The 41,154-nt window shown below is 62.3% G+C and carries 37 protein-coding genes, 3 tRNA genes and 1 pseudogene; 4 read left to right on the top strand and 37 right to left on the bottom strand.

Features of this window, described 5'->3' with window-relative positions; genetic code table 11:
• From BMW49_RS23125 to BMW49_RS23075, 11 genes are all read right to left on the bottom strand, one after another.
• The coding region (locus tag BMW49_RS23125) for an ABC transporter transmembrane domain-containing protein (RefSeq protein ID WP_244168400.1) at nt 1–1,035 on the bottom strand (1,035 nt) is incomplete at its 3' end.
• Nucleotides 1,036–1,396: 361 nt separating this feature from the next.
• Nucleotides 1,397–3,751 (bottom strand): efflux RND transporter permease subunit, encoded by a 2,355-nt coding sequence (locus BMW49_RS23120; protein WP_069521687.1) that lies wholly within the window; start codon nt 3,749–3,751, stop codon nt 1,397–1,399.
• Between the two features lie 18 nt (nt 3,752–3,769).
• Nucleotides 3,770–4,861: a WD40/YVTN/BNR-like repeat-containing protein gene (locus BMW49_RS23115; protein ID WP_371850898.1), complete on the bottom strand. Its 1,092-nt coding sequence runs from the start codon at nt 4,859–4,861 to the stop codon at nt 3,770–3,772.
• Nucleotides 4,862–5,285: 424 nt separating this feature from the next.
• Complete coding sequence (locus BMW49_RS23110; protein WP_069521692.1) at nt 5,286–6,545, bottom strand: DUF1329 domain-containing protein; 1,260 nt, start codon at nt 6,543–6,545, stop codon at nt 5,286–5,288.
• A 62-nt stretch (nt 6,546–6,607) separates the two neighbouring features.
• Nucleotides 6,608–8,569: a DUF1302 domain-containing protein gene (locus BMW49_RS23105; protein ID WP_069521693.1), complete on the bottom strand. Its 1,962-nt coding sequence runs from the start codon at nt 8,567–8,569 to the stop codon at nt 6,608–6,610.
• Between the two features lie 571 nt (nt 8,570–9,140).
• Nucleotides 9,141–11,798 carry an aminopeptidase N gene (gene pepN, locus BMW49_RS23100; RefSeq protein ID WP_069521694.1) on the bottom strand — a complete coding sequence of 886 codons (2,658 nt, stop codon included), beginning with the start codon at nt 11,796–11,798 and terminating at the stop codon, nt 9,141–9,143.
• Nucleotides 11,799–11,830: 32 nt separating this feature from the next.
• Nucleotides 11,831–12,664, bottom strand: coding sequence for a DUF2797 domain-containing protein (locus BMW49_RS23095; RefSeq protein ID WP_069521696.1), 834 nt, complete (start codon nt 12,662–12,664; stop codon nt 11,831–11,833).
• A complete protein-coding gene (locus BMW49_RS23090) occupies nt 12,664–12,927 on the bottom strand; it encodes a YeaC family protein (protein ID WP_069521698.1) in 264 nt (87 codons plus the stop codon). The genes BMW49_RS23095 and BMW49_RS23090 overlap by 1 nt, the downstream gene beginning before the upstream one ends.
• A 65-nt stretch (nt 12,928–12,992) precedes the next feature.
• Entirely contained in the window at nt 12,993–13,862 is an 870-nt protein-coding gene (locus tag BMW49_RS23085; protein WP_069521700.1) for a rhomboid family intramembrane serine protease, read from the bottom strand.
• A complete protein-coding gene (locus BMW49_RS23080) occupies nt 13,859–14,833 on the bottom strand; it encodes a metallophosphoesterase (protein ID WP_069521702.1) in 975 nt (324 codons plus the stop codon). Before BMW49_RS23080 ends, BMW49_RS23085 begins: the two co-directional genes overlap by 4 nt.
• A 1-nt stretch (nt 14,834) precedes the next feature.
• The gene (locus tag BMW49_RS23075; RefSeq protein WP_069521704.1) at nt 14,835–15,725 is read right to left on the bottom strand and encodes an NAD(+) kinase; all 891 of its coding nucleotides are present in this window, start codon (nt 15,723–15,725) and stop codon (nt 14,835–14,837) included.
• 87 nt (nt 15,726–15,812) lie between these two features.
• Between BMW49_RS23075 and BMW49_RS23070 the strand changes: the two genes are divergently transcribed.
• A complete protein-coding gene (locus tag BMW49_RS23070; RefSeq protein ID WP_069521706.1) occupies nt 15,813–16,727 on the top strand; it encodes a DUF1853 family protein in 915 nt (304 codons plus the stop codon).
• A 319-nt stretch (nt 16,728–17,046) separates the two neighbouring features.
• On the opposite strand, the gene BMW49_RS23065 is transcribed toward BMW49_RS23070, so the two are convergent.
• From BMW49_RS23065 to BMW49_RS23045, 5 genes are all read right to left on the bottom strand, one after another.
• Nucleotides 17,047–18,156, bottom strand: a complete 1,110-nt coding sequence (locus BMW49_RS23065; RefSeq protein ID WP_069521708.1) for a cyclic nucleotide-binding domain-containing protein — start codon at nt 18,154–18,156, stop codon at nt 17,047–17,049.
• A complete protein-coding gene (locus BMW49_RS23060) occupies nt 18,149–19,123 on the bottom strand; it encodes a 1-aminocyclopropane-1-carboxylate deaminase/D-cysteine desulfhydrase (protein ID WP_069521709.1) in 975 nt (324 codons plus the stop codon). Before BMW49_RS23060 ends, BMW49_RS23065 begins: the two co-directional genes overlap by 8 nt.
• Nucleotides 19,124–20,491, bottom strand: coding sequence for a chromosome partitioning protein ParA (locus BMW49_RS23055; RefSeq protein WP_069521712.1), 1,368 nt, complete (start codon nt 20,489–20,491; stop codon nt 19,124–19,126). It abuts the gene before it with no gap.
• 204 nt (nt 20,492–20,695) lie between these two features.
• A complete protein-coding gene (locus tag BMW49_RS23050; RefSeq protein WP_069521714.1) occupies nt 20,696–21,124 on the bottom strand; it encodes a nuclear transport factor 2 family protein in 429 nt (142 codons plus the stop codon).
• 61 nt (nt 21,125–21,185) lie between these two features.
• Nucleotides 21,186–23,222: an NADPH-dependent 2,4-dienoyl-CoA reductase gene (locus BMW49_RS23045; protein WP_069521716.1), complete on the bottom strand. Its 2,037-nt coding sequence runs from the start codon at nt 23,220–23,222 to the stop codon at nt 21,186–21,188.
• 185 nt (nt 23,223–23,407) lie between these two features.
• On the opposite strand from BMW49_RS23045, the gene BMW49_RS23040 reads away from it, so the two are divergent.
• Together BMW49_RS23040 and BMW49_RS23035 are read left to right on the top strand one after the other, a co-directional pair.
• On the top strand, nt 23,408–24,346 hold the full coding sequence (locus tag BMW49_RS23040; protein ID WP_069521754.1) for a carbon-nitrogen hydrolase family protein: 939 nt from the start codon (nt 23,408–23,410) through the stop codon (nt 24,344–24,346).
• Complete coding sequence (locus tag BMW49_RS23035; RefSeq protein WP_069521718.1) at nt 24,343–25,380, top strand: AraC family transcriptional regulator; 1,038 nt, start codon at nt 24,343–24,345, stop codon at nt 25,378–25,380. Before BMW49_RS23040 ends, BMW49_RS23035 begins: the two co-directional genes overlap by 4 nt.
• Before the next feature lie 249 nt (nt 25,381–25,629).
• Here the strand turns inward: BMW49_RS23035 and BMW49_RS23030 are convergent.
• From BMW49_RS23030 to BMW49_RS22930, 21 genes and pseudogenes are all read right to left on the bottom strand, one after another.
• Nucleotides 25,630–25,706, bottom strand: a tRNA-Asp gene (locus tag BMW49_RS23030).
• Nucleotides 25,707–25,802: 96 nt separating this feature from the next.
• Nucleotides 25,803–25,879 (bottom strand) — tRNA-Asp (locus BMW49_RS23025).
• 33 nt (nt 25,880–25,912) lie between these two features.
• Nucleotides 25,913–25,988 (bottom strand) — tRNA-Val (locus BMW49_RS23020).
• A gap of 91 nt (nt 25,989–26,079) precedes the next feature.
• Nucleotides 26,080–26,586 carry a type II secretion system protein GspM gene (gene gspM / locus BMW49_RS23015; protein WP_341864820.1) on the bottom strand — a complete coding sequence of 169 codons (507 nt, stop codon included), beginning with the start codon at nt 26,584–26,586 and terminating at the stop codon, nt 26,080–26,082.
• Nucleotides 26,587–26,591: 5 nt separating this feature from the next.
• Nucleotides 26,592–27,716, bottom strand: coding sequence for a type II secretion system protein GspL (gene gspL / locus BMW49_RS23010; RefSeq protein WP_069521722.1), 1,125 nt, complete (start codon nt 27,714–27,716; stop codon nt 26,592–26,594).
• Nucleotides 27,713–28,669, bottom strand: a complete 957-nt coding sequence (gene gspK / locus BMW49_RS23005) for a type II secretion system minor pseudopilin GspK (protein ID WP_069521724.1) — start codon at nt 28,667–28,669, stop codon at nt 27,713–27,715. Before gspK ends, gspL begins: the two co-directional genes overlap by 4 nt.
• Complete coding sequence (gspJ, locus tag BMW49_RS23000; protein ID WP_069521726.1) at nt 28,666–29,316, bottom strand: type II secretion system minor pseudopilin GspJ; 651 nt, start codon at nt 29,314–29,316, stop codon at nt 28,666–28,668. The genes gspK and gspJ overlap by 4 nt, the downstream gene beginning before the upstream one ends.
• A complete protein-coding gene (gspI, locus tag BMW49_RS22995) occupies nt 29,313–29,696 on the bottom strand; it encodes a type II secretion system minor pseudopilin GspI (protein WP_069521728.1) in 384 nt (127 codons plus the stop codon). Before gspI ends, gspJ begins: the two co-directional genes overlap by 4 nt.
• Nucleotides 29,693–30,232, bottom strand: a complete 540-nt coding sequence (gene gspH / locus BMW49_RS22990; protein WP_069521730.1) for a type II secretion system minor pseudopilin GspH — start codon at nt 30,230–30,232, stop codon at nt 29,693–29,695. Before gspH ends, gspI begins: the two co-directional genes overlap by 4 nt.
• Nucleotides 30,233–30,249: 17 nt before the next feature.
• Entirely contained in the window at nt 30,250–30,696 is a 447-nt protein-coding gene (gspG, locus tag BMW49_RS22985; RefSeq protein ID WP_256541734.1) for a type II secretion system major pseudopilin GspG, read from the bottom strand.
• A 3-nt stretch (nt 30,697–30,699) separates the two neighbouring features.
• Complete coding sequence (gene xcpS, locus BMW49_RS22980) at nt 30,700–31,917, bottom strand: GspF family T2SS innner membrane protein variant XcpS (RefSeq protein WP_069521734.1); 1,218 nt, start codon at nt 31,915–31,917, stop codon at nt 30,700–30,702.
• Complete coding sequence (gene gspE, locus BMW49_RS22975) at nt 31,917–33,404, bottom strand: type II secretion system ATPase GspE (protein ID WP_069521736.1); 1,488 nt, start codon at nt 33,402–33,404, stop codon at nt 31,917–31,919. The genes xcpS and gspE overlap by 1 nt, the downstream gene beginning before the upstream one ends.
• A gap of 287 nt (nt 33,405–33,691) precedes the next feature.
• On the bottom strand, nt 33,692–34,204 hold the full coding sequence (locus BMW49_RS22970; protein WP_069521738.1) for a hypothetical protein: 513 nt from the start codon (nt 34,202–34,204) through the stop codon (nt 33,692–33,694).
• A gap of 401 nt (nt 34,205–34,605) precedes the next feature.
• Nucleotides 34,606–34,755: pseudogene (locus tag BMW49_RS22965) on the bottom strand (RHS repeat-associated core domain-containing protein); the annotation flags it as partial.
• A 286-nt stretch (nt 34,756–35,041) separates the two neighbouring features.
• On the bottom strand, nt 35,042–35,443 hold the full coding sequence (locus tag BMW49_RS22960; RefSeq protein ID WP_069521740.1) for a type II toxin-antitoxin system MqsA family antitoxin: 402 nt from the start codon (nt 35,441–35,443) through the stop codon (nt 35,042–35,044).
• Between the two features lie 2 nt (nt 35,444–35,445).
• Nucleotides 35,446–35,742: a type II toxin-antitoxin system MqsR family toxin gene (locus BMW49_RS22955; protein WP_069521742.1), complete on the bottom strand. Its 297-nt coding sequence runs from the start codon at nt 35,740–35,742 to the stop codon at nt 35,446–35,448.
• Nucleotides 35,743–35,792: 50 nt separating this feature from the next.
• On the bottom strand, nt 35,793–36,791 hold the full coding sequence (locus BMW49_RS22950; protein ID WP_069521744.1) for a tyrosine-type recombinase/integrase: 999 nt from the start codon (nt 36,789–36,791) through the stop codon (nt 35,793–35,795).
• Entirely contained in the window at nt 36,781–37,635 is an 855-nt protein-coding gene (locus BMW49_RS22945; protein ID WP_069521746.1) for a hypothetical protein, read from the bottom strand. The genes BMW49_RS22950 and BMW49_RS22945 overlap by 11 nt, the downstream gene beginning before the upstream one ends.
• Nucleotides 37,636–37,650: 15 nt before the next feature.
• On the bottom strand, nt 37,651–38,388 hold the full coding sequence (istB, locus tag BMW49_RS22940; protein ID WP_069521748.1) for an IS21-like element helper ATPase IstB: 738 nt from the start codon (nt 38,386–38,388) through the stop codon (nt 37,651–37,653).
• Nucleotides 38,381–39,925 (bottom strand): IS21 family transposase, encoded by a 1,545-nt coding sequence (gene istA, locus BMW49_RS22935; RefSeq protein ID WP_069521749.1) that lies wholly within the window; start codon nt 39,923–39,925, stop codon nt 38,381–38,383. Before istA ends, istB begins: the two co-directional genes overlap by 8 nt.
• Nucleotides 39,926–40,189: 264 nt before the next feature.
• Nucleotides 40,190–40,495 (bottom strand): hypothetical protein, encoded by a 306-nt coding sequence (locus tag BMW49_RS22930; protein ID WP_069521752.1) that lies wholly within the window; start codon nt 40,493–40,495, stop codon nt 40,190–40,192.
• Between the two features lie 384 nt (nt 40,496–40,879).
• Between BMW49_RS22930 and BMW49_RS22925 the strand changes: the two genes are divergently transcribed.
• Nucleotides 40,880–41,154, top strand: a 275-nt coding sequence (locus BMW49_RS22925) for a transposase (protein ID WP_139205715.1), incomplete at its 3' end; no start/stop codon positions are given.

Genomic DNA, 41,154 nt, shown 5'->3' with positions numbered 1-41,154 from the left:
GATGCCGTTGACCGTCTCCACCAGAAACGCCTGGTTCTCTGCGCCACGGGCAAAGCTCTCGTTAAGGCGCGCGCGCAGCACCGGGGTAATCAGCAGGGAAACGATGAAGTACAGCGGCAGCGACAGGATCACCACCAGGGTCAGCCAGCCGCTGTACATAAACATCACGGCGATAAACACCACGGAGAACAGCACATCCAGCAGCAGGGTGATGGCGTTACCGGTCAGGAAGCTGCGGATATTCTCCAGCTCACGGACCCGCGCCACCGAGTCGCCCACGCGCCGGGCCTGGAAATAAGCCAATGGCAAGGTGACCAGATGGCGAAACAGCCGCGAGCCAAGCTCGACATCGATGCGGCTCGCCGTATGAGCAAACACATAGCTGCGCAGGCCCGACAGCAGGGTCTCGAAAATCATGATGCCCAGCAGGCCGATGGCGATCACATCCAGGGTGCTCAGGCCGCGATGAACCAGGACCTTGTCCATTACCACCTGGAAGAACAGCGGCGTCAGCAGGGCAAATATCTGCAGCACAAAGGACACCAGCAGCACTTCGCCCAGCAGCTTGCGGTACTTGACGATGGCGGGGATAAACCAGGTGAAGTCGAACCTGGACAGCTCGCCGGCGACCGAGGCCTCGGAGCGAATCAATATCAGCTCGCCGCTCCAGCGCTGCTGCAGCGCTTCATGGCTTAGGACTTCAGGGCGCTGGGCGGCGGGGTCGTGAATCAGCGCCTTGTCATCGTCCAGGCGCGCGATGATAAAGAAGCGGCCGTCTTGGTCGCAGGCAATCGCCGGCAGCGGGGTTTGGCTCAGCCGCCCCAGCGAGCTGCGGGCAGACTTGGCCTTGAGGCCGAGCTTTTTCGCCGCCAGCAGCAGCTCGACCTTGCCAAAGGTGCGGCCGTCTTCGGCGTACTCATGGGCGAGTTGTTCAGCAGAGGCGGCGACGTTGTGAAAGCGGGCCAGCATGACCAGACAGGCCAGGCCGGTGTCGAGCCGTTGGGAGGGTTCGGAGGGTGTGGGTTCATCCCGCATTTTTTGCGTCCATGCATAGCAGTGGCACAACGCCACAAAAAATCGATACTACTCGTAACTAAATATTGCACAAGCTAGTGAATAGCGAACAGATCACAGTTTCCGATGCCCCGTTCTCCACCGCTGAAGGCTGACCATGAATTGGTTGCTGGACACCTTCATAGGAGCGAATTTATCCGCAAACTTATGCGTATACACATTCCCCGGGTGTCGCTTCGCTCGACCCAGGCTACGACTGCAAAGTGGGTATTGAAGGAAATGCGCCTGTGGGCATTCGGGGAAGAGTTGGTGCGCGCGGCGCACCCTACGGCAATAAAAAACCGCAGCCTAGGCTGCGGTTTTAGGTGCTGCGGTGCGGGGTTTAGCCCTTGGCGCGGAGTTTTTCCGGGTTGATCAGGAAGCGGGCCAGGGCCGGCAGCAGCCAGATCGCGCCGATCATGTTCCAGAGGAACATAAAGGTCAGCATCAGGCCCATGTCGGCCTGGAACTTGATCGCCGAGAAGATCCAGGTCGCCACGCCGATGGCCAGGCACACACCGGTAAACAGCACGGCCTTACCGGTGGACTTGAGCGTCTCGTAGTAGGCGTCTTGCAGCGACAGGCCCTGGCGCAGGTAGGTCTCCAGGCGGCTGTAGATGTAGATGCCGTAGTCGACGCCGATGCCCACGCCGAGGGCGATCACCGGCAGGGTGGCAACCTTGACGCCGATGCCCATAAAGGCCATCAGGGCGTTACCCAGTACCGAGGTCAGCACCAGCGGCAGGATCACGCAGAGGGTTGCCGCCAGCGAGCGGAACGTCAGCAGGCACATGATGCTCACCGCCGCGTACACCGCGATCAGCATGGTGGTCTCGGACGCTGCGATCACTTCGTTGGTCGCGGCTTCGATACCGGCGTTGCCCGCCGCCAGGACAAACTCCAGGCCTTCGCGGTTGTGCTCCTTGGCGAAGGCTTCGGCCACTGCCACGGTGCGCTCGAGGGTTTCGGCCTTGTGGTCGTTGAGGAACACCAGCACCGGCGCCACCGAGCAGTCGGCGTTATACAGGCCGTCCGCACGGGCGATGGAGTTGTTCAGCACGTCCTGGTTACGCGACAGGGTTTCCCATTTCAGGTTGCCCTCGTTCATGCCTTTGATCACCTGCTTGGACACGGTGACCATGGAGATGGTCGACTGCACCCCTTCGGTGTTTTCCATCCGCCACATCAGCTCGTCCATGGCTGACAGGGTCGGGTAGGTCGAGCAACCCTCGGTGGCCGTTTTGACCATGATCACCAGCACGTCGGAGCTGGTCGAGTAGTTGCGGATGACGAAGTCGTTGTCCAGGTTGTAGCGTGAATCCGGGTGCAGCTCCGGGGCGCCCTGGTCAAGGTCGCCGATCTTCAGGTTCTGCCCGTACCAGACGCCGCCAGCCAGGGCGACGACCGCCACGACCACGGAAATCGGCGCGACCATCGGGTGTGCGCACTTGGACAGGAAGCGCCAGAACGGGTGCTCACGAGCAGCTTCTTCGCGGCTGATCTTCACCGCCTTCTGGCTGATACCGATATAGGAAATGATCACCGGCAGCAGGATCAGGTTGGTCAGGATAATCACCGCCACGCCCACCGAGGCGCCGATGGCCAGCTCGCGGATCACGCCGATATCGATCAGCAGCAGGGTAACGAAACCGACTGCGTCGGACAGCAATGCCACCAGACCAGGGATAAACAACTGGCGGAAGGCCATACGCGCCGCAGCCAGGGCATCGGGCGCATCACCGGAGGCCATGGCGATGCCGTTGATCTTCTGCACCCCGTGGGAAATCCCGATGGCGAACACCAGAAACGGCACCAGCATCGAGTAGGGGTCCAGGCCAAAGCCCAGCACATTGAGCATGCCCAACTGCCAACCCACGGCGATCAGGGTGGCGACCAGCACGGCCAGGGTGCTCTTGACGCAATGGGTGAACCACAGCAGCAGGACGAAGGTGATGCCGATGGCTACGGCGAAGAACAGCGCCACGCCGATCAGGCCATCGATCAGGTCACCGACCTTCTTGGCGAAGCCGATGATGTGCACCTTCACATTGGGATTCTGCGCCTGGTACTTCTCGCGAATCTTTTCTTCCAGCTGGTGGGAAAACTGCTGGTAATCGAGGGGGATCAGCGTGCCCTGGTCGTTCGGATCCGGGTAGGCTTCGAGCAGCGGAATGTCGACGATGCTCGACTTGAAGTTGTTGGCCACCAGACGGCCAACCTGGCCGGACTTGAGCACGTTGTTGCGCAGCTCTTCCAGGCTCTCGGCCGAACCGTCGTAGGTCTGCGGGATCACCTCGCCACCGGCGAAGCCTTCCTCGGTCACTTCGGTCCAGCGCACGCTGGGGCTCCACAGCGACTTCAGCCCAGAGCGGTCGACACCGGAAATATAGAACGCCTCGTCGCTGATCTGACGCAGGGTTTCCATGTATTCCTTGGTGAAGATATCGCCTTCCACCGCCTCCACCGAGATACGCACGGTGTTGCCCAGGTTGGCCAGGTCGTTACGGTGCTCGAGCATCTTCTGGATGTAAGGATGGCCCAGCGGAATCATCTTCTCGAAGCTGGTCTGCGGGCGAACCTGCGAGGCCTGGTAGAACAGGAATACGCTGATCAACAGGCAGAGCAGAATCACTGCCGGGCGATTGTTGAAGATCAACCGCTCGAGAAACGAAGCGGGTTGTTGTTGGTGCTTACTCATGCAAAGGCTCCCGGCTTGTTATTGTTGGCCCAGATCGGCGCCAGACAGCGAGGCGAGATGCACACCGCCCTGCCCTACCAGTATCAGGTTGCCGTTATCCGTTGCTGTAACCCCGGCCAGTGAAATGCGATCACTGCGATTGTCCAGGCTGAAGGTCTGGCCCTTGTCGGTACTGCTGAGTACCGTGCCGCCATGCCCCACCACCACGATGGTGCCATTGGCCAGCAGGTTGCCGTCGGCCAGGCCGAACTCCAGCGGGCCGTTGCCCGGCGTCTGGATTTCGATCTGCTCCCAGGTGTCGCCAAAATCGCTGGAGCGGAACAGGTGTCCGCGCAGGCCGTAAACCAGCAGACCGCCCGGCTCACCCGTGGCGACAGCACCAAACAGCGAACCCTCGTAGGGCCCTTGAATGGTTTCCCAGGTCAGCCCCCAATCGGCGGAGCGGAACATGCCGCCCAGTTCGCCCACGGCATACAGCCCGGAGCCTTCGACGCCGACAATGGCGTTGAGGTGATAACCGTCCTCGCTGTCGAGGCGATCGCTGACATCCTCCCAGGTCTGCCCGCCATCTTCGGTGGTGAACAGCGCGCCATAGGCGCCGACCACGAAGCCGGTGTTGCGGTCCTTGAACCAGACATCGAGGAAAGGCGCGCCTTCTTCACGCTCCAGATCGCTGAACTGCTGAGTCCAGGTCTCCCCGGCGTCACTGGTCGCGAGGATCTGGGCATCGTGGCCAACGGCCCAGCCGTGCTGCGCATCGACGAAATAAACTGCGGTGAGCAGTTGCCGGGTCGGTACCTTGGCCTGGGTCCAGTTGGCGCCCTGATCGTCGGAATACAGAATGTGCCCACGGTCGCCCACGGCAACCAGGCGTTTGCCGGCGAGTGCGACATCCAGCAGCAGGCTGTGCACGGCTTTGGCGGATTCGATGGAATAGTTGGCGGTATCGCTGGTGGTTTGTGCGCTCACCGGCACGGCGCCGAATGCGAGTATGGACAAGACACTGCAGAGCGAGAGCGCTTTGGCCAGCGGCGAGTGGACGCTAAATACCGGTGTCAGAAGACGCGCAACATGACCGGTCTGGGTGCGCCGCATGACGGGCTCACTCATATACCTTCCCCCTTTATTGTTATAGGTGGTGCCGCTTAATAGAGCACCTCTAAAAACTACCTGCGTTGCCATCACTGCGTTAAAAACAAGCTCACAGCCGTAAGGCTGAACGTGCTTTAGCACGGCCCCGAAGGGGTGAGCGAAGCGAATCAAATGCTCATTTACAACTCGTAAAGTCGAGCGCGACTCCGACCGTTTTTCGCTTGTTTTTGCCTTGTGCTGGCTGCCTCGCCTACGTTTTTAGAGGCGCTCTATAACGGACTACCTATGCTATCGACCTTTCGAAAGGCCTGACAATCGGCGTGACGTTATGTTTTGTTAAGGCAAACCCGCGTGATTGACGCCTTATTCGACTAATTGATACGAAAAAGCCGCTACGACTGCAGGGCACCTGTAGCGGCCTTGGACGAAGACTACAGCACTATCAGCGTGTCCCGCGACGGCGCAATTCAGCCGGTTTGAAATAACTGTCCGCCGGTGCCGGCTGGCTGAAGTCGATGGTGTTCGGCTCTTCGTTATCCAGGTTCTGCACGTGATAACGGCGAGCCTGCAGATCATGGAACACATCGAGGGCTGACCAGGTGGTGGGCAGGTCGTAATAATTTTTCAGGTAGGCCACGGAGACGCGCCACAGCTCGCCGCGCCCGTCGTACTGATCGACCACCGCGGCCTGCCAGCTGTCCTCGTCGAGGTACAGGGTGCGCTTGGAGTAGAGATGACGCGCGCCGGGCTTGAGCGTGCCTTCTACTACCCACACACGGTGCAGCTCATGCCGGGTCAGCGCCGGGTTGAGGTGGCCGACCTGCAGCAGGTCGTCGTATTTCACCTCCGGGCTGGTGACCTTGTAGTTGTTGTAGGGAATGTAGATTTCCTTCTTGCCCAGCAATTGCCAGTCGTAACGGTCCGGCGCGCCGTTGAACATGTCGGTGTCGTCGGCGGTACGCAGGCCATCGGCGGCGGCAATCGGTGTGTCGTACGCCAGGTTTGGCGCACGGCGTACGCGGCGCTGGCCGGCGCTGTAGCCCCAGGCCTGGCGCGGTTCCTTGACCTGATCGAGGGTCTCGTGGACCAGCACCGCGCCACCGGCCAGGCGCGCCGGGCTCTTGGTGAACGACAGGTAATAGAACAGGATGTTGTTGAGGTCCGCGTAGGAACCCTTGGGGTTGTAGAACTTGAACAGCGCTTCCTGCTGCGAGGTCACCAGGGAAAACGCGCCGTTGCGCTGCACCGCCACCTCCGATGCACGGCGAATGACATAGCTGCCGCGGTAACGGGCCATGTGGTTCCACAACGCTTCCACACCACTGCTGGGGATCGGGAACGGGATACCGCCATAGGCGTCGGCGAAGCCGTTGCCGCCATCGAGCAGCTTGGCGCTGCTGGCGTTTTTCAGGGTGTTGTCATACACCCACTGCGGTGCCGAACCAGAACGACGCGACGGGTAGACCGGCATCTGGTAGCTGTCGGGGTAGGTGTCGAACAGGGCGATTTGCCCTGGGGTCAGGTTGGCCTTGTACTGTTCAAGGTTGGCTTTAGTGATGGTGAACAGCGGTTTGTCGTCGGCGAAAGGCGTCAGGCTGTTACCCAGTTTGGCGGCTTCCTGCGGCGAAACGCCGGCAAAAGCGCTACCGGCGCAGAGCGCCAAGGCTGCAGCGGCGCTGATTAGCGTGTGCGTGTTGAACATCGTGGTTCTCCGTGATGAATCATCGTCCCAGGCCTTGTAAGCAGACCCGGGGTTGCGCAGGGTTAGAAGGAATACTTGACGTTCACGCCGAGGTTGTCGCGATCGCGGCTCGCATTGTTCTGCCCGGCGCCGTAAAACGCGGTGTACTGCAGTTCGGCTTCCAGGCTGTTCAAGTAGCTGGCGCGCAAACCGAGGGTATGGGCCTTGCGCCCCTCGATAAAGTTGCCGGTCTGGTGCGAGTTGCCTTTGAAGTCATGCTTGAACACCGCGAACGGCGACAGGTTGACCCCGGCATAGACATCGTTCCAGGTACCCGACAGCACCAGGGTGTAGCCGTAGGCGTTCTTGTTGATCTGGTCGTCGCGGTCGTAACCATTGATATAGGAGTTATTGGCGCGGCTGGAGTAATAACGCGTGCCATTGCGCGACTGATACTGCAGATCGCTGCCGCGTACGTGCTCGGAGCCGAGTTCGGCCACGCCAAACAGCGAGTCGAATGACAGCGCCGGGCCGAAGTTATACAGCGTGCCAAGCGAAGTGTTGAACGCCTCGACTCGCTCGTAGTTGTGAATCGCATCGCCCAGTTGCACCTGTTGCCCGCCGATATTGGTTACCTGGCCCGAGGCCAGCGCAGGGGCTTGGGTCAGCAGGTCACCGAGCAGGTCGTTGGTGGTGGCGATACCAATCGGCAGGTTCGGGCGGTAGGCCAGCTCGCCAAATACCGAGGCCTCGCCGACGGTGGTATTGAAGCTGAAGCCGTACATGCGAATGTCTTCGGCATATTCGCGGCGCGCGGTGATGCGATTGGCCGTATCGACCGTTGCGGCCCCATTGACCAGGCCGAGCAGATCACGGGCATCCGGCGCATTCACCGAGGCGGCGGCCAGCAAGGAGGCATAATCGCTGATCGCTCCAGCGCTGGCAGCATTGGTGATGGTATCCAGGTTGAGCCCGGAAAAGCCGTCGAGGTCCGCGTAAATGCTCGGTTCTTTGGCGTGGTAATTGACGACGTAAAACCCAAACTCGGTGGCGTTCAGCTGTTCGGCGATATAGCGCAAAGCCACACCAAACTGGCCGTCATTCTTGGCATTGAGGTCGGAGCCGATAGAGGCGACCTTGAACACCCCGTTGCTGTCGAGGTAATCGCTGCCCGTCAAGCCGCCAGCCCCCAGCCCGCTCAGACCTGCATAGTTGGTGCGAAAAGCAGCAGCACCCAGCGCCGCCATGGTGGTGTAAGCGGTGTTGCCACCCTCGGCGAACAGATCGGTCTCGGAGAAAAAGGTGCCCGCCGGATCGATGGCGGTTTCCTTCCAGTTGAACTGGTAGAAGGTTTCCAGCGACAGGTTATCGCTCAGGCCAATGTTGAAACTCAGCGCCTCCACCGGTACCAGCACCTCCTTCACCTCCGCGCCGGGCAGGCGGAACTTGGCGGCATCGACCGGGTTGGTGGTGTTGACGCCACCGCGGTAGAACAGGCCCTCCCCCCAGTTGAACACCTGGCGGCCCAGGCGCCCGGTCAGCGGCGTGTCGCCTATATCCCAGTTGCCGTACACATAAGCATCGAGAATCTGCGCATCACGCCCGGCCGTATGCCGGGTGTCGTAGGTAAAGCGATTGTCGTTGGGGGTGTTCTGGCTCGGTTGAGCCGGATCGTTGGCGCTCCGGTAGTCGTTGCGCCGGTCCATGATCTGGGTGTCGTAGAACGCTGTGCCACGCACAAAGGCGCCGTAGTTCTGGTAGGTCACTTCCATGTCCGAGGTGATCTTGAACACCTCGGAGACCAGGCCGGTATCGAAGTTGCGGTTACCGTCATTGCTGTTGATGTCGTTGTTGCGCGCGTCCTGCCCCTGCACCCGCCACAGTTGACCGTAGGACAGCGTGGTGTCGATGGAACCGCTGATTTCATTATCGGCAAAACTGAATTCCACGCCCTGAGCCTGGGCGGCGAGCAGCACTCCCGCCAGGGAAAAGCCAGCCTTGGCCGGCGCAACCAGCAGGCCACGCATGCGGGATGTGATGTGCATCGAAACGTACTCCGTGAGACAGATCATAGTGGGGTGACCTCACATGGGCGGATCACCGAATGCCGTACTGCGACGACTTGTTTTTTTCAACGGGCGCACCACCGGCTCCGAACACTCGGTAGAAGGCAGCGGGTCGTTGCCATAGCAGCCATGTTGCCAGCTCAAACAGCCGTATAAAAAATCGGGGAATTTGCTGAAAAACGCCGACTTAGAGCGGCCGGGGCGCAATATTAGCGCGACACGAATAGTCTGCCGCTACTGAGTGGTGAATTTATTTACGATGGCGCTGCTGTGGCGCCAAGGCTGCTCGGCACTGGGCTAATCCGAACCTGTAGCCCACAAAAAAGAGCGACCGGTGCGACACCGATCACTCTTTTGAGAAGGTTGTGTCCCAGTTCTGTGCTGCACGGTGTCGCTACTTCTCGTAGGAGCCGCGCCTCGCGGCGAATAGCAGCCATTCAGCGGTCTCTGAGATAGCCCACAAGCTTCGCGCCGGGGCGGCGCTCCTACGGGAGTCGCGCACGACTGCAACAGTCAATTGGAACATAGCCTTTGCGAACGCCTGAACAACTCAGGCGAGGCTTTTGCTGACCACCTCATAGACATCGCTGGACAGCTCACCCGACGCGAGAATCCGCTCCAGTTCGGCCGTCATCAGCGCCTGACGGGTGCTGTCGTACTTGCCCCAGCGGGTCAGCGAACCGAGCAGACGCGAGGCGATCTGCGGGTTCAGCGCGTTGAGGATAATCACCTGATCCGCCAGGAAGCGGTAACCGCTGCCGTCGATGCGGTGGAAGTTGAGCGGGTTCTGCCCGGCGAAGGCGCCGATCAACGCGCGCACCTTGTTCGGGTTTTTCAGGGTGAACGCCGGGTGTTCCATCAGCGCATGCACGGTGGCCAGGGTGCCGTGGCTGGCACTGGCCCCCTGCACGCTGAACCACTGGTCCATGACCAGCGGGTTGTCCTTGAAGTGCTCGGCGAAGCTGGCCAGGGCGGCGGCCTTCTCTACGGCGAACGGCGAGTTGACCAGCACGGCCAGGGCGGTCATGCGCTCGGTCATGTTGTCGGCGTGCTCGAACTGCTCCAGGCAGGCCGCCAGCACGTCGGGCTTGCCGCTGAGCATCAGGTACGACAGGGCGATGTTCTGCAGGCTGCGACGGGCGAAATGCGTCGCCTCGGCCATATAGGCGGTGCTGCGCGACTGCTCGCGATTAGCCTGATAACGCTGCCAGAGCAGGTCGTGCAGGGCTTCGCCAAGCTGCTGGCGGGCGAACTCGCGGGCAGCGTGGATGGCATCGACATCGGCCACTTCGCTGATTTCCGTGAGGTAGCCTTCACCGGGCAGCGAGAGCATTTCAGCGACCATGGCCGGGTCCAGCGCCGGGTTTTCCAGCACCGTGCGCAGGGCGCTGACCAGGCGCGTGTCGAGTACCAACGCCTCGCCACGCTGGTGCTGGCCGATCAGCTCCTGGAGCACCTGCACGGCCAGTTGCTGGCCGGCTTCCCAGCGGTTGAAGCCGTCGCTGTCGTGCTGCATCAGGAACATCAGCTGGTCGCGGCTGTAGGGGAAGCTCAGCTTCACCGGCGCGGAAAAACCGCGCAGCAGCGACGGCAGCGGCTGGGCGTCGAGATCGACGAAGGTCAGGGTCTGCTCGGCCTCGGTGATCGAGAACACCCGCGTGGTTGCGCCGGCCTGGGCCTCGCCTTCCAGGCGCAGCGCCAGGGCACGGCCCTCGGCATCCAGCAGGCCCAGCTCGACGGGAATCACGAACGGCAGTTTCTCGCTCTGCCCTGGCGTGGCCGGGCAGCTCTGGCGGAAGGTCAGGCGGTAGCTGCGCGTGGCCGCGTCATAGGCTTCGCTGACCGCCAGGCGCGGCGTGCCGGCCTGGCTGTACCAGCGTTTGAACTGGCTCAGCTCGACGCCGTTGGCGTCTTCCATGGCCTTGACGAAATCATCGACGGTCACCGCCTGACCATCGTGGCGCTCGAAGTACAGGTCCGAGCCCTTGCGGAAACCCTCGGCACCGACCAGGGTCTGGATCATGCGCACCACTTCGGCGCCCTTCTCGTACACGGTCAGGGTGTAGAAGTTGGAGATTTCGATAAAGCCTTCCGGGCGCACCGAGTGGGCCATGGGGCCGGCGTCTTCGGCAAACTGGTGCGTGCGCAGGTAGGCCACGTCCTCGATGCGCTTGACCGTGGCCGAGTTCATGTCGGCGCTGAACTGCGAGTCGCGGAACACCGTGAAACCTTCCTTGAGCGACAGCTGGAACCAGTCGCGGCAGGTCACGCGGTTGCCCGACCAGTTATGGAAGTATTCGTGGGCGACAATCGCCTCGACGCGCTGGTGCGCAGCGTCGGTGGCGGTTTCTGCCTTGGCCAGCACGGCGCTGGAGTTGAAGATGTTCAGGCCCTTGTTTTCCATGGCGCCCATGTTGAAGTCGTTGACCGCGACGATCATAAAGATGTCCAGGTCGTACTCGCGCCCGTACGCCTCCTCGTCCCATTTCATGGACTTCTTCAGGCTGTCCATGGCGTGCTGGCACTTGTCGATGTTCTCTGGCTCGACATAAATGCGCAGCGCCACTTCGCGCTGGCTGACGGTGGTGAAGCTGTCTTCCACGCACCACAGGTCGCCGGCCACCAGGGCGAACAGGTAGGCCGGTTTCATAAACGGGTCTTCCCAGGTCGCCCAGTGCCGGCCGCCGTCTTCCGGGCCGCTGGCAATCGGGTTGCCGTTGGACAGCAGCACCGGGTAGCGATGCTGCTCGGCGCTCAGGGTGGTGGTGAAGCGGCTCATCACGTCCGGGCGGTCGAGGTAGTAGGTGATCTTGCGAAAGCCTTCGGCCTCGCATTGGGTGCAGAACATGCTGCCGGACTTGTACAGCCCTTCCAGCGCGGTGTTGCTTTCCGGGTGGATGCGCACGCTGGTGTCGATAACGAAGCTAGACGCAGTGGGCTGCAGGCTCAGGTGGCTGTCGCTGAGCTGGTAGTCGCCCTCGCCCAGGGTCTGCCCGTCCAGCGCGACCGAAAGCAGCTCAAGCTGCTGGCCATCGAGTTGCAGTACCGGCAGCGCGCCGCTGCACAGCGGGTTGCGGCGCATCACCAACTGGGCATGCACCAGACTGTGGTCCTCGAACAGCTCGAACGTCAGGTGCGTCTCGTCGATCAGGTAATCGGGAACCTGGTAATCCTTGAGGTAGATCATCTTCGGTTGTTCGGTGCGCATGGGGACCTCTGCGTGGTAGCGGCAAGCGGTGGTCAGGCGGCAATCTCGTGGACGGCCAGCTGATAAGCGGTGTATTTGCGTATGTTGATCACGCCGGTGTCGAACATCAGGTACTGACCCTTGATGCCCAGCAGAGTGCCCTCGGCCAGCGGTAGCTTGTCGAGGTTGAAGCTGTTGATCTTGGCCGGGTAGGCCTCGATCGGATAATTAATGCTTTGCACCGGCAGGTCGAGGGTCTGAATGGCCTGCAAGCCAAAGCGCTGCTGCAGGCCGACAAGGCCCTCGGCACAGGAGGCGAACAGTTGATCCCGCACGGCCAGCAGGTCGACTGGCGGCGCATCGCCCTTGAGCAGCGCGCGCCAGTTGGTCTTGTCGGCCACCTGGCTGCGCAGCAGGTCTTCGACAAAGCCGGATTGCTGGCGCGTGGCAACCCGCAGGATCGGCACGGCCTGGGTCGCGCCCTGGTCGATCCAGCGCGTGGGAATCTGCGTGGCGCGGGTGATGCCGACCTTCACCCCCGAGGAGTTGGCCAGGTAGACGATATGGTCGGTCATGCAGAACTGCTCGCCCCAACTCGGCTCGCGGCAGGTGCCGGCGTCGTAGTGGCAGCGCTCGGGGCTCATGATGCAGATATCGCACTGCGCCAGCTTCTGCATGCAGGGGTAGCAATAGCCCTGGCTGAAACTGGTCTTGGTCTTGCGACCGCAATGGCTGCAGTGGATCGCACCGAGAAACTCCAGGCGCAGGCTTTTGCCGAGCAACGGGTTGACCGGCAGCAACTCATCGCCCAGACGAAAGCTGTATTGCACCGGCGCATCCAACTGCGCGGCCATCTTGCTCAGGGCGCCACGGCCTAATTCAGCCATCAGTGCAGGGTGTCCGAGGACTTGAACAGCAGGTTGGGCACCGGCCCCGACTTGGACGCGCACTCCTGCGGGCCCATGTAGCCGATGCGCTGGTCTTCGGGCAGGTTACGGATTTCCCAGGCGATCAGCGCCTGCAGGGTCAGTTCCTTTTGCTCCTGGCTGAGCTTGCGGCCATCGGGCCACTTGCCGATTTCCACGGCGAGTTTGAGATTCTGGTAAATCTCGGGGGTGATGTTTTCAATGGCGTCGAGAAAGGATGACATGGCGACCTCCGAATGCGAGGCGGCAGTTTACCAGCCCGCTCCGCACCCAGGCGAGCCGCACGGGGCTATGGCACCGATTGATAACGCCGCGCCAGCAGGCCACCGACAATACCGGTGATGCAGCCCGCCACCAGCCCGCCGACATGGGCGGCGTTGGCGATGGCGCCGAACTGCAGCAGCTCGAACACCCCGGTCATGCAGATCAGCAGCCAGGCCAGCATCATCACCAGCACACCTTTGGGCAGCTTGTAGGCCGGTGTTGGCGCCAGGCGCTGGAACAGCCAGCAATGCCCGAGCAGGCCATAGAGCACCCCGGACAGCCCACCGAACAAGGACGGCCCGCCCACTGCATACTGGGCGATGTTGGCCACCAGGCTGAACGTCAGGGTCAGGCCCAACAGCATCCAGGCGCCCTGGCGCGCCTCGATGCGCCGCCCCAGCTCCCAGTACCAGAGGCTGTTCATCGCCAGGTGCAGCACGCCAAAGTGCAGCAACATCGGGGTGATCAGGCGCCACCACTGGCCTGACTCCATGCTGGCGCTGAAGTAGTTCAGCTGCAGGTAGTCGCCCTCGAGGCGAAAATCGGTAAAGCTCAGCCAGCGCACCGCGGCCAGGTTCTCGCCGCCCCAGGTCAGCAACGCCACCAGCAGGGTCAGCACCAGCATCGCCGCGGTCAGCGGGCTGGCCGCCAGTTGACCGAGCAGGTTACGCCGCGGCGCGGCAGGCGCTGCCGGCAAGAGAGCCTCGCTGGCGCCTTCGGGGTACTGGCTATAGAGCACCCGGACCTGCTCGCCCAGGGCTGCATTCGGCACCCAGAGCACCTGCTCGCCGGCCTCTTCGCTGACCCGGTGCGGCACGCGCAAGCGCTGCAGCAGGGCGATAAAGCCACTCAAATCGACCTGCAACGGCAGGCGCAATACGGCAACAGCATTCATGACACACGCTCCGGCCGCTCGACATTGACCCAGACGAATTTGCCCGCATCCAGGCGGGTTTCCTGGTCCAGTCGATAGGCCACCAGCTTGCCGTACATCACCGCGCTGTAATCCAGGCACGCCAGGTTCGGACGGATCGCCGAGGGTCGTCCACGCCGCCAGTAGTGACCGACGAACAGCATCGGCTCGTGATGGCCATAGCGCAGCAACTGATTCTTCTGCAGCTCGCTGAGCGGGGTCTGCGCGGCCAGCTCCGGCAGCGCATCGGGCTGAAACACAATATCGCCATAGGTTTGCGGGTTATCGGCCCAGAACTTGGTGCGAAAGTGCGCCCGGGTGAAGCCGTCTTCGCTGGTCAACGTCAGCCCGTGGGGCAGGCGCATGTCGGTGCCGCGCAACAGCCGGTCCATGGTCGTGCAGGCAAAACTGCCGGGCACCGCCGAGGCCTGGATAAAGGCTTCGTCCACGCAGCCATCGGCAAACTGCGCGCGCAGCGGGTCGATCAGGCTGTCATCCCAGCAGGCATGCACCACGCGGAAGCGCCCGGCATCGAGAAACAGCGGCAGCTCGTAGAACCAGTCGAGAAACTCGCGCCACTCGCCCGGGTAGGCCTCGAACTGCTCCAGGGTTTCGCGAATCAGCCGCGCGTGTCGTGGCGTGTGCTCGCGCACGAACTGGCGGCCGCTGCCGGGCGCGGCCGGCGTGGTCCAGCCCAGGGCGTTGTACTCGTGGTTGCCCATGATGCACAGCGCCTGGCCGGCCTCGACCATGGCATACACCAGGTGCAGCGCCTCGCGGATGCGCGGGCCACGGTCGACCAGGTCACCGAGGAAGATCGCCATGCGCCGCGGGTGCCGCCAGACGCCGCCCTGCTGGCGGTAGCCGAGGGTATCGAGCAGGTGCTCCAGGGTCTGGGCACAGCCGTGAATGTCGCCGATCAGGTCATAACCACGGTCAGGGTCGACGTGCAATTCAGTCACTCCCACCACCGAGCCGGCTGCCCCAGCCCAGCTTGGTACGACAGATTTCATAGTAGTTGTGGTCCAGCGGGTGGATCAGGCAAAGCTTCTGCGGCTTCTTGCGCACGGTGATGGTGTCACCCGGCGCGCAAGTGAAGTGGTTCTGCCCATCACAAGAGACCTGCGGATAGAGCTGCAGATCCTTGGACACGACAATTTTCAGCTCACTGTTGCCATCGACCACGATGGGCCGGCTGGACAGCGTGTGCGGGTACATCGGCACGATCACCATGGCATCGAGTTTGGGATGCATGATCGGTCCGCCAGCCGACAGCGCATAGGCCGTGGAGCCCGTGGGCGTTGCTACGATCAGGCCATCGGCCTTCTGGCTGCAGACGAACTGGCCCTCGATATACAGCTCGAACTCGATCATCCGGTTGGACTTGCCGGGATGCAGCACCACGTCGTTGAGCGCATCGCCCTGGCCGATGGCCTCGGCATGCCGACGCACTTCGGCCTCCAGCAAAAAGCGGTTCTCGGTAAGGTAGTTGCCCTCAAGCACCTCGGCGACCTTGGCTTCCAACTCATCCGGACGAATGTCGGTGAGAAAGCCCAGGTTGCCGCGGTTGATCCCCAGCACCGGCACCTTGTGCTTGGCCAGGGCGCGCGCCGCACCGAGCATGCTGCCGTCACCGCCGACCACGATCACCAGGTCACAGACCTCGCCGAGGATCTTGCGCGACGAGGTCTGCTGACCATGCCCCGGCAGGACTTCGGCGATGGTGTCCTCGAGGATTACGTGCAGGTGCCGATCGAGCAGGAATTTCTTCAGCCGGCGAATGGTGTCGAGCACCTGGGTACTGCCCAGGCGACCGATGATGCCGATATTTCGAAAGTGCTCCATGGTGCTCCCGCAAGACGTTGGTTCTAGTCGCCCGATTATGGGCGAAAGCCAGCGGCAGCGGCAAACCAGCCGCGCTATGCTCGCAGCATGACGCCTTTCGCCGAGCTGACCGATCTGCCCCTGCGCCTGCGCGAGCCCGCCGTGCGCGACCTCGCCTGGACGCTCTGCGCCCCGCCCCTGCTCGCTCAGCCACCGGCGCCGCAGCGCCATCCACTGACAGCCAGCAGCTGGGCCACCTGCCCGGCACGCCTGGCCGACTGGCTGCTGGCCCTGGAGCGCGAAAGCCAGCCATTGCAGGCCTGGCTCGCGCGGCGCCCGGTACGCCGCCTGGGTCTGTACTACGAACACCTCTGGCAGTTCGCCCTGCAGGCCGCGCCGGGGGTGGAGCTGCTGGGCGCCAACCTGCCCGTGCGCACGGCCGGGCAGACATTGGGCGAGCTGGATTTGCTGCTGCGCGACGCCGACGGCGTGCACCACCTGGAGCTGGCGATCAAGCTGTACCTGGGCCAGCCCAGTCAGAGCGCGGAGCCGGCGCACTGGATCGGCCCGGGCGGGCATGACCGCCTCGACCTCAAACTCGATCACCTGTGCCGCCACCAGCTACCGCTGCCGACCACATCCGCCGCACGCCAGGTACTCGCCGAACTGACCCAGGCGCCCATTCAGTCGGCCCTGTGGCTGGCCGGCTATCTGTTCTACCCGCGCGACAGCGCCTGCCCTGCCCCCGCCGGCCAGCACCCGGCACATCTGCGCGGGCGCTGGCTGCATGCCCGGGATTGGCCAGCCTTTGCCGAGCAGGCGCCGCCAGGCCCCTGGGCCGTGCTGCCACGCGCCGCCTGGCTGGCACCGGCGCGCCTGGACAGGCTGCCTGACAACCCACTCACGGACATCCCCGGCCAGGCACAACTGCGCGTGCGCCTGAGCCAGGCAGCGGATGGCAGTTGGCAGGAAGCCGAACGGGTGTTCGTGGTGGACGATAACTGGCCGGCAGCAGGCGTTTGAAAGGCAATGTCCCAAAACCGTGCTGCACGGCGAAGATGCTTTTGTGAGACCCGCGCCCCGCGGCGAATGCCAGGGCCAACACCGAAATAACTGAATAGCTGCAATCGATTCGCCCCGAGGCGGGGCTCCTACGCGTGCTCGGTCGTTCACCCTGATGCTGCGTGATGGCTGGCACGGGATGCAACACGATTTTGGGACATAGCCTTTTGAAAGACGATGCATGAACTAACGGTTGAACGATCTGTAGGAGCGAATTTATTCGCGATATTCGCGCAGCGCCGCTCGTTCGCCGCCACACGGCGTACAACGAAACGAGCGCCTAACCACTGCGCTCGGTACGCCCGCCCGAGCGCGCCAGGTAACCGGCACCGCTCTGGCACAACAGGGCATCGCGCTGCAGCGACGGCAGGGCATCGAGACCATCGCGCAGGGCGTAGGCATCGAAGCCCAGCTGCGAGAGCAGAAACACCGCACTGAGGCTGCGCTTGCCGCTGTCGCAATAGCACAGGTAGGTGCGCTGGCGGTCGAGCAGACGGCTCTTGAGCCTGAGTAACTGCAGCGGCATGTTCAGCGACTCCAGGGCATGGGCGCGCTGGTACTCCTCCTGCAGCCGCACATCCAGCCACTGAGCACCGCCGGCCAGCAACCGTGAGGCCTCGCCAAGTGACACCTCATTGACCACCGGCGCCTTGAGCAGGGCGAAGAAATCCTGGCGATCCAGGCGCAGCACCTCGCCGTCCTCGATCAGCGTGACAGTGGCGTTGCGCGGGCTATCAGACAGCAGCGCTTCCTCGCCAAAACAGGCGCCGATCTCCAGCTCCGCGAGCACCTGATCGTCGCTGCCGACGCGGCGAATCACCTCGGCCCGGCCGCGCTTGAGGAAGTAGCAACAATCCCCCGCCTCGCCTTCGCGCAGCACCGCCTCGCCGGCCATCACCGCCACCGGCTGCAGCCGTTCTAGCATCGCCCGCACGTTGGACGGCGGCACCTTGGCGAACAGCAGGTTGGCCAGCAGGCGCTCCAGCCACTCCACATCGCCACTGGCCTCGCCGAGTTCGAGCAGTAAATCCTGATAGGCCAGGCGCCAGGTCAGCAGACGATTGAGCGTGGCACTGTCGATTGCCAGCACGCTGGCATCGCGCAGCGCATGGGCCTCGTGCAGGCGTGGCAGGCTGGGCGACAGCGGATGACAACTGGCCGCGCTACCGGCGATCAGGTGCTGCGTGGTGCCATCCTCGGCCCGCAGCAGCAGCTCGCCGGCCAGCAGGAAATAGGTCAGGCGCGCCTGGTCGCCATGGCGGAACAAGGCCTGACCGGCCAGCAGCGGCTGCGGCACCAGTTGCGGGCGCAGCTCACGCCACTGTTGCTCGGACAACACGTTCAGCGGCGTCAGGCTACGCAGCTGTTCCAGGCTCAGGGGTTCACTCATGGGAAGGCTCGACCGCCGCGAATTGTTCGTCAGTGTAGCCGGGCACTTGCTGCAGCGCCGCTGACCGCCCCTGTAAACCGCCGGTGTGCACCACAATCAGGCGGCTACCAGCGGGTATCGCAGCGCTTTCGATCTGCCCCTGCAGGGCCAGCAGCGCCTTGGCCGTGTATACCGGCTCCAGCAGTACGCCGCTGTGCTGCTCGCACGCCAGGGTGAACGCCGCCAGCTCCGTATCGACCCGGGCAAAGCCGCCGCGCGCGGCCTCCAGCAGGCGATAACCCTGGGCCGCCTGGCCGGCTTGCTGCAGCACCTCGGCCACCTGCTGGGCTACGCCATGACTGGCCGGCACCGCCAGCGCCGCCGTAACGGGGTGCGCGCCGGCCTCGCCGAGGACCAGCCCGGCGAGAGTGGTGCCAGTCCCAGCCGCAAGCCACCAGCCGTCATAGTCCGCCCAGCCCAACGCCGGCAGTTGCGCGCGGGCCATGCTCACCAACACCTGACAACCCTGGGCACCGAGCAGCCCACCACCGCCCTCTGGCACCGTTGCAAAGTGTGGGTAAAGGGCCTGCCAGGGCGCCCAGAAATCCGCCTGATGGCGTGCGCGGTAGCCGCCATAACCGAGCCAGTGCAGCTGCATGCCCCAACGCTGCAGGTCGCGCACTGTCGCTGTGTCCTGGGGCTCGCCGCGCAACAGGCCGACCGTGGCAAAACCAAACCGCTGCCCAGCGGCGGCCAGCGCGTGCAGGTGGTTGGAATGGGCGCCGCCCAGGCTGATCACACCTTCGGCGCCCGCCTGGGCGGCCACAGCCAGATGCGGGGCGAGCTTGAACCATTTGTTGCCGCTGATCAGCGGGTCGATAAGGTCCAGGCGCAGTACCGCGAGTGACACACCCGCCGCCTCGGCCCAGGGCAGCGCCAACGCCTGCAACGGTGCCTGGGGCTGCCAGGTGGGGAGCTGCAACGCCACCTAGCTGACGGGACGCAAACGGCTGGTGGCCTTGTGTCGGGCGCAGCAATTGGAGTCGCCAGGGGTAAAGCGGCTCGGCGTATCGACCCGGTCGATCGGCATCGCGCAGCGCTCGCCGCTGGGCAGCAGCGCCTCGCAGGCCGGCTGCTGGTAGTGCGTCAGCCACTGGCGGTACTGCGCCTCGCTGACAAAACACTTGGCCGCCGCATAGGCCATGGGGTTGTCCTGATAGCGCGCGACGTCCTGCAAGGCGATGGTCAGATGGCCGGCGCCGGGATGGTAGACCACGAAGACCATGCCCAGACGCGCCAGGCGCTCGAGCACCTGGTCACCGCTCTGCGCCGCCAGTTCGTCACGCGCCAGGCGATAGCGCTCGATATCCTGACGCAGCTGGGTTTCCTGCTCGTTACGATAGGCCAGCTCGACATCACGAATGGCCACCTGCTCCTTGAGGTCGGCCACTGCGGCGGCGATTCTGGCTTGAGTTTCGGTCTCGAACTGAGCACGCAACAGGTCCTGCTGGGTGCGGTTGTGGCGTTCCAGCGTACGCAGTTGCTCGGTCATGTCTTCGCGGGTGGTCTGCAGGCTGACGGCCTGGGCCGCCAGCTGCGCCTTGAGTGCCGCATTGCGCGCCTCCTGCTGCTGCAACGCCTGCTGCAGGTGCTGCAGCTTGGCCTGCAATTGCTGGTGCTGCTGCTCAGTGGCGAGCTTGAACTGGGCCAGCTCGTCTTCATGCTGCTGGCTCAGGCTGCTGATGCGCAGGCGCTGTTGCTTGATCAGTTGTGCGGTCTTGGCCCGATGCGTCTGCTCCAGCTCAGCGGCCAGCCGCTCGGCCACCTCGCGCGAGGGATCGGGTGCGTGCCAGTTGTCCTCCGAAGCCATCTGCAAGCGCGCGGGCTCGACCGCCGCGCCACCGTCCTCCTCGACCAGCAGACCCAGGCTGTTGCGCTTGACCGTGTCGCGCAGCAGCGCCAGGTCGTTCTGCCCCGGTGCCAGGTTGGGGTCCCACAGGTGCATCTGGTGCCAGGACACCGGGCACTGGCTGCGACAGGCCAGACGAATCGGCCCACCGCCCAGGTCCGGGCCGCGCCCGGCGCGGTCGGCCAGGTGCTGCAGGGGGATATTCCAGCCGCTGTCCGGCGCACCCTTTTCATCGAAATCGAGGAAGAAGAACACCGCAGCCTTGACCTGTAAGCGCGGGTTGATCACCGCATACACCACGCGCATCTGTTGGTCGGCGAATTCCGGCATGTTGACCACGCCGTCGAGCAGCGCCTCGAACTCGGCGAAGAACATCTGCTTGCAGACGCCGCGCTCGCTGAAGAACATCACGGCTTCAACCATCTGCGGCTTGTTCTGCATGCTCATCAGTCGCCCTCTGGACCTGTACGGGTGCCCGCCAACGTGCGGAACGCTAACGCGGCCAAGGGCACGCGTGCGGTGCACAATGCACCACAGCCGGGCGCAAGTGCCCGGACCAGGCAAGTCTAGGGTAAAACGCGGGCGCAGCAATGTGATTCGGTTGGCAGACGCTGGCGCCACCGCTATCAGGCACAGCCCTGCGCTGATCGATCAAGCACGATAGGCCGCGAGCAACGGCGCCAGGCGCTGGCCCATTTCCGCGCCCAATGCCTGCAGGCCACTGAGCGGGCGAACCATCACCTCGAACTCGACAATCAGGCCGGCCTCGTCGAAACGGATCAGGTCGATGCCCTTGAGCTCGCGCTCGCCGACCCGCGCACTGAACTCCAACACCACGTTCAGGCCGTCGGCACTGACCAGCTCGCGGTGGTAGACGAAGTCCTCGAACACCTTGACCACGGTGCCGAGGATCAACGCCACCACCGGCGCACCGACATAGGGCTTGAAGGCCATCGGTGAACGGAAGACCGCCTCGGGATGCAACAGCGGCGGCAACCCACTGAGATCGTGAGCGGCGATCAGTTGATGCCAGTGCGCCAGGGTTTCAGCCGCGGCGGGCGACAGGGATGAAGGGGACATGCGCAACTCCTCGTGCTCGATAAAACCGGGACGCCGGCCCGCCAGGCGGGCCGGCGCTGCATCAGAGCGCAGCGGCCAGGCGCGAGCCCTGGTCGATGGCGCGCTTGGCATCCAGCTCGCTGGCCACATCGGCGCCACCGGCCAGGTGCACGGTCTGCCCGGCGGCGACCAGGGCGTCCTGCAGCTCGCGCAGCGGGTCTTGCCCTGCGCAGATGATAACGGTGTCCACCGGCAATACCTGTGGCTCGCCACCGGCGATGCTGATATGCAGGCCGGCATCGTCGATCTTCAGGTACTCGACGCTGTTGAGCATCTGCACCTGCTTGTTCTTCAGCCCGGCGCGGTGGATCCAGCCGGTGGTCTTGCCCAGGCCATCGCCGACCTTGCTCTTCTTGCGCTGCAACAGGTACACCTGACGGGCTGGTGGATGCGGCTGCGCCTGCACACCGGCCACACCGCCGCGCGCCTGGAGGGTGCTGTCGATGCCCCACTCCTTCCAGAACACCTCACGGTCCAGGCTGGAGGACTCGCCCTGATGGGTAATGAACTCCGACACGTCGAAACCGATGCCGCCGGCGCCGATCACTGCCACCTGCTGACCCACCGGCTTGCGCTGCAAAATGGCATCCAGGTAGCTGATCACCTTGGCGTGCTCGATGCCGGGGATGGACGGCGTGCGCGGGGCGATGCCGGTGGCCAGGATGATCTCGTCGAAACCGCCGGCCAGCAGCTGCTCGACCGTGACCCGGGTGTTCAGGCGCAGGTCGACGCCAGTGGTTTCCAGCTTGCGTTTGAAGTAGCGCAGGGTCTCGAAGAACTCTTCCTTGCCCGGCACACGCTTGGCGATATTGAACTGCCCGCCGATTTCGCTGGCGCCGTCGAACAGAGTCACCTGATGGCCGCGCTCGGCCGCTACGGTGGCACTGGCCAGCCCGGCAGGCCCGGCGCCGACCACGGCAATCTTCTTCACCTGGGTGGTCGGGATGTAGTTCAGCTCGGTCTCGTGGCAGGCCCGCGGGTTGACCAGGCAACTGGTCAGCTTGCCACCGAAGGTGTGGTCCAGGCACGCCTGGTTGCAGCCGATACAGGTATTGATCTCGTCACTGCGCCCGGCGGCGGCCTTGTTGACGAACTCGGGGTCGGCGAGGAACGGCCGCGCCATGGAGACCATGTCGGCATCGCCTTCGGCCAGCACCTGCTCGGCGATTTCCGGGGTGTTGATGCGGTTGGTGGTGATCAGCGGGATCTTCACCTCGCCCCGCAGCTTGGCGGTGACCTTGGTGAAAGCCGCACGCGGCACCTTGGTGGCGATGGTCGGGATACGCGCCTCGTGCCAGCCAATACCGGTGTTGATCAGGGTCGCACCCGCCGCTTCGATGGCCTTGGCCAGGGTGACAATCTCATCCCAGGTGCTGCCGCCCTCGACCAAGTCGAGCATCGACAGGCGATAGATGATGATGAAGTTCGGCCCGACCGCCTCGCGCACGCGACGGACGATCTCCACCGGCAGGTGCATGCGGTTCTCGTAGCTGCCACCCCAACGGTCGGTGCGCTGGTTGGTGTGGGCGGCGAGGAACTGGTTGATGAAGTAGCCTTCCGAGCCCATCACCTCGACGCCGTCGTAGCCGGCCTGCTGGGCCAGGCTGGAGCAGGTGACGAAATCCTGGATCTGCTTCTCGATGCCGGCCTCGTCCAGTTCATGGGGCTTGAACGGGTTGATCGGCGCCTGAATGGCGCTGGGCGCCACCGACTTGGGGCTGTAGGCATAACGCCCGGCGTGCAGGATCTGCATGCAAATCTTGCCGCCGGCTTCGTGCACCGCCTGGGTGACGATGCGGTGCTTCTCGGCTTCCTCGGGCGTGGTCAGCTTGGCGGCGCCGCTGTACACGCCGCCCTCCTCGTTCGGGCCAATACCGCCGGTGACCATCAGGCCGACACCGCCACGGGCACGCTCGGCAAAATAAGCGGCCATGCGCTCGAAGCCACCCGGCTTCTCCTCCAGACCGGTGTGCATGGAGCCCATCAGGGTGCGGTTGCGCAGGGTAGTAAAGCCCAGGTCCAGCGGGGCGAGCAGGTGCGGGTAACGAGCAGCGGTCATGACAATCTCCACATCAGGCGGTGGCAATTCACGGAAGCGCCTGGGTTTCAGATGAACTCAGGTCGGTATGGCAGAAACGATAAGCAGCTGGCTGTGCCCCCTCAATGACCCAAAGTGACAACTTATTGATCCTGGTGTACAGCAGACGCTTGGCAAGCTTGGGTGCACGCCCTACCCTGTTGCCCATGAAACGTACCGTCTCGCTTATCGCCCTGCTTGTACTCGCCTTCGCTGGCCTGATCAGCTTTCTGATCTGGGCCGAGCGTCGGCCGCCCAGCCATTACCTGTCGGACCTGCGCACCCAGGTCATCAGCAGCCCGCGCCCGGCAAACAGCCAGGGCAACCTGCTGCTGGTGCGCCCACAGTTGTACCCGTCCGACTTCCAGAGTACCGCCCAGCTACGCCGCAAGCTGGCCGCCGCACTCGATCAGGCGCAGCAGGCCGGCTTGCTGACCCCAGACACGCTGGTGGCACTGCCGGAGCATATCGGCACCTGGCTGCTGGCCCGTGGCGAGAAGGCCGAGTTCTACCAGGCCCGCACCCGCCAGCAGGTGCGCGACTGGCTGCTGCTGGGCAACCCAGTACTGGCCACCCGCGCCCTGCTGCTCAACCTCGACGCCGAGCGCCTCGACGAAGCGCTGCTGCGCATGAAGGCCGAGCAGATGGCCCGCGACTACCAGCAACTGTTCGCCGGCCTGGCCCGCGAGTACCGCGTCACCCTGCTGGCAGGTTCGATGCTGTTGCCGGCGCCATATATGCAAGCGGGCGAGCTGCACAGCGGCGATGGGCCGCTGCGCAACCTCAGCCTGGTTTTCGACGCCCAGGGCCAGGTGCAGGGCGAGCTGTACAGCGAACCCTGGCCCTGGCGCGATGAGGGCAGCATGCAGCAGGTTCGATTGGGCGAGCAGTGGTTTGAAGTCGAGCGCGACTGGCACGCCGGCCACCCGCAAAGCCGCCTGCGCCTGCCAGCAGGGACCTACGGCCCGCCGCTGTTTCTGCGCGGTCAACTGGACTGGCCGATTGGCGGCGCGACCCGGCATATCCACCTGATCCCCGATAACGCCGAACAGGCCAGCGACGCGCCAGGCTCGCACCTGCTGAATATCTGGATACCCGCGACGTGAACAGCCCGCGGGTGCGCCTGGGCGACCTCTCCGTGGGTTTCGTGCACAGCCTGGCCGACGCGGTGGCGCAATCCGGACACGACCCCGCACCGCTGCTAGCGCAATATGGCCTGGATGCCGCGCGCCTGGGCGAGCCCCGCGCGCGCCTGTCGATCCCGCGCTATATGCGCCTGGGTCATGCCGCCATTCAGTTGTGCGACGCCCCAGCCCTGGGCCTGCGCATGGGCCGCCTGAGCCGCCTGGGGCAGATCGGCCTGGTCGGCGTCACCGTCGCCCAGGCCCCGACGGTACGCGAAGCAGCCCGCGCCCTGACCCGTTTCGAGCCGTTGTACGCGACCAACTACCGTGGCCAGTCGAGCCTGCATGAAGATGCGCGAGGCGCCTGGCTGCGCTTTTATTCGATCAGCCCGTACAACGCCTACAACCGCTTTGTTATCGACTCGGTACTGGCCGGCTGGCAGCAACAGCTGGCACTGGTGGCGCAACAACCGCTGGCCGTGGAGAGTGTGCAGATCGAGTACGCCGCCCCGCCCTACGCCGCCGAGCATGCTGCGCACTTCGCCTGCGCCGTGGAGTTCGACTGCGAATACAACCAACTGCGCCTGGATCAGGCCAGCCTGGCCTTGCGCAACCCGGAGCACTGCCCGAGTACCTGGCGGCATCTGCTGGATATCTGCGAACGCGAACTGGAGCAGGCAACCCGCACGCGCAGTCTGCGCGAACGCGTTACCCAGCTACTCGGCCCGCTGCTGCACGGCCGCGAGCCAGACCTGGCGGAAGTCGCTGCACGCCTGCAACTACCCAGCTGGACCCTGCGGCGCAAATTGGCGGAAGAAGGCACACAGTTTCGTACCCTGCTCAACGAGACCCGCCGCGACCTGGCCATGGCCTATATCCGCGACACCGAGCTGGCCTTCGGCGAGATCGCCTACCTGCTCGGCTTCGCCTCGGCTGAGGCCTTTCAGCGCGCCTTCAAACGCTGGAACCAGCAGACCCCGGGAGAATTTCGCCGCACCCAGCGCCTGCGCGCTTAAGGCTGCTGCGACTTACAGCTCCATCGCATCGTCTTGCGGCTCGCTCGGCTCTTCGGCCAGCGCGCGCTGCTCAAGCAGCTCTTCCTGATACTCATCCATGGCGTAGCCTCCAGAACACTCGGCAAACCACTGCGGTTTGCCTGTGTGCAGCAGTCTGCGGGCCGCAAATGAAACCGGGATGACACAGCGATGACAAAACCAGCAGGCAATAAAAAACCCTCAGATCTTGCGATCTGAGGGTTTCGTATATGGCGCAGCGGACGGGACTCGAACCCGCGACCCCCGGCGTGACAGGCCGGTATTCTAACCGACTGAACTACCGCTGCGTGTCGGTGTGGACTTGCGTCCGTACAACTCTTGCTTCATCTGGCCTACGTTACCGCTTGTAGACCTCATCCCCGGTAAACCTGGGATGGAAAATATGGCGCAGCGGACGGGACTCGAACCCGCGACCCCCGGCGTGACAGGCCGGTATTCTAACCGACTGAACTACCGCTGCGCGTCGGTGGACTTTCGTCCTATCTCACAAAGGTGGTGGGTGATGACGGGATCGAACCGCCGACCCTCTGCTTGTAAGGCAGATGCTCTCCCGGCTGAGCTAATCACCCGTTGCTTTGCGAGGCGCGCAATTTAAGGGGCGGGCGGACCTAAGTCAATACCCTGCTTGAGTTTTTTCTAAAATAATCCAGCAACCAGGGTTCATGGCAGCGCCTGCAAACTCAAACGCGCACCGACCAAGCCGCCCTCGCGCCGCTCCAGCGCGGCCTCGGCCACCTGCACACCCTGCCGCTCCAGGGTTTGCAGCCAGGCCAGTAACCGCTCAGCCGGTGCTGACTGCAGGTTCAGTTGCACACTGCCCTCGCCCAGGCTCTCCAGGCGTTCGATCTGCAGACCAGCTTCGGCGGCGCTGCTGGTGACCCACCCCTGCAAACGGGCCGGATCGACGCGCTGCGTACTACCGCTACCCGGCTGCACCTGTGGCGCATTCGCTTGCAGGTAAGCATGCAGTGCGCGCTGCTCGATGAACGCCTCGCGCGCCGCCTGCGCCTGGCGCTGCACCGGTTGCCAGAGCGCCAGGTAACCCAACACCAGCAGTAAAAAGCCCGCCAGTGCCAGCAGCGCATGCTGCTCACGCTGAGCCAGACTTTGCCAGCGCTGCGCCAGGGGCGACTGCTGCCAGCGGCTTTGCCAGTCGATCTTACCCATGCGCCTCATCCTCCAATAACCAGGCGTGCGCTGACACCGTTTGCTTCACGACTTGCCGCGCCCAGTTGCACAGCCATGTCGGCGCCCTGCAGGCGCTCGCGCAGTTGTTCGAGCTCGGCAAAGCCTGGGGCTGTGACCTGCAGCGACAGCTCACCCGGCGTGGACCGGTAGTCCAGTTGCTCGACCTGCACCTGGGCACCGAGCAACGCGCCAATCGTATCCAATTGACTGAGCAACCCACTCTGCCCCGCGCCGGCTTCACTCAGGTGCTGGTCGAACTGCGCGCGCAGGTTGACCAGCCTGTGGTCTTGCGGGAACAGCTCGCGGTACAGCGCAGCACTGGCGTCGGCATAGGCATCGGCTTCGCGCTGCAGGTGCCAGCCTTGCGCCAGGTTGAAGCCCCACTGCAGCACCAACCACAGCCCCAGCAAGGCCAGCAGCGGCCGCAGCGATTGCCAGCGCACATCCTGCGTCGCAGGGGCGAAATCACCCTGGGCAAGGTTGGTCCCACGAGCCTGCCCGGCTAACCACAGATGCGCATCATCTAACTGCAGCACCTGGTCGGCTGCAAGCGGCTGAACATCCGCGCCGGCCTGCACACAGCAATGCGGGCGCGGGTAGCGATCTGCCAGGCTGCCCCAGGCCTCGGGATCGAGTGCCAGACGCGTTTGCGTGCTGCCGCCCAGCAACCAGCGGCCATCCAGCCAGAGCAACTGGGTGCCTTCGTCCGGCAGGCAATCGGCGTCCATCAGGATACGGCCGGGGGGTGTCGGGCAGACGGCCAGCCAGTCGCTCAACCAGGCACGCCGCAGCGCATAGACCCGATACCGGCCATCGGCAAGCAGCTCGCCCAGCGCCAGGTGCAACTGTTCGATGTCATCGGCCAGTTGCTCCTCGACCGCAAACGGCAGGGCCTGACGCAGCCAACGCGCCTTGCGCGTGGGCAGGTGCACGGCACAGGCGGTCACCGCCTCCACCGGCAGCACCAGGGTCCAACCGCTCTGCTGTTCGGCACAGGCCTCGGCGAACGGCAAGGTCTGGGACTGCCCGGCGCGCACCTGGCGCACCGGCAGTTGTACATCTACCCCGGCACAGGCCGCAGGCGGCAAAAATACACAGCTGAGGTTCATGGCTGTTGTTCCTTGTCGGGCGCAGGCAAACCGCTGCGACCTAAATCTCGGGCGAGAACATACACCTTACCCTCGGTTGTACGCTGCAACTGGCTGTGCAGAACCTGGCGACGTTCACCGATCTGCACCTCGGTGAGCACCTCGAAATGCATACTGCCCACGGCCAGACCACCACCGCTGATGCCCAAGGCCGGCAGCCGGCCGAGAAACGCCTGCACATCGCTAAATCCCTCGGCACCGCGGGCCTCGATCAGCGCCACGCCATCGGCCAGGGACAGGCCCTCGGCAAGGCTGGCAATCACCGGCGCGCTGGCCGTGTTGATATTCAGCGGTGCCTCGACCGGCAAGGCACTGACCAAGGGCTGCAGGCGTTGGTAGTCGCGCTCAGCCATCCCCAGCAGGCGCAACTCCGAAACATCCGTGAGCAAGCGGTTAGCAGCGCGATAAGCGGGCTGCGCCAGCAGGTACTGATCGTCTTCGGCGCCAGCACCGCCCTGGGGCTCGCTGTCTTCGTCAAGCCAATCGGTCAGGCGCTCGACATAGGCCACATCGATCTGCAGGATGGCCAACAGGCGGCGAAACTGCACGCGCGCAGCCTCCCCCGCCTCACCGGCGTCGGCCAGCCGATTGAGGTTGAAACGCCCGCTGGCGTCCAGGATCTGCACGCGCAACATGCCGTTGTCGAGGGCAAAGGGCGTGCGCAGCTGAGCCCACGGCTCGCCCAAGTGGTCACGCGGCGCACGCGGGTCACCCTGCTGCAGGTCGCGGCGCAAAATGGCCTTGGCGAGAATCTCCCCGCCCAGGGCGTAATGCCAGGCCTGACGCACCAGCAATTGATTGGCGGTGCTGCGAATCGCCAACTGCTGACGGGCGATGATCCCGGCACAGACCACCGTGACCACGGCCACCACCACCAACACGGTGATCAGGGCCATGCCGCGCTGCGGCTTCATGGCGTCACCTCACCGACCTGTTCAGCCGGGGTATCCGGCAGGCCCTCAGGCAGCCGCAGCAGGCGCCGCAACTCGCCTTGCCGGCGGTGCTGCAGGCGCAACTCGACGGCCAGCGGCAGGTGGGTTAGGCGCTGCTCAACGGTATCCGTCAGCGGCGGCCAAGTGTCTTGCCAGGCGCCGTCCTGGTCGAGGTAACGCAGGCTCAGCGCCGTCACCCCGTCTAGCGCCTGCTGCACCTGCGGCTGGCTGTCCTGGGCCTGATCCAGTACCTGCCAGTACAGACGCTGCCATTGCCCATTCTGCAGTTGCCAGCGCACCCGCTGACGTTCGGCGCGTAGCGAACCCTGCGGGTTACGCCAGCCCGCACGGGTCAGCTCCAGGCGCGCGGAATCCTCGCTGTCACCCTGCAAGGCCGGCAGCGCCTCACCGTAACCATCGCGCACGGGGCGCACGGCGACCTGCAGCACATCGCGCTCAAACGCCGCCAATGCGCGCACCAGTTCACGCAACTCGCGGTCATGGGCGCGGGTGCTGGCATCGGTACGTAAAACGCTGTCGAGCATCTGGTAGGTGGCCAAGCCGATCAGCGCGAAGATGGCCAGGGCAATCAGCACTTCGAGCAGGGTGAAGCCGCGGTTGCCGTTCATGGCGCGACCTCGATAAAGCCCTGCAGGTTGACCACCGAGCGCTCGCGAACCGCCACGCCGCCACTCTGCCAGGGCGCCAGCCACAGGCTGACGCGCTGCATCTGCGGCTCGCTGGTGGCAATGACCTCGCGCTGCCATTGCCAGCGGCGCCCGGCGAACTCGCTCTCCCCGGTTGCCGAGCCAAGCGCTAGCGGGGTCGGCGCCAACTGCCACTCGCTCAGTTGGTTATCGGCCAGCCACATGGCCAGGGTGCGGGTTTCCAGTTGCGCGGCAACCTGCAGGCTGCGGGCGCCGGCGCTGAGCACACTGGCGGCGACCAGGGCAAAAATCGCCAGTGCCACAAGCACTTCCAGCAAGGTAAAGCCCTTTGTTCGCCTCATAGCCTGGACCCCGCATCGACCCGCTCGACCACTGGCAGACGAAAACCATCACTGCTCAATCGCAGCCGCGCGCCACCACGGCGCTGTTCGGCCAGCAGCAAGCGAAACGGGCTTAGCTCACCACTGGACAACAGCACCAGTTGCGGCTGCAGGTCTTCCTCAGACTCCGACCGCTCCTCGTCACCGGCAAGGCGTAGCGTCTCGCCTTCAAGCTCGACACTCAACACGGCCCATGCCGGCAAACGGTGCAGATCCTGGCCAAGGGCTTGCCAGCGCTGCTGCTGGGGATCATGGCGCAGCACCTGATAGGCCTGGGCCTCGAAGCGGATACCGTAGTCACGGTTATCCAACACCGCTTCCTCGCTGACCACGCCGATCAGCCCGGCCAGACGCTCGGCCTCGTTGCGCAGCGCGCGCTCCGGGCTGGCCAGCCCGGTACTGAGCACCACCAAGCCGACCACACAGCCGAGGATGACCAGCACCACCAGCAGTTCCACCAGGGTGAAACCACGCACAGTGCGGTGAAAGCGCGGCATGCCTCAGGCGCGCCCGGTCACTGGTCCCAGTTGCCGATATCAGCGTCCTGACCGCTGCCGCCCTGGCGCCCATCGGCACCCAGCGAGTAGAGGTCGAACGCGCCCCGGGTGCCAGGCGCCAGGTACTGGTAAGGCGCGCCCCAGGGGTCGACAGGCACCCGTTTGAGGTAACCATCCGAGTTCCAGTTACTGGCGGGCGGGTTGCCGGACGGTTTGCGCACCAGCGCCTCGAGCCCCTGCTGGGTGCTCGGGTAGCGCTGGTTATCTAGCTTGTACATATCCAGCGCTGCGCCAATCGCCTTGATGTCGCTCTGCGCCACCGTGACCTTGGCCTGATCTGGCCGGCTCATGACCTGGGGTACCACCAATGCAGCAAGGATGCCGAGGATGACCACGACGACCATGATTTCGATAAGGGTGAAGCCGGCCTGGGAGCGGAAGCTGGATGTTGTCCTGTTGTGCACCTGTTACCCCACCAACTGATTGAGAGAAAGAATCGGCAGCAGAATAGCCAGTACGATGACCAGCACAACCGCCCCCATAAATACCAGCATGGCCGGCTCGAACAAACCGACCAGCAGTGCCACCTGCGCACTCAGGTCACTCTCCTGGTTGCGTGCAGTGCGCGCGAGCATCTGGTCCAGTTCGCCAGAGCGCTCGCCGCTGGCGATCATGTGCAGCATCATCGGCGGGAACTGCCCACTGGCCTCCAGGGCTCGGGTCAGGCTGCCGCCCTCACGCACCTTCTGCGCGGCGATCACCACCTGCGTACGAATCGCCCGATTGCTGATCACCTCAGCGCCAATGCCCAGGGCTTCGACCAGCGGCACGCCGCTTTGCGTAAGAATCGCCAGGGTCGAGGCGAAGCGCGCGCAGTCGGTCGCCCGCACCAGCCGGCCGATCAGCGGCAGGCGCAGCAGCAGGCCATGCCAGCGCAGCAGCAGTGCCTCTTCACGCAGCGCCCGGCGCGCTAACACCACAGCCAATACACTGAGTAGCACGGCCAGCCAGCCCCAGTTCTGCACCCAGGCGCTGGCCGCGATCAGCACGCGGGTCAAGGTTGGCAGCGTCTGCCCGGAGTCGACGAACACCCGCACCACGTCCGGCACCACATACCCCAGCAGAAAACCGACGATCAGCAGCGACGCGCACATCAGAATCACCGGGTACAGCAACGCCAATTGAATTTTCTGCCGCGATTGCTGGCGTTGCTCGGTGTAATCGGCCAACTGCTCGAGCACCGGCCCCAGGTGCCCGGTGTGTTCACCAGCGGCCACCGTGGCGCAGTACAGCGCCGGGAAGGCCGCCGGAAACGCCCTCAGGCTGCCGGCCAGATCATGCCCTTCGAGCACCCGCCCACGCACCGCCAGCAGCATCGCCTGGATGCGGGGCGAAGCCGCCTGGGCCGCCACCGCGCCCAAGGCTTCCTCGATGGGCAGCGCCGCCTGCACCAGCGTCGCCAGTTGCCGCGTGATCAGCGCCAGGTCGCGGGCCGAGAGGCCACGCTGGAACCATCCCTGAGTGGCGCCACCGCCCACCTCACGCGGGCGACTGAGGTGCACCTCCAACGGCGCCAGGTGCCGGTCACGCAGCATCTGGCGCACCTGGCGCGCGCTGTCAGCCTCCAGTACGCCCTTCTGTCGGCGCCCTGCCGGGTCGAGGGCCAGGTATTCAAAGGCGGCCATTATTCTTCCCGGGTCACGCGCAGCACTTCCTCGACGGTGGTCACCCCTTCCAGCACCTTGCGCCGACCGTCATCGCGAATGCTCGGCCCCAGGGTGCGCGCATGACGGACCATGACCTGTTCGGCAGCGGCGCTGTGCACCAAGGTGCGCAGGTAATCGTCGAACACCACCAACTCGTAAATACCGGTACGCCCGCGATAGCCCTGCTGATGGCAGGCGGCGCAGCCACAGGCGCGATAGAGCGTCGGCGGGTTCTGCGCATCGACGCCCAGCAACGCGCATTCGGCAGCGTCGGCCTGGTAGGCCTGGCGGCACGCTGGGCACAGCACCCGCACCAGGCGCTGGGCCAGCACGCCGAGCAGGGATGAGGCCAGCAGAAACGGCTCCACGCCCATGTCGACCAGGCGGGTGACGGCGCCAATCGCACTGTTGGTGTGCAGGGTCGAGAGCACCAGGTGCCCGGTCAGCGAGGCCTGCACGGCGATCTCGGCGGTTTCACGGTCACGGATCTCACCAACCATCACCACGTCCGGGTCCTGCCGCAGAATGGCGCGCAGGCCACGGGCGAAGGTCATGTCGACCTTGGTGTTGACCTGGGTCTGACCGATGCCTTCGAGGTGGTACTCGATCGGGTCCTCGACGGTGAGGATATTGCGGCTGCGGTCATTCAGGCTGGCCAGGCTGGCGTACAGCGTGGTGGTCTTGCCGGAGCCCGTGGGGCCGGTGACCAGCAGAATGCCGTGGGGTTTGCGCACCGTGTCTTCCATCACCTGACGATCACGCAGGCTCATGCCCAGGTGCTGCAGATCGAGGCGCCCGGCCTGCTTGTCGAGCAGGCGCAATACCACCCGCTCGCCATTGGCCGACGGCAGCGTGGAGACGCGGATATCGACCTCACGCCCCCCAACCTTGAGCGAGATACGGCCGTCCTGCGGCACACGCTTCTCGGCGATGTCCATACGCGCCATGACCTTGATCCGCGAGACCAGCAGCGCGGCCAGGCCGCGCTTGGGTTCGAGCACTTCACGCAGCATGCCATCGACGCGAAAACGCACCACCAGGCGCTTCTCGAAGGTTTCCAGGTGAATGTCCGAGGCATCCTCCTTAATAGCCTCACCGAGAATCGCGTTGATCAGGCGGATGATCGGCGCGTCGTCTTCCTGCTCCAGCAGGTCTTCGGTTTCCGGGGTCTGCTCGGCCAGAGCGGTCAGATCGAGGTGTCCGCCCAAATCCTCGGCCAGCTGCATGGCCCCCGCTTCATGCTGGTAAGCCCGCGCCAGGGCCTGCTCGAAGGCAGCGGCCGAAAGCGCACGCCAGCGCAATGACTGGCCCACGAAACGCTGCACCTCGGCTAGCGCCACAGGTTCGACCTCAGGGCGATGAGCAACATAGGCCTGACCGTCTTCGAGCAGCAGAACCACCCCATGGCGTTTGGCGAAGCTGAATGGCAAACGGCGCAACGGCGTTTTGAGCAGCGAAGCGTTCATGCGACAGGCCTATAGACAGAGCGGCAGCAAAAGCCAAGTGCAACACGATTAGCGAGATGAAGCTAGAGCACCATGCCGCATACTTTTATTATCTCAAAAGGGTGCCATCTGGATTTATAGCATCCTCATCCCGCCTATTTGGATAAAATATTTTTCTTCTCGCCCACAGAAAAGGGACAGGTTTGAATGGCACTTACTTAATATCTAACCGTTTTATCTGAAACGAAAAAGGCCGCTCCCGGTCTACGGCCCCATTGATTTCTACCGGACCTCACCCAAATCGCTCATTACGCGCCCACAACTACCCCTAATTTCTTTAGTACCTTGAAGGGATTACCAATGCCTGACTGGAACACCAAGAACAGACAAATTAGCTTTAACCAAACAAGGAGAAAAATAGAGACGGCAATTATCAGCGCGGAAATTTTTGCAGTGTCTTCAGCATATCCATTAAGCGCCAAATTTACTGCAAAAACTATCGGCGCAACCATTATTGCCAAGCACAACGCACTTACAATAGCGATAGTAAAAATCCTTTCTACTTTACTCATCTTAATATTGTACTCTATCCGCCCCTGCACCTCCGTTATTGCAGCATAGTGCGATGGCGAAGACAGAAATCCGCTTTTCTTAATCTTTATTTTCTCACTCTCTACAATGACTGAATAATTGTTTGTTTTTTTACCATCAACATTAATCTTAAGCTTGTCAAAATCGCCACCTTCAGGAAGCACGACAGTACGCTCACCTAATATATACCGACCTAAATTTAAGAATTTTTGAAAAAATTTAATTGCCATAGTTATTTTCTGACTCCATCAGCAAAACTAGCTGTACCGCCTACCGTTCCGCTAGCGTTGGCTCCGTATCCATACCCGTAATGGATACTTCCTCCGGTAAAGTTATTAGCCCCGTTAAAACTGGCAGAGCCCCCAAAACGGCCAAAGTGAGCGCCCATTTCCGCGCCACCACCACCTAAATCACTTACAGACCCTGATTGGTAACCCAGACCAATAGAGAACTTACCAATACCAATATCTTTACCACCAGCTTGTACCCCACCATATACGCCAAAGTCCCATTTCCCACCCAGCGGTCCTGGAAATGAGAAAGCCACACCACATGTAAGCCCTTGCGGTGAAGCCTCGTGACCAAAGAAATCACCAATAAAGCCAGGAATTCGTATAGCCCCTTCAGCAGTCACGGTATCAAGGCCTAATGGGTCATAAAACTTGATAGGGTTCCCCATGACGTACCCGTAAGTATTGAGACCACCTTTTAGCCCAATCGGATCACTTTCGACGTACCGCCCGGTCTCGGGGTCGTAATCGCGGAAGTAGTTGTAAACTAATTCTCTTTAACACCCCTGGTCACACTGCCTCTGCTCTCCCGCCAACAGGGCCGCAACTGACCGCCGGCACCGCCATAAGGTTGACTGCACAATCCATCGCCATTAGCCTTGGCACCAAGAATAACCCCCACGCCTCGGGCGGGACTCGTCCCGTACTGCGCACCAGGGGGTTAGTTTTTTCTGCCCTCCCAGCACGCCCTCCAGTGCTCGCGCTGCTCAAAACTCATCAGCGCTCTCAAAAGACAAATCCATACGCCAAGGCGTGGACTTCACCAGACATGTGGGGCTATGCAGTCCTGACTTCGTTCAGTAGCTCAGGGTGGCGATCAAGCACCTTGAGCAATTTCACCAGAGCCAGCGGCGGCTTGGTTTTACCGTTCTCGTAGCGCGAGAACGCATTGACGCCACCGCCGAAAATCTCGGCCGCTTCGCGCTGGTCAAGGGCGAGCTTCTTGCGGACGCTGGTGATAAAGCCCGGATCGACAATCGAAGCATTCACCTGCTTGTTAAATCCCAGCATCGCCGTGCTGACGCGGGCCGACTCGCCTGCATCAAGAACCACTTCGCCACAGGCCGGGCAGAAGTCGCCGGTTACTGCCGGAATGGAGGTCGATTCGCTCTTGTAGGTGTACGGCATATCACGGGTGTCATGCACCAGTTCCGCCGCTGCGCAAGATGGACATTTCATGTTCATAGCTCCTTGAAGGACACGATGAGCACATCATCAATGACCGTGAGTTTCAGATAGACCTCTCCGGCCTCCGTGTTAGTCCGGTACACGTCCTGCCAGACCGTATGATCGGCGTGCGTGGTCATGCTTTTGTAGAAGTCTGCCGGGACCAGCGCCATGACAACGCCGATGATCCCCTCAAAGTCGAACCCCAACGCCGCCCCGCCAGCCAGGGCGGACATGGTTGAGCGCACTTTCCTTGCTTCGACCAAGGCTTTCACGACTGACAGCTTGCAGTGTGGGGTCCTTTTTTCCATATACGTCACGCTAACCTACTAGGTTATATTTGGCAACTTGGTTAATCGCCTCAGGGTAGAGCTTTCTGAGTTCTACGGGCCTCCTCAAGCAGCTTTCCTGGGCCGGAGCTCTGGGCTGCGGGGTGCGTTTTGCTATACACACCTTGCAGATCAGTGATGGTCACATGGGTGTAGATCTGGGTGCTTTCGATGCACTGGTGTCCCAGCATCTCCTGCACATAACGGATGTCCGCCCCATTGCGCAGCATGTGTGTCGCTGTTGCATGGCGAAGGGCATGGCAGGAGCCGCTTTTACCGATCCCGGAACGCCGGATGTACCTACCAACAAGCGTCGTTAGCTTACTTTTCTGGATGCGCTTGCCGGATATGCCCAGAAAGAGCGCTTCGCCGCTGGCCATTGTCGCCAGGCTGCCTCGAACCTCATTCAGATACTGCTCAACCCGGTCGAGTGACTGCTGTGCAATGGGAACACGCCGATCCAGGCCGCCTTTCCCTTTGCGCACGGTAACGATCTTCTGCTTGAAATCCACATCTCGGATATCCAACCCGGCCAGTTCTGCTCGGCGTATTCCTGTGGCGTAGTAAACCTCCAAGATCGCTCGATCCCTCAATCCCATCCGACCCTTCGTGGTCGTCTGATGCAGAATCGGAGCAATCTCATCTTCGTCGGGGATCTGCTTGGGTATCTGGCGAGGAGCCCTGGGCAACGGAAATCTGGAGTAGAAATCCGATGGCACAATGCCGAAGTAGTGCAATCGCTTGAGCAGGCCTGTCACGGCCATTAACCGCATACGCTGTGTTGCAAGCTCCAAGGGCTCGTGGTCGCGCGCCTTGCGATAGCGATACAGGTGTTTGCGATAGCGCTCCAACAGATCCAGATCAACCTGCGAAACATCGTTGATACCCTGAGGCTCGCACCAGAGCACAAACATTTTCAGCACTGTCGTCTTGGCATATGCGGTCGCATCGCTTTGACCGCGAGCCAAGCAGTCATCCACGTAGAAGCTCACACACGCGGACAGGGTGGTTGGATAAGTTTCACTGGTCATATTCACCTCCCATTTTCTTCGGAAACACCAATGACTCCCTCAGCAGGAGTGAGAGCTCTTTGGCGGGGTCGCTAACCGTAAGGACAAAAGCGTTGCTATCTGCGCCCTGCGGAAATAGAACGAAGCGCACCTCGATGTCGTTGTGAGTAAGCAGGTGGGCAATTCGCCTAGCCTCATCAAGCTCAGGCCGGGACGAACCAAAGGCGAGATACACCAGCCTGACCAGGCTGCTCTGCAGGATGCTCAGGTGCTCATCGTCAAACCCTGCGAACCCCAGGATGGCAACCACGTTGCGGTATCCATGGCACCACCAGGTCAGTGCTTCGATTGGGCTTTTGCAGAGAATCAGCTCAGGGAATTCGAACAGCACCTTCTGGTTGAAGAAACCAGCTTGCTCAAGGTGCCAGTGGACGTGGTAGGCCGAATGGGCCGCCAGCTTGGGCGTGATCCGACGCCCATAGCCACCCAGTACCTGCCCGTCCTGATCGAACATTGGAAACACTAGCGCGCCACGAAACAGCTCATGTCCTGACACCTTCAGTAGACCGACACGCTGCAGCGCACCTCGGACTGTTTCCTCCTGAAGGTAATCCAGCTTGTGTAGCTGCAAACCCAATGAGCGATCCGCAAAACCCAGACGGAACTGAGTCAGCAGATCTGCATGGCAAAGACCTCTGTGCTGCAAAAAGGCCTGAGCCTTGGCATGGCTGCGTAAGGTCTCGGTGTAGTAGCCGACCACCTGGCCAATCACCAGACCATCAGCCATGCCGTCGTTGTAGTTACAGCGAACGATCGGTTGATGGATCACTACATCCTGGTCCTGAGTTTGATGGGGTTCGTACATGGCTAGCCCTCCCCATCATCGAGACCGAGCTTCTTGCGCATTAGAGTCGCCGCGCATCTCGATCTTGTGCGCCCGGTGCACGATGCGATCCAAAATGGCATCTGCTAGCGTCGGCTCGTTGATGTACTCGTACCACTTGGCCACCGGCAGCTGGGAGGCGATCAGGATGGCACCGGCCCCCGTCCGGTCATCGACGAACTCCAGGAGATCCTGTCGGCCGATATCGGTGAGCGGTGACATGCCCCAATCATCGAGGATCAGCAAGTGGCATTTCGCGAGCTTGCTGCGGAAGCCGGCAAGAGAGCCGTCAGCCCGGGCAATTTCGGTTTCCTCCAGCAATCGGCTGACGCGGTGATAGGCGACGGAGCAGCCGCGGCGAATCGCTTGCATGCCAAATGCGCACGCCAACCAGGTTTTACCGACGCCCGTAGGCCCGCTGATGAGCAGGTGTTGATGGCGCTCTATCCACTGACATTGCCCCAGCGATAGCAGCTGAGGCTTGTCCAAGCCACGCCGTGGCCTGTAGTCGATATCCTCCAGGCAGGCATTGCGCATCTTCAACTTTGCCTGCGCCATCAATCGCCGCTGACGACGATTGTCGCGGTCGTGGCACTCGGCCTCGACCAGCAGTGCAACTCGATCGCTGAATGGCAGACTCTGAGTACTGGGACTCTCCAGCTGTGAAGCCATGGCGTTTGCCATGCCAAACAACTTCAGCCCATGGAGCTGCTCGATTGTTTGCTGCTCATTCATGGCGGCTCTCCCCGGCGTAGTAATCGGAGCCGCGAACATTGGCGTGTGGCGGAATCAAAGTGGCTGCGGGATGCACTGAGCGGTGCAATTCATCCAGCCGGTGTAGCAGGATGGAACGTAGGCTCTTGATCGTGGGGGATTGGATGGCCAAGGCCCGTGCGCAAGCTGCCTCAACCCTGGTATTACCGTAGTGCTTGGCCAGGTGCTGCAACTGCTGGCAGGCCTTACTGCCAGAGATAGAGAAATCAGCCTTGCCATGAAATTGCGCCTGAACGACCTCTGAAGTAGCAGTACCGAGGCCATAGGCCCATTCGAGGTAATGGTGAGCGGTTCGCGAGGCATAGGCCTGGTGAGCCTCTGGGCGATGGTTGGGGTTAGTCGTCGCGGCCCCTGGCGTGTCGTCGCGCGGGTGAATGGCTACTCGCTTGCTCAGGTGGAACAGGGAAATGGCCGACGGGCTGACCCGGGCCTCCACCCGCTCCCCCACCAAACGCCAGGGCACCGAGTACGCATGATTCAGCACATAGACGTGATAGTCCGGGCCAACCTTCTGAGCTGCCATCCATTCGCCGTACTCGTAGGGCTCTGCCGGCAACGGTTTCAGCGCAGGCTTATCCAACTCCTGGAATCGCTCGAAACGATTACCGGGCAGGCGTTTGAAAGAACGCCGATTCAATTTCTCCAGCAGCTCAGCCAAAGCAATGTTGATCTCTTCCAAACTGAAGAACTGCTGGCGACGAAGAGGCACGGTCACCCACTGCGTGGCTAGTTTCACACCCAGTTCTGCTTTGGATTTGTCCTGCGGCTTCCGAACGCGAGCTGGCACCACCACGCAACCATAATGCTCGGCCTGTTCCTGATAGGTCTTGTTGATGGCGGGGTCATTGCCTGGCGTGGTTACGGCCGATTTGAGGTTGTCCGGGATAACTGTCGCAGGCACGCCACCGAAGAACCGGAACATCTGGTTGTGAGCTTCGATCCAGTCATGCAGCTTTTGACTGGCACTGGCCCAAGCAAAGGTGTAATTGGAGCAGCCCAGCACACCGACAAAGAGCTGAGCTTCATGCTGCTTGCCCTGTACGGCGTCGAACCAAGGAATGGTCTGACCGGCGTAGTCCACAAATACGCAGTCACCTGCGAAATGGACCTGCCGCATAGTGATATCGATCTTGCTCAAGAACTCGCGGTAGTAGTAGGTGAACTGAGAGTACGAGTAAGCCGCAGACTTGAGCTGATTGCGGTACTCGTCCCAGAGCTGGATCAAGGTCTGGTGCTTGGCCTGCATGAGTTGATGGATGGCCACCCAGTCCGGCATGACCTTGCCACTCTCCTGCTGCCTGACCGTGTGAAAGCAGGTTTTTAGCTGACGATCATCCATGTCTTGGATGGTCGCCCAATCCCATTCGTTGGCTTGCGCGACGGACACAATCTTTCTAGCGGTATTGATAGAAACGCTCGCCATCTTGGCCATTTGTCGCAGGCTCATTGCTGAGCAGCAGTGGAGATGCAACGCCTTGCGATAGGTTTGAACTTGCATAGCTGTACCCTCCACGAAGTCGGATCCAGCTATTCAAAGGACGAGCTGGGCCGGCATCGCTAGACGCAATCGAAAAAAGGATACAGAGAGGCCCCGAAGCCAGAATCTGCACACTGGCTCTCGTCTTGACAGACCGGGCTTCGGGGATAAGACTGAAGATAGTCGGGCTGAAATCGACTGTCTGAAAGGGCCTCTGGGATTGCACTCCCGGGGGCTTTTTCTTATCCGCGCCTCACTGCGTTGGTTACGCGCGTAGTGGCTAGCTCATCTGGAATCACCTCCTTGCTCATGATTGAGTGAAACTCCGAACTTGGCGCTGAAGCGCTGCTCGGTCAAATGACGGGCAACGTCCTTCACCAACGCGTATTTCCCGCGCCGGTATTCGAGGTCAAACAGAGGAATTGCAACCGTGTTGCGTACCAACGATTGTCGAAAGGCTTCGCGCGACGGATAGCCCAACGCACGCAGTAACTCATCCCCAGTCATCACCGGGCCATAGCGACCCAGCAAATCGCTCTCAAGGCTTTTGGCGAACTCTTCAATCAGAATTGCTTTCTCAGCATCATCCATCGCGGCATACCCAAGTCATTCGTGATTGAGCGTGACCTCACCTCACGAAGTTTATGCCACCGCAGAAATGCCCGCCGTTCGTCGTGCTGCCAGAGAAAATCTCATAAATTTGAAATACTGAGACTAAATTCCCTTCCCTTCTCCGCAGGGATAAAGGGCCTCTCCAGCTGGAGGTATGTTTCGCGCTTTAGCGCGAAACATTTTGCTTCATGGATCAATTTTTCATATACCCAAAGCCTGTAATAGAAATTCGAAGCAAATACTACGTAAGTGTTTTGCTTAATCGGCTGGGGGTTGAGAGAGTTGCCAATATTCCTAGGGAAACTCTGAAGAAGACTTCCTGATTTTGGCAAAATACCCGGATTCCACCCGCCGAGTTTTCCGATGAAGCAGATGACCTTTGCCGACGCCGAGTACGCAGGCAAGCGCAAGCAGACCCGCAAGGAATTGTTCCTGATCGAGATGGATCAGGTTGTGCCGTGGAAGGGTTTGATTGCCTTGATCGACCCGCATTACCCCAAGGGTGAAGGCGGACGTCCAGCCTATCCGCTGATGGCGATGCTGCGAGTTCACCTGATGCAGAACTGGTTCGGCTACAGCGATCCGGCGATGGAAGAGGCGTTGTACGAGACGACCATTCTGCGCCAGTTCTCGGGGTT

Origin of the sequence: Pseudomonas cuatrocienegasensis, assembly GCF_900110925.1 — a bacterium.
GTDB classification, from domain to species: Bacteria; Pseudomonadota; Gammaproteobacteria; order Pseudomonadales; family Pseudomonadaceae; genus Aquipseudomonas; species Aquipseudomonas cuatrocienegasensis.
The sequence above is the reverse complement of the archived record's forward strand: the minus strand, read 5'-3'. Positions and strand labels throughout refer to the sequence as shown.

What these genes read in the sequence shown, in the direction of transcription:
- BMW49_RS23120 (WP_069521687.1), bottom strand. Translation starts at nt 3,751, where the DNA reads ATGAGTAAGCACCAACAACAACCCGCTTCGTTTCTCGAGCGGTTGATC.
- BMW49_RS23115 (WP_371850898.1), bottom strand. Translation starts at nt 4,861, where the DNA reads ATGAGTGAGCCCGTCATGCGGCGCACCCAGACCGGTCATGTTGCGCGT.
- BMW49_RS23110 (WP_069521692.1), bottom strand. Translation starts at nt 6,545, where the DNA reads ATGTTCAACACGCACACGCTAATCAGCGCCGCTGCAGCCTTGGCGCTC.
- BMW49_RS23105 (WP_069521693.1), bottom strand. Translation starts at nt 8,569, where the DNA reads ATGCACATCACATCCCGCATGCGTGGCCTGCTGGTTGCGCCGGCCAAG.
- pepN (WP_069521694.1), bottom strand. Translation starts at nt 11,798, where the DNA reads ATGCGCACCGAACAACCGAAGATGATCTACCTCAAGGATTACCAGGTT.
- BMW49_RS23095 (WP_069521696.1), bottom strand. Translation starts at nt 12,664, where the DNA reads ATGGCTGAATTAGGCCGTGGCGCCCTGAGCAAGATGGCCGCGCAGTTG.
- BMW49_RS23090 (WP_069521698.1), bottom strand. Translation starts at nt 12,927, where the DNA reads ATGTCATCCTTTCTCGACGCCATTGAAAACATCACCCCCGAGATTTAC.
- BMW49_RS23085 (WP_069521700.1), bottom strand. Translation starts at nt 13,862, where the DNA reads ATGAATGCTGTTGCCGTATTGCGCCTGCCGTTGCAGGTCGATTTGAGT.
- BMW49_RS23075 (WP_069521704.1), bottom strand. Translation starts at nt 15,725, where the DNA reads ATGGAGCACTTTCGAAATATCGGCATCATCGGTCGCCTGGGCAGTACC.
- BMW49_RS23070 (WP_069521706.1), top strand. Translation starts at nt 15,813, where the DNA reads ATGACGCCTTTCGCCGAGCTGACCGATCTGCCCCTGCGCCTGCGCGAG.
- BMW49_RS23065 (WP_069521708.1), bottom strand. Translation starts at nt 18,156, where the DNA reads ATGAGTGAACCCCTGAGCCTGGAACAGCTGCGTAGCCTGACGCCGCTG.
- BMW49_RS23055 (WP_069521712.1), bottom strand. Translation starts at nt 20,491, where the DNA reads ATGAGCATGCAGAACAAGCCGCAGATGGTTGAAGCCGTGATGTTCTTC.
- BMW49_RS23050 (WP_069521714.1), bottom strand. Translation starts at nt 21,124, where the DNA reads ATGTCCCCTTCATCCCTGTCGCCCGCCGCGGCTGAAACCCTGGCGCAC.
- BMW49_RS23045 (WP_069521716.1), bottom strand. Translation starts at nt 23,222, where the DNA reads ATGACCGCTGCTCGTTACCCGCACCTGCTCGCCCCGCTGGACCTGGGC.
- BMW49_RS23040 (WP_069521754.1), top strand. Translation starts at nt 23,408, where the DNA reads ATGAAACGTACCGTCTCGCTTATCGCCCTGCTTGTACTCGCCTTCGCT.
- gspM (WP_341864820.1), bottom strand. Translation starts at nt 26,586, where the DNA reads ATGGGTAAGATCGACTGGCAAAGCCGCTGGCAGCAGTCGCCCCTGGCG.
- gspL (WP_069521722.1), bottom strand. Translation starts at nt 27,716, where the DNA reads ATGAACCTCAGCTGTGTATTTTTGCCGCCTGCGGCCTGTGCCGGGGTA.
- gspK (WP_069521724.1), bottom strand. Translation starts at nt 28,669, where the DNA reads ATGAAGCCGCAGCGCGGCATGGCCCTGATCACCGTGTTGGTGGTGGTG.
- gspJ (WP_069521726.1), bottom strand. Translation starts at nt 29,316, where the DNA reads ATGAACGGCAACCGCGGCTTCACCCTGCTCGAAGTGCTGATTGCCCTG.
- gspI (WP_069521728.1), bottom strand. Translation starts at nt 29,696, where the DNA reads ATGAGGCGAACAAAGGGCTTTACCTTGCTGGAAGTGCTTGTGGCACTG.
- gspH (WP_069521730.1), bottom strand. Translation starts at nt 30,232, where the DNA reads ATGCCGCGCTTTCACCGCACTGTGCGTGGTTTCACCCTGGTGGAACTG.
- xcpS (WP_069521734.1), bottom strand. Translation starts at nt 31,917, where the DNA reads ATGGCCGCCTTTGAATACCTGGCCCTCGACCCGGCAGGGCGCCGACAG.
- gspE (WP_069521736.1), bottom strand. Translation starts at nt 33,404, where the DNA reads ATGAACGCTTCGCTGCTCAAAACGCCGTTGCGCCGTTTGCCATTCAGC.
- BMW49_RS22970 (WP_069521738.1), bottom strand. Translation starts at nt 34,204, where the DNA reads ATGGCAATTAAATTTTTTCAAAAATTCTTAAATTTAGGTCGGTATATA.
- BMW49_RS22960 (WP_069521740.1), bottom strand. Translation starts at nt 35,443, where the DNA reads ATGAAATGTCCATCTTGCGCAGCGGCGGAACTGGTGCATGACACCCGT.
- BMW49_RS22955 (WP_069521742.1), bottom strand. Translation starts at nt 35,742, where the DNA reads ATGGAAAAAAGGACCCCACACTGCAAGCTGTCAGTCGTGAAAGCCTTG.
- BMW49_RS22950 (WP_069521744.1), bottom strand. Translation starts at nt 36,791, where the DNA reads ATGACCAGTGAAACTTATCCAACCACCCTGTCCGCGTGTGTGAGCTTC.
- BMW49_RS22945 (WP_069521746.1), bottom strand. Translation starts at nt 37,635, where the DNA reads ATGTACGAACCCCATCAAACTCAGGACCAGGATGTAGTGATCCATCAA.
- istB (WP_069521748.1), bottom strand. Translation starts at nt 38,388, where the DNA reads ATGAATGAGCAGCAAACAATCGAGCAGCTCCATGGGCTGAAGTTGTTT.
- istA (WP_069521749.1), bottom strand. Translation starts at nt 39,925, where the DNA reads ATGCAAGTTCAAACCTATCGCAAGGCGTTGCATCTCCACTGCTGCTCA.
- BMW49_RS22930 (WP_069521752.1), bottom strand. Translation starts at nt 40,495, where the DNA reads ATGGATGATGCTGAGAAAGCAATTCTGATTGAAGAGTTCGCCAAAAGC.